At 72.0% G+C, this 55,342-nt stretch carries 53 protein-coding genes and 2 tRNA genes (2 of these 55 cut by a window edge); 26 read left to right on the top strand and 29 right to left on the bottom strand.

Going from position 1 to position 55,342, the window contains the following annotated elements; translation table 11 throughout:
• Positions 1-163, bottom strand: partial view of a DMT family transporter gene (locus AC0IW9_RS06545; protein ID WP_471647405.1) — the beginning only. It extends 695 nt beyond the left edge of the window; only the first 163 of its 858 coding nucleotides appear in the window; the start codon lies at positions 161-163; the stop codon falls past the left edge of the window.
• A 76-nt stretch (positions 164-239) separates the two neighbouring features.
• Here AC0IW9_RS06545 and AC0IW9_RS06540 point away from each other — a divergent pair, with 76 nt between their 5' ends.
• On the top strand, positions 240-554 hold the full coding sequence (locus tag AC0IW9_RS06540; protein ID WP_471647404.1) for a DMT family transporter: 315 nt from the start codon (positions 240-242) through the stop codon (positions 552-554).
• A gap of 34 nt (positions 555-588) precedes the next feature.
• On the opposite strand, the gene AC0IW9_RS06535 is transcribed toward AC0IW9_RS06540, so the two are convergent.
• Complete coding sequence (locus AC0IW9_RS06535; protein WP_471647403.1) at positions 589-720, bottom strand: hypothetical protein; 132 nt, start codon at positions 718-720, stop codon at positions 589-591.
• Between the two features lie 162 nt (positions 721-882).
• Between AC0IW9_RS06535 and sdhC the strand changes: the two genes are divergently transcribed.
• The 5 genes from sdhC to AC0IW9_RS06510 all read left to right on the top strand — a co-directional run bounded on the left by sdhC (position 883) and on the right by AC0IW9_RS06510 (position 6,033).
• Positions 883-1,320, top strand: coding sequence for a succinate dehydrogenase, cytochrome b556 subunit (gene sdhC, locus AC0IW9_RS06530; protein ID WP_471647402.1), 438 nt, complete (start codon positions 883-885; stop codon positions 1,318-1,320).
• Positions 1,321-1,331: 11 nt separating this feature from the next.
• Entirely contained in the window at positions 1,332-1,733 is a 402-nt protein-coding gene (sdhD, locus tag AC0IW9_RS06525; RefSeq protein WP_471647401.1) for a succinate dehydrogenase, hydrophobic membrane anchor protein, read from the top strand.
• 32 nt (positions 1,734-1,765) lie between these two features.
• Positions 1,766-3,577 (top strand): succinate dehydrogenase flavoprotein subunit, encoded by a 1,812-nt coding sequence (gene sdhA / locus AC0IW9_RS06520; protein WP_471647400.1) that lies wholly within the window; start codon positions 1,766-1,768, stop codon positions 3,575-3,577.
• A 71-nt stretch (positions 3,578-3,648) separates the two neighbouring features.
• A complete protein-coding gene (locus tag AC0IW9_RS06515) occupies positions 3,649-4,431 on the top strand; it encodes a succinate dehydrogenase iron-sulfur subunit (RefSeq protein ID WP_471647399.1) in 783 nt (260 codons plus the stop codon).
• 39 nt (positions 4,432-4,470) lie between these two features.
• Complete coding sequence (locus tag AC0IW9_RS06510) at positions 4,471-6,033, top strand: ABC transporter substrate-binding protein (RefSeq protein ID WP_471647398.1); 1,563 nt, start codon at positions 4,471-4,473, stop codon at positions 6,031-6,033.
• On the opposite strand, the gene AC0IW9_RS06505 is transcribed toward AC0IW9_RS06510, so the two are convergent.
• The 6 genes from AC0IW9_RS06505 to AC0IW9_RS06480 all read right to left on the bottom strand — a co-directional run bounded on the left by AC0IW9_RS06505 (position 6,034) and on the right by AC0IW9_RS06480 (position 11,217).
• Entirely contained in the window at positions 6,034-6,372 is a 339-nt protein-coding gene (locus AC0IW9_RS06505; protein WP_471647397.1) for an acyl carrier protein, read from the bottom strand.
• Positions 6,373-6,466: 94 nt separating this feature from the next.
• A complete protein-coding gene (locus AC0IW9_RS06500) occupies positions 6,467-7,012 on the bottom strand; it encodes a peptidoglycan-binding domain-containing protein (RefSeq protein WP_471647396.1) in 546 nt (181 codons plus the stop codon).
• A 92-nt stretch (positions 7,013-7,104) separates the two neighbouring features.
• Positions 7,105-8,496, bottom strand: coding sequence for an amidase (locus AC0IW9_RS06495; RefSeq protein WP_471647395.1), 1,392 nt, complete (start codon positions 8,494-8,496; stop codon positions 7,105-7,107).
• 45 nt (positions 8,497-8,541) lie between these two features.
• Positions 8,542-9,318 (bottom strand): sulfite exporter TauE/SafE family protein, encoded by a 777-nt coding sequence (locus tag AC0IW9_RS06490; RefSeq protein WP_471647394.1) that lies wholly within the window; start codon positions 9,316-9,318, stop codon positions 8,542-8,544.
• A 41-nt stretch (positions 9,319-9,359) separates the two neighbouring features.
• The gene (locus AC0IW9_RS06485) at positions 9,360-10,817 is read right to left on the bottom strand and encodes a methyl-accepting chemotaxis protein (RefSeq protein WP_471647393.1); all 1,458 of its coding nucleotides are present in this window, start codon (positions 10,815-10,817) and stop codon (positions 9,360-9,362) included.
• Between the two features lie 10 nt (positions 10,818-10,827).
• Positions 10,828-11,217, bottom strand: a complete 390-nt coding sequence (locus AC0IW9_RS06480; protein WP_471647392.1) for a hypothetical protein — start codon at positions 11,215-11,217, stop codon at positions 10,828-10,830.
• 190 nt (positions 11,218-11,407) lie between these two features.
• On the opposite strand from AC0IW9_RS06480, the gene kce reads away from it, so the two are divergent.
• The gene (gene kce / locus AC0IW9_RS06475; RefSeq protein WP_471647391.1) at positions 11,408-12,334 is read left to right on the top strand and encodes a 3,5-dioxohexanoate:acetyl-CoA acetone transferase; all 927 of its coding nucleotides are present in this window, start codon (positions 11,408-11,410) and stop codon (positions 12,332-12,334) included.
• 39 nt (positions 12,335-12,373) lie between these two features.
• Here kce and AC0IW9_RS06470 read toward each other — a convergent pair whose 3' ends face one another.
• The 5 genes from AC0IW9_RS06470 to AC0IW9_RS06450 all read right to left on the bottom strand — a co-directional run bounded on the left by AC0IW9_RS06470 (position 12,374) and on the right by AC0IW9_RS06450 (position 15,499).
• Positions 12,374-13,162 carry a DUF4394 domain-containing protein gene (locus AC0IW9_RS06470; protein WP_471647390.1) on the bottom strand — a complete coding sequence of 263 codons (789 nt, stop codon included), beginning with the start codon at positions 13,160-13,162 and terminating at the stop codon, positions 12,374-12,376.
• A gap of 103 nt (positions 13,163-13,265) precedes the next feature.
• Complete coding sequence (locus tag AC0IW9_RS06465; RefSeq protein ID WP_471647389.1) at positions 13,266-13,478, bottom strand: hypothetical protein; 213 nt, start codon at positions 13,476-13,478, stop codon at positions 13,266-13,268.
• A 136-nt stretch (positions 13,479-13,614) separates the two neighbouring features.
• Positions 13,615-14,331 carry an anti-sigma factor gene (locus AC0IW9_RS06460; RefSeq protein ID WP_471647388.1) on the bottom strand — a complete coding sequence of 239 codons (717 nt, stop codon included), beginning with the start codon at positions 14,329-14,331 and terminating at the stop codon, positions 13,615-13,617.
• Positions 14,328-14,867: a sigma-70 family RNA polymerase sigma factor gene (locus AC0IW9_RS06455; RefSeq protein WP_471647387.1), complete on the bottom strand. Its 540-nt coding sequence runs from the start codon at positions 14,865-14,867 to the stop codon at positions 14,328-14,330. The genes AC0IW9_RS06460 and AC0IW9_RS06455 overlap by 4 nt, the downstream gene beginning before the upstream one ends.
• A 2-nt stretch (positions 14,868-14,869) precedes the next feature.
• Complete coding sequence (locus AC0IW9_RS06450) at positions 14,870-15,499, bottom strand: hypothetical protein (protein WP_471647386.1); 630 nt, start codon at positions 15,497-15,499, stop codon at positions 14,870-14,872.
• A gap of 34 nt (positions 15,500-15,533) precedes the next feature.
• On the opposite strand from AC0IW9_RS06450, the gene AC0IW9_RS06445 reads away from it, so the two are divergent.
• A complete protein-coding gene (locus tag AC0IW9_RS06445) occupies positions 15,534-16,379 on the top strand; it encodes an aldo/keto reductase (protein WP_471647385.1) in 846 nt (281 codons plus the stop codon).
• 28 nt (positions 16,380-16,407) lie between these two features.
• On the opposite strand, the gene AC0IW9_RS06440 is transcribed toward AC0IW9_RS06445, so the two are convergent.
• From AC0IW9_RS06440 to AC0IW9_RS06420, 5 genes are read right to left on the bottom strand one after another with little or no spacing between them, the layout of a single operon-like run.
• Entirely contained in the window at positions 16,408-17,667 is a 1,260-nt protein-coding gene (locus tag AC0IW9_RS06440; RefSeq protein ID WP_471647384.1) for a capsule biosynthesis protein, read from the bottom strand.
• Positions 17,668-17,721: 54 nt separating this feature from the next.
• Entirely contained in the window at positions 17,722-18,546 is an 825-nt protein-coding gene (locus AC0IW9_RS06435) for a formyltransferase family protein (protein WP_471647383.1), read from the bottom strand.
• Between the two features lie 5 nt (positions 18,547-18,551).
• On the bottom strand, positions 18,552-19,871 hold the full coding sequence (locus AC0IW9_RS06430; protein WP_471647382.1) for an aminotransferase class I/II-fold pyridoxal phosphate-dependent enzyme: 1,320 nt from the start codon (positions 19,869-19,871) through the stop codon (positions 18,552-18,554).
• Entirely contained in the window at positions 19,868-27,157 is a 7,290-nt protein-coding gene (locus tag AC0IW9_RS06425) for an SDR family NAD(P)-dependent oxidoreductase (RefSeq protein ID WP_471647381.1), read from the bottom strand. Before AC0IW9_RS06425 ends, AC0IW9_RS06430 begins: the two co-directional genes overlap by 4 nt.
• Positions 27,154-28,446 carry a glycosyltransferase family 4 protein gene (locus AC0IW9_RS06420; protein ID WP_471647380.1) on the bottom strand — a complete coding sequence of 431 codons (1,293 nt, stop codon included), beginning with the start codon at positions 28,444-28,446 and terminating at the stop codon, positions 27,154-27,156. The genes AC0IW9_RS06425 and AC0IW9_RS06420 overlap by 4 nt, the downstream gene beginning before the upstream one ends.
• 267 nt (positions 28,447-28,713) lie before the next feature.
• Between AC0IW9_RS06420 and AC0IW9_RS06415 the strand changes: the two genes are divergently transcribed.
• On the top strand, positions 28,714-29,154 hold the full coding sequence (locus AC0IW9_RS06415; protein ID WP_471647379.1) for a hotdog fold thioesterase: 441 nt from the start codon (positions 28,714-28,716) through the stop codon (positions 29,152-29,154).
• Between the two features lie 106 nt (positions 29,155-29,260).
• Positions 29,261-29,335, top strand: a tRNA-Thr gene (locus AC0IW9_RS06410).
• Between the two features lie 25 nt (positions 29,336-29,360).
• Here AC0IW9_RS06410 and AC0IW9_RS06405 read toward each other — a convergent pair.
• The 4 genes from AC0IW9_RS06405 to AC0IW9_RS06390 are packed head-to-tail and all read right to left on the bottom strand — an operon-like array spanning position 29,361 to position 33,578.
• Positions 29,361-29,735, bottom strand: coding sequence for a phage tail fiber protein (locus AC0IW9_RS06405; RefSeq protein ID WP_471647378.1), 375 nt, complete (start codon positions 29,733-29,735; stop codon positions 29,361-29,363).
• 16 nt (positions 29,736-29,751) lie between these two features.
• Positions 29,752-30,054 carry a hypothetical protein gene (locus tag AC0IW9_RS06400; protein WP_471647377.1) on the bottom strand — a complete coding sequence of 101 codons (303 nt, stop codon included), beginning with the start codon at positions 30,052-30,054 and terminating at the stop codon, positions 29,752-29,754.
• Positions 30,055-30,110: 56 nt separating this feature from the next.
• Complete coding sequence (locus AC0IW9_RS06395) at positions 30,111-32,864, bottom strand: glycosyl hydrolase family 28-related protein (RefSeq protein WP_471647376.1); 2,754 nt, start codon at positions 32,862-32,864, stop codon at positions 30,111-30,113.
• A 60-nt stretch (positions 32,865-32,924) separates the two neighbouring features.
• Positions 32,925-33,578, bottom strand: coding sequence for a hypothetical protein (locus AC0IW9_RS06390; protein ID WP_471647375.1), 654 nt, complete (start codon positions 33,576-33,578; stop codon positions 32,925-32,927).
• Between the two features lie 251 nt (positions 33,579-33,829).
• Between AC0IW9_RS06390 and AC0IW9_RS06385 the strand changes: the two genes are divergently transcribed.
• The 8 genes from AC0IW9_RS06385 to AC0IW9_RS06350 all read left to right on the top strand — a co-directional run bounded on the left by AC0IW9_RS06385 (position 33,830) and on the right by AC0IW9_RS06350 (position 41,622).
• Positions 33,830-34,930, top strand: coding sequence for an extracellular solute-binding protein (locus AC0IW9_RS06385; protein ID WP_471647374.1), 1,101 nt, complete (start codon positions 33,830-33,832; stop codon positions 34,928-34,930).
• A gap of 2 nt (positions 34,931-34,932) precedes the next feature.
• A complete protein-coding gene (locus tag AC0IW9_RS06380; protein WP_471647373.1) occupies positions 34,933-35,979 on the top strand; it encodes an ABC transporter ATP-binding protein in 1,047 nt (348 codons plus the stop codon).
• Positions 35,979-36,830 (top strand): ABC transporter permease, encoded by an 852-nt coding sequence (locus tag AC0IW9_RS06375; protein ID WP_471647372.1) that lies wholly within the window; start codon positions 35,979-35,981, stop codon positions 36,828-36,830. Before AC0IW9_RS06380 ends, AC0IW9_RS06375 begins: the two co-directional genes overlap by 1 nt.
• Positions 36,827-37,639, top strand: a complete 813-nt coding sequence (locus AC0IW9_RS06370; RefSeq protein ID WP_471647371.1) for an ABC transporter permease — start codon at positions 36,827-36,829, stop codon at positions 37,637-37,639. The genes AC0IW9_RS06375 and AC0IW9_RS06370 overlap by 4 nt, the downstream gene beginning before the upstream one ends.
• A gap of 61 nt (positions 37,640-37,700) precedes the next feature.
• A complete protein-coding gene (locus tag AC0IW9_RS06365; protein ID WP_471647370.1) occupies positions 37,701-38,903 on the top strand; it encodes a pyridoxal phosphate-dependent aminotransferase in 1,203 nt (400 codons plus the stop codon).
• 5 nt (positions 38,904-38,908) lie between these two features.
• A complete protein-coding gene (locus AC0IW9_RS06360; RefSeq protein ID WP_471647369.1) occupies positions 38,909-40,111 on the top strand; it encodes a pyridoxal phosphate-dependent aminotransferase in 1,203 nt (400 codons plus the stop codon).
• A complete protein-coding gene (locus AC0IW9_RS06355) occupies positions 40,108-41,094 on the top strand; it encodes a GNAT family N-acetyltransferase (RefSeq protein WP_471647368.1) in 987 nt (328 codons plus the stop codon). Before AC0IW9_RS06360 ends, AC0IW9_RS06355 begins: the two co-directional genes overlap by 4 nt.
• A gap of 30 nt (positions 41,095-41,124) precedes the next feature.
• On the top strand, positions 41,125-41,622 hold the full coding sequence (locus tag AC0IW9_RS06350; protein WP_471647367.1) for a DinB family protein: 498 nt from the start codon (positions 41,125-41,127) through the stop codon (positions 41,620-41,622).
• A gap of 10 nt (positions 41,623-41,632) precedes the next feature.
• Here the strand turns inward: AC0IW9_RS06350 and AC0IW9_RS06345 are convergent, their stop codons facing one another.
• Positions 41,633-42,613, bottom strand: coding sequence for a Bug family tripartite tricarboxylate transporter substrate binding protein (locus tag AC0IW9_RS06345; protein WP_471647366.1), 981 nt, complete (start codon positions 42,611-42,613; stop codon positions 41,633-41,635).
• A 183-nt stretch (positions 42,614-42,796) separates the two neighbouring features.
• Between AC0IW9_RS06345 and AC0IW9_RS06340 the strand changes: the two genes are divergently transcribed.
• The 5 genes from AC0IW9_RS06340 (at position 42,797) to AC0IW9_RS06320 (ending at position 46,817) form a co-directional block, all read left to right on the top strand.
• Positions 42,797-43,138, top strand: coding sequence for an STAS domain-containing protein (locus AC0IW9_RS06340; protein WP_471647365.1), 342 nt, complete (start codon positions 42,797-42,799; stop codon positions 43,136-43,138).
• Entirely contained in the window at positions 43,135-43,548 is a 414-nt protein-coding gene (locus tag AC0IW9_RS06335; protein WP_471647364.1) for an ATP-binding protein, read from the top strand. The genes AC0IW9_RS06340 and AC0IW9_RS06335 overlap by 4 nt, the downstream gene beginning before the upstream one ends.
• Before the next feature lie 267 nt (positions 43,549-43,815).
• Entirely contained in the window at positions 43,816-44,799 is a 984-nt protein-coding gene (locus AC0IW9_RS06330; protein ID WP_471647363.1) for a tripartite tricarboxylate transporter substrate-binding protein, read from the top strand.
• Positions 44,800-44,838: 39 nt separating this feature from the next.
• Complete coding sequence (locus AC0IW9_RS06325; RefSeq protein WP_471647362.1) at positions 44,839-45,942, top strand: amidohydrolase family protein; 1,104 nt, start codon at positions 44,839-44,841, stop codon at positions 45,940-45,942.
• Entirely contained in the window at positions 45,942-46,817 is an 876-nt protein-coding gene (locus AC0IW9_RS06320; protein WP_471647361.1) for a TauD/TfdA dioxygenase family protein, read from the top strand. The genes AC0IW9_RS06325 and AC0IW9_RS06320 overlap by 1 nt, the downstream gene beginning before the upstream one ends.
• Here the strand turns inward: AC0IW9_RS06320 and AC0IW9_RS06315 are convergent, their stop codons facing one another.
• The 5 genes from AC0IW9_RS06315 to AC0IW9_RS06295 form a co-directional block, all read right to left on the bottom strand.
• On the bottom strand, positions 46,818-47,576 hold the full coding sequence (locus tag AC0IW9_RS06315) for a metallophosphoesterase family protein (protein WP_471647421.1): 759 nt from the start codon (positions 47,574-47,576) through the stop codon (positions 46,818-46,820).
• Between the two features lie 20 nt (positions 47,577-47,596).
• Entirely contained in the window at positions 47,597-50,167 is a 2,571-nt protein-coding gene (locus AC0IW9_RS06310; RefSeq protein WP_471647360.1) for a CaiB/BaiF CoA transferase family protein, read from the bottom strand.
• A 166-nt stretch (positions 50,168-50,333) separates the two neighbouring features.
• A tRNA-Val gene (locus AC0IW9_RS06305) sits at positions 50,334-50,408 on the bottom strand.
• Positions 50,409-50,470: 62 nt separating this feature from the next.
• Positions 50,471-51,439, bottom strand: a complete 969-nt coding sequence (locus AC0IW9_RS06300) for a tripartite tricarboxylate transporter substrate-binding protein (protein WP_471647359.1) — start codon at positions 51,437-51,439, stop codon at positions 50,471-50,473.
• Entirely contained in the window at positions 51,436-52,053 is a 618-nt protein-coding gene (locus AC0IW9_RS06295) for a glutathione S-transferase family protein (protein ID WP_471647358.1), read from the bottom strand. The genes AC0IW9_RS06300 and AC0IW9_RS06295 overlap by 4 nt, the downstream gene beginning before the upstream one ends.
• Before the next feature lie 146 nt (positions 52,054-52,199).
• On the opposite strand from AC0IW9_RS06295, the gene AC0IW9_RS06290 reads away from it, so the two are divergent.
• Entirely contained in the window at positions 52,200-53,531 is a 1,332-nt protein-coding gene (locus tag AC0IW9_RS06290) for an LLM class flavin-dependent oxidoreductase (protein ID WP_471647357.1), read from the top strand.
• Positions 53,532-53,566: 35 nt separating this feature from the next.
• Positions 53,567-54,400 (top strand): DUF3108 domain-containing protein, encoded by an 834-nt coding sequence (locus tag AC0IW9_RS06285; protein WP_471647356.1) that lies wholly within the window; start codon positions 53,567-53,569, stop codon positions 54,398-54,400.
• On the opposite strand, the gene gph is transcribed toward AC0IW9_RS06285, so the two are convergent.
• Positions 54,353-55,030, bottom strand: coding sequence for a phosphoglycolate phosphatase (gene gph / locus AC0IW9_RS06280; protein WP_471647355.1), 678 nt, complete (start codon positions 55,028-55,030; stop codon positions 54,353-54,355). The two genes, AC0IW9_RS06285 and gph, sit on opposite strands and share 48 nt — an antisense overlap.
• Positions 55,031-55,190: 160 nt before the next feature.
• On the opposite strand from gph, the gene glmU reads away from it, so the two are divergent.
• Positions 55,191-55,342, top strand: partial view of a bifunctional UDP-N-acetylglucosamine diphosphorylase/glucosamine-1-phosphate N-acetyltransferase GlmU gene (gene glmU / locus AC0IW9_RS06275; protein WP_471647354.1) — the beginning only. It continues 1,153 nt past the right edge of the window; 152 of the gene's 1,305 nt are visible here — the first part of the coding sequence; its start codon is at positions 55,191-55,193; its stop codon lies beyond the right edge, outside the window.

Raw genomic sequence — 55,342 nt, 5'->3', positions numbered from 1 at the left:
CCGGCAGGCGCCACGAAAGGCCGGCGGCGGCGGCGAGCACCAGGGCGCTGCGGAGGAAGGTGATTTCCAGCGGATCGAGCTCGGCGGCCAGCAACTTCGCCAGGGCATAGCCGATGGCATAGAGCAGGTTGCAGAGCAGGGCGAAGAGAATGGCGGTGGTCATGAGCCCTGCGATGCGCTTCCTGTGGAGACCAGGGCGCGCCGGCCGGGGGCGCCTGTCAAGCCGGGGTACGAATGATATGGCATGGGTCTGGCTGGCGATCGCCGGCAGCCTGGAGATCGTCTGGGCGGTGCTGCTGAAATACACCGAGGGCTTCACCCGGATCTGGCCCAGCCTGGCGACGGTTTCCGCCATGGCGGTCAGCTTCTACTGCATGTCCCGGGCGCTGCAGTTGCTGCCGATGGGCACGGTCTATGCGATCTGGGTCGGCATCGGCGCGGCCGGCACCGCCATCTGGGGCATGGCGGTGGAAGGCGATCCGGCGACCGGGGCGCGCATCCTCTGCCTGTCCCTGATCCTGGCCGGAGTCGCGGGCCTGAAGCTTTCAAGCTAGGCCGGGCGGGGAACCCTGGGGGGTCTGACGTCGCTCACCTGAGGCCTTTCCAGATTGCGATGGCCGCCGCGCTGGCGACCAGAAGCTTGTACAGAAAGTCGGCAACAGGCTGCAGGCGCTGCGCCAGCGGCCGGCGGGGCGGGTCGGAGGAGGGTGAATCGGCCATGAGAAAAGGATAACATTCCTAGTCTCCGGCATGCGAGTCTTCCTTCGGCGACCCCGTGCAATTGACGCTATGCCGCAGGGCACAATAAAAACCCCCGCAGACGAGGCGCGCTGCAGCCGAAGCGGCGCCCGCACCCCCGGAGTGGATCACCCTATGTCCATCATGAAGGACAATCGCGAGGCGACCATGGCCGGCCGCCGGTCGGATGGCTCGGCCGTGAAACGGCCGCTTTCCCCGCACCTGCAAGTCTACGACATGATGCAGCTGACCAGCGCCCTGTCGATCGCGGGGCGCATCACCGGCGTCGCCTGGTCCTTCGGCGTGGTGCTGCTGGTCTGGTGGCTGGTCGCCGCCGCCGCCGGGCCGGAAGCCTTTGCCCGGGTGCAGTGGTTCATGTCGTCCTGGCTCGGCCTGCTGGGCCTGTTCGGGCTGACCGCGGCGGCCTGGTACCATACGCTGAACGGCCTCCGCCACCTCGGCTGGGACGCGGGCTATGGCTACGACATCCCGACCACCTACCGGACCGGCCGGATGGTGCTGATCGGCACGGCCGTGGCGACGGTGCTCACCTGGCTCATCGCCATCATCTCCTGGGGCTGAGGAACGACATCATGGCCTCCAACGAACATACCGGCGAAGCGACGCTGCGGTCCCCGCTCGGCCGGGTCCGCGGCCTGGGCTCCGCCAAGGGCGGCACGCATCACTGGTGGATGCAGCGCGTCACCTCGATATCGCTGCTGCCGCTGACCATCTGGTTCGCGCTCTCCGCCGCCTCCCTGGCCGGGGAGTCCTACATCGACACCCTGGCCTGGATCGGCCGGCCCTGGAACGCGGTGCTGCTGCTGGCGACCATCGGCCTGACCTTCCACCACATGGCCGCCGGCCTGCAGGTGATCGTGGAAGATTATGCGAACAAGGAATGGGCCAAGATGGGTGGCATTCTCGCAATCAAGGCCATCTGTGTGGTGCTGGCGCTCGCCTCGGCGCTCGCGGTCCTCAAGATCGCGGTCTGACGGGTGCCCCTGGATATGAACGGATCGATGCGATGAATGCGATCACCATGCCGTCCCGCGGTGCCTACCGGATCGTGGATCATACCTATGACGTCGTCGTCGTCGGCGCCGGCGGGGCCGGGCTGCGCGCCACCTTCGGGATGGGCGCCTCCGGCCTGAAGACGGCCTGCATCACCAAGGTCTTCCCGACCCGGTCGCATACCGTCGCGGCCCAGGGCGGCGTCGGCGCCGCGCTCGGCAACATGGGCGAGGATGACTGGCGCTGGCACATGTACGACACCGTGAAGGGGTCGGACTGGCTGGGCGACCAGGACGCCATCGAATACATGTGCCGCGAAGCGATCCCGGCGATCATCGAGCTGGAGCACTACGGCGTGCCCTTCAGCCGCACCGAGGACGGCCGCATCTACCAGCGGCCCTTCGGCGGCCACATGCAGGACTACGGCAAGACCCCGGCCATGCGCGCCTGCGCCGCGGCCGACCGTACCGGCCATGCCATCCTGCACACGCTCTTTCAGCAGTCGCTTAAGCACAACTGCGAATTCTTCGTCGAGTACATCGCCCTCGACCTCATCATGGATGAGGAAGGCGTCTGCCGCGGCGTCACCGCCTGGTGCCTCGAGGATGGCTCGATCCATCGCTTCCGCGCGCAGTCCGTGGTGCTGGCGACCGGCGGCTATGGCCGGGCCTATTTCTCCTGCACCTCGGCCCATACCTGCACCGGCGATGGTGGCGGCATGGTGCTGCGCGCCGGCCTGCCGCTGCAGGACAACGAGTTCGTGCAGTTCCACCCGACCGGCATCTATGGCTCCGGCTGCCTGGTGACGGAGGGTGCCCGCGGTGAGGGCGGCTACCTGACGAATTCCGAGGGTGAGCGCTTCATGGAGCGCTATGCCCCGACCGCGAAGGACCTCGCCTCGCGCGACGTCGTCTCCCGCGCGATGAGCATGGAGATCCGCGAGGGCCGGGGCGTCGGGCCGCAGAAGGACCATATCCACCTGCACCTGGAACACCTTGGCGCCGACCTGCTGCATGAGCGGCTGCCGGGCATTTCCGAGACGGCGAAGATCTTCGCCGGCGTGGACGTGACCAAGGAGCCGATCCCGATGTTGCCCACCGTCCATTACAACATGGGCGGCATCCCGACGAACATCCACACCGAGGTGCTGCACCCGACGGCGCAGGACCAGGACCGCACGGTCCAGGGGCTGATGGCGGTGGGCGAGGCGGCCTGCGTCTCGGTGCATGGCGCCAACCGGCTCGGCACCAACTCGCTGCTCGACCTGGTCGTCTTCGGCCGCGCCGCGGCGCATCGGGCGGCGGAGACGCTGAAGCCCGGTGCCTCGCAGCCGCCGCTGCCGGCCGGCGCCGGGGAGAAGTCGCTGGACCGCTTCGACCGCGTCCGCAACGCCAAGGGCAGCACCTCTGTCGCCGACCTGCGTGGCAACATGCAGCGCACAATGCAGACCCATGCCGCGGTGTTCCGCACCTCGGACCTGCTGCGCGAGGGTGTGGAGAAGATGAAGAAGGTGCAGGCCGGCTACGGCGATATCCGTATCGCCGACCGCAGCCTGATCTGGAACAGCGACCTGGTCGAGGCGCTGGAACTGGACAACCTCATCGGCAATGCCATCACCACCATCGTCGGCGCCGATGCCCGGCATGAGAGCCGTGGCGCGCATAGCCACGAGGATCATCCGGAGCGCGACGACCAGAACTGGATGAAGCACACGCTGGCCTGGGTCGGCGAGAATGGCGACGTCAAGCTCGACTACCGCGACGTGAAGATGCGGACCCTGACGAACGAGGTCCAGGTCTTCCCGCCCAAGGCGCGCGTGTATTAGCCGCGGCTTTCGTCCGAACGAGAATGTTGTCTTAGCGCGGGCCCGACCGGGCCCGCTTGGGGAAGCCGCAGATGGCCACCTTCACGCTACCGAAGAATTCCACCATCCAGCCGGGCAAGACCTTCAAGGCCGAAGCCGGCGCGACCAACGTCAAATCCTTCAAGATCTACCGCTGGGATCCGGATAGCGGCGAGAATCCGCGGACGGATACCTATGAGATCGATCTCGACAAGTGCGGGCCGATGGTCCTCGACGCGCTCATCAAGATCAAGAATGAGGTCGACACCACGCTGACCTTCCGGCGGTCCTGCCGCGAGGGCATCTGCGGCTCCTGCTCGATGAACATCGACGGGCTGAATACCCTGGCCTGCCTCAAGCCGATCGAGGATTCGGTCGGTTCGGTGAAGATCCATCCGCTGCCGCACCTGCCGGTGGTGAAGGACCTCGTGCCCGACCTGTCGCAGCTCTATGCCCAGCTCCGCAGCGTCGAGCCCTGGCTGAAGTCCGAGACGCCGCCGCCGCCGGATGCCGAGCGCCGGCAGTCGAAGGAGGAACGGGCGCAGCTCGACGGCCTCTGGGAATGCATCCTCTGCTTCTGCTGCTCCACCGCCTGCCCCTCCTACTGGTGGAACGGCGATCGCTACCTCGGGCCGGCGGTGCTGCTGCAAGCCTATCGCTGGATCGCCGATAGCCGCGACGAGGCGACCGGCGAGCGGCTGGACAACCTCGAGGATCCGTTCCGGCTGTATCGCTGCCACACCATCATGAATTGCTCGCGCACCTGCCCGAAGGGCCTCAACCCGGCGGCGGCGATCGGCAAGATCAAGCAGATGATGGTCGAGCGCCAATCCTGAAGTGATGTAGGCTCCCGGGCAAAAGCCCGGGAGCGTTCAATGTTGCGAAAGACCATGCTGGCGGCCTGCGTCCTCTGGGCGCCGGCCGTTGCCGCCCAAACGCTGACCCTCGGCAATGCCGCCGTGGTCACCACCATCGATCCGCACTACCACAACCTCGGCCCCAACAATGCGCTGGGGATGCATATCTTCGACCGGCTGGTGGACCGGGACGGGGTGGCGCGGCCTTATGCCTCGCTGGCCGAGAGCTATAGGGCGATCAGCGATACTCTCTGGGAATTCAAGCTGCGCCGGGGCGTCACCTGGCACGACGGCAAGCCCTTCACCGCGGACGACGTCGTCTTCACCTTCGGCCGAGTGCCGGATGTGCCCAATAGCCCCGGCGGCTTCGGCGGCTTCCTGCGGTCCATCGAGCGAAATGAAGTCGTCGATAGCCATACAATCCGTATCCATACCCGCCAGCCGCATCCGCTGCTGCCGCTCGACCTCGCCTCGGTCAGCATCATCGCCCGGCATGCGGCGGAAGGCGCCTCGACCGAGGAGTTCAACGGTGGCCGCGCCGGTATCGGCACCGGCCCCTATCGCCTCGCCGCCTGGCGGTCAGGCGACCGGGTCGAGCTGGTGCGGAACGAGAATTACTGGGGGCCGAAGGAGCCCTGGGCGCGGGTCAATGTCCGCTTCCTGCTGAACGACGGCGCGCGGACAGCGGCGCTGCTGGCCGGCGACGTCGACCTGATCGAGCAGATCCCGACCAGCGACCTGGCGCGGCTGCGGCGCGACCCGAAGCTGGTGGTGACCGATATCCCGAGCGTGCGGACGGTCTTCCTCTCGCCGGACTACTCGCGCCCGGGACCCTCGCCGCTGGTCACCGACAATGCCGGCGCGCCGCTGCCGCAGAATCCCTTCCTCGACGTGCGGGTGCGGCGTGCGCTGTCGATGGCGATCAACCGCGATGCCTTGGTGGAGCGGGTGATGGAGGGCGCGGCCGAGGCCACCGCCCAATGGCTGCCGCGCGGCGCCTTCGGCTTCAACCCCGAGGTGAAGCCGGCCGGTTTCGACCCGGAGGGCGCGAAGCGGCTGCTGACCGAGGCCGGCTTCCCCGAGGGCTTCCGCCTGACCCTGGCGACCCCGAACGACCGCTGGCCGAACGACAGCCGGTTGTCCCAGGCGGTGGCGCAGATGTGGACGCGGATCGGCGTGCGGACGCAGGTCGATGCCATGCCCTTCGCCGCCTTCGTGCCGCGCCGCTCGCGCCAGGATCATGCGATGCAACTGGGTGCCTGGGGCAGCTCGAGCGGGGAGGGATCGAATTATCTCCTGGCGATCGTCTCGACCTACGACCGGCAGAAGCTGACCGGGGCCTCCAACATGACGCGGCATTCGGACCCGCGCTTCGATGCGCTGCTGGTCCGCGGCGCGTCGACGATGGATGATGCGGCGCGCGAGGCGGTCTGGCGGGAGGCGGTGGCGCTCTATGCCACGGAGGTGCCGATGATCCAGCTCGTGCAATACGTGAATACCTGGGCGCATCGGCGCGGCCTGACGCATGAGCCGCGGATGGATGAGCGCACCATCGCCATGGGCGTGCGTCCGGCGCCCTGATCAGGCCATGCCGGGATTGGCGGCACGGCACTGCGTCTCGAAACCATCCGAGATGAATTCCGGCCGCTTGTAGAGGCCCTTCAGCCAACTTGCGAGCATGCAGAGCTCCTCCAGCCGCAGGACCTCGTCGAGGGTGCCTGCGGGAAAGCGGATCTCGAAGCTCTGGTCGATGAAGCCGAGGACTTCCTCGACCTGTTCCATGCCGAGGCCGAGCTCGTTTTCCAACGCCGCGTGGCGGGTGAGCTTGGCCTCGTCGATGCCGTATTCGTCGCGGATGACCTTCACGATCCAGCGGAACATGGTCATCCAGTTCTTCACGTCATCGGTCGGTCTGGACATGCCTCGATCGATACCCGCTGGCCTGTGGGCGCGGCCCTGACCGCAGCCCGCAGACCATAAGCGGGGAATGGCGAAGAAAGCGTTGATAACGGCCTTAGCGGACGGGCGCCGCCAGGTTGTTGGGATCGAGGCCGAGGGCGGCGGCGGTCGCCGGATTGACCTGCCCGGTCGCTTGCAGGCCGCGACCCTGCTGGAAGCGCTCGATGGCGGACTGCGTCCCGGCGCCCCAGGCGCCATCGACCGCGCCGCGATAGAAATTCATCGCCCGCAGCCTTCCCTGGATGTTGCGGACGGCGGCCGGGCTCAGCGGATCCGTCGCCAGCGCCGCCGGCGTGCCAGAGGCGGGACCGGCGGTCGGGCCGGCGGCGAGCAGCTCGGAGGGGCCGAGGCCAAGGGTTGCCGCCGTCGCCTGGTTGAGCTGGCCGGAGACCTGCAGGCCGCGGCTCTGCTGGAAGCGCTCCAGCGCCGCCTGGCTATCCGGGCCCCAGACACCGTCGGGACGGCCGGCGTAATTGCCCGCCTGGCGCAGGCGTTCCTGCACCTGGGTCACCGCGGCCGGGGCCAGCGGCTGGGTATAGAGCAGGGACGGCGCCTGCTGTGCCGAAGCCCCGCCCGCCGCCAGCAAGCCCGCAAGAATCAACCCGTGGTACCGCATCGCCTACGCTCCCCTTCTCTCGGAAGCGCAACACCGCAGGACCGATCCGGTTGCCGTTCTGGTTACCGCGCGGCCATTTACGCCACGACCGGTGCAACGGCGCCGAGCATCCAGCGGGCGAGGCCCGTCATCCGCGCATCTTGGTGCATCTGGCCCATGAGCTGCACGCCGACCGGCAGGCCGCCGACCGCCAGCAAGGGCATGGTCACCGCCGGGGCGAAGAGCATGGAGGAGGGGATGTTGAAGACCGCATCCCCGGTCGGGCGCGGCACCAGCGGCTGGCCGGGGAGATCGCCGGCCCAGGCCGGGGCCGGGCCGGGGCAGGCGAGGCTGATGACGGCATCGGCCAGCGGAGCGATGCAGGCGAAGCGGGCCTGGGCCTCCTCCCGCCGGGCCAGGGCGGCGGCATAGTCGGCCGGACGCATGGCCTCGGCCTTGGCGAGGCCGGCCTGGCCGCGGGCGCTGATCCCCTCCGGATTCTGGTCGAGCAGGGCGCGCTGGCCCCAGCGATTTTCCCAGCCGGTGATGGCGCCGGCGATGGCGCGGCCCTCGGCGATGCCCTGCTCGAAGGCTTCGATCAGCGGATGGTCGCGCCGGGTGAGGATGCTGATGCCGGCGGCGCGCAGGCTTTCAAGCAAGGTCTCGAAGGCGGTGCGGCTGGCGGCGTCCAGGATCGGCCAGCCTTCGGATTCCATGAGGATGAGGCGTTCCGGCTTCACCGCGGCCGGCGGCGTGGCGGGGCCCATCAGCCCGGGCCCGCCGCGGTCGCCGCCGCAGCGGGCGGCGATCTCGATGGCGGTCTGCCACATGTCCTCGATGCAGCCGGCATGGACGCCATGGGTGCTCTGGCTGGTCGCCTGCCGCTCGCCACGGTTGATCCCGCCCTGGGTCGGCTTCAGCGCGACATTGCCGCAATAGGCCGCCGGTCGGATGATGGAACCGCCGACCTGGGTGCCGATGGCCGCCGGCACCATCCGCGCACCCACCGCAGCGGCCGAGCCCGAGGAGGAGCCGCCGGGCGTATGGCCGGCATCGAAGGGATTGGTGGTCGGGCCGGGATGGGTGCCGCCGAGCTCCGTGGTGACGGTCTTGCCCAGCACCACCGCGCCGGCCTGGCGCAGCGCCCAGATGGCCGCATTGTCGCGCTTGGGGAAATTGCCCTGGTACCCGGCGCAGCCCATCTGCGTCGGCATGTCGCGGGTTTCCAGCAGGTCCTTGATGCCGATCGGCATGCCGTCGATCGGCGAGAGCGGCCGGCCCTCGCGCCAGCGGGCGGTGCTGGCATCGGCGGCGGCGCGGGCGCCGGACTCGTTGCGGACCACCCAGGCCTGCACCACCGGCTCCCGCGCGGCAATGGTCTCGAGGCAGCGTTCCAGATAGGCGCGGGGGGTATCCCGGCCGGTGGCGAAACCCGGGGTGGCGTCATGCCAGCGCAGCGCCTCGAATTCCCGTGGCGAATAGCCTCCCATCGCGCATCTCCCTGACTGTCGCCGCAGGATCGGGCGCGGCGGCGGCTACCGCAAGATGCCATCCCAGAGCGGCAGGCCGAGCAGGGCCGCCAGGGCGATCATCGCATAGCAGCCGAGGCGGAAGCTCCGCTCGCTGGCCAGGCCGAACATCCGGGTGCCGAGCCAGATGCCGAGGCCATAGACCGGCAGCGCCACCAGGAAGGGCGCGGCCAGCGCCGTGGTCAGCAGGCCGGTCGCCGCATAGGTGAGGCCGGCGAGGATGCCGCCGGCCGCGAGGAACAGGCCGAAGGAGGCGCGCACCGACCGCGCATTGCCCGGCTGCCCCAGCAGATAGGCCATGACCGGCGGACCGCTGACCATGGCGACGCCGCCCAGCAGCCCCGCCACCAGCCCGACGCCGAGCGTCGCCGGCACGAGCGGGCGGCCGCGGAAGCGCCAGCCGGATACCAGCAGGGCGAGCAGGCCGAGGACCGCCGCCGTCACGCCCCAGCGCAGCGCCAGGGGATCGGCCCGCAGCAGGATGGCGGCGCCGAGCGGCGTGCCGACCGCCGCGCCGAGGGCCAGCACGCCGACCTGCGGCCGGTCCGCCAGCTTCCAGGCGGCGGGTGTCAGGACGAGGATGGCCAGGACCTCCACCAGCAGCATCAAGGGCGCTGCGGCGCGTGGCCCGAGTGCGACGGAGGCCAGGGGAACGAAGATCAGCGCCGCGCCGAAGCCGGAGAAGCCCCGCGCCAGGCCACCGGCCAGCGCGGCACCCAGCAGCCACCACAGCGCGAGCGGATCAGGCAGGGCGAAGGCGGGCCAATCGGCGACGAAGTCCATCCGCCGCAGTCTTGCGCGGCCGGTGCCGCGCGTGAAGCACCTCAGGCGGCGCGCAGTCCGGAGGCCGCGGCGGCGGTCTCGCGGCGCAGCACCGCGATCTGCCGTTCCTGCTCGGTGACCGCCTGCTCGATGGTATCGACCGCGCGGCCGAACTGCGCCATCTCGCCCCGCGCCCGGTCGACCGCTGCCGCGGCGGAGGTGGCGCTGGTGGAGATGCGCGTCAGCACGGCGGCACTGGCCTGGGTGGCGGTCCGCTGCGCCTCGATCCCGGCCGCGATGCCCTGGGCGGTCTGCCCGATATCGCTGACGATGGCGCCGATTCCCTGAATGGCCTCGACCGCCGCATCGGTGGTGGTGCGGATCGCCGCAACCTGGGTGCCGATCTCCTCGGTGGCCCTGGCGGTCTGGCTGGCCAGCGCCTTGACCTCGGACGCCACCACGGCGAAGCCCTTGCCGGCCTCGCCGGCCCGTGCGGCCTCGATCGTCGCGTTCAGCGCCAGGAGGTTGGTCTGCGCCGCGATGTCGCCGATCAGCTTCACCACGTCGCCGATCCGCGCCGCGGCCTCCGCCATGCTGCGGATGGTGGCGTCGGTGGCACCGGCGCGCTCGGTCGCCACCTGCGCGACCTGCATGGCCTGGAGGGCCTGCTGCGCCACCTGCTCGACCGAGCCGGCCAATTCCTCGGCGGAACTGGCGACGGCATTGACCTCGGCTGCGGCATCGGCCGAGCCCGAGGTGGCCAGCTCCATCTCCCGCAGGGCGCCCAGGGCGGCACCCGACAGGGCACGCGAGGCGCCGTCCAGCGCGGCCGCATGGGCGCTCATGGTGGTGGCGACGCCGCCGATCGCCGCTTCCACCTGAACGGCGAGGCGCTGCCGCATGGCTGCGCCGTCCCGGCCGATCTGCGCCTCGGCATGCTGCAGCGCCTCCGCCGCCGCCGCGCCGTCGCGCCGCGCCGCGGCCGCACGATCCTCCGAGGCGGCGACGGAGGCGGCGGCGATGCGGCGCAGGGTGGTCACCATCCAGGCCAGCGCCGCCGCCTCGGCGACCAGGATCACCGCATGGATGGCGATGCGGACCGGCACCCCGGCGGCATCGGGAAAGACCGCAAGCGGCAGCAGCAGGCCAAGGCCGAGGTGGTGCACCGCCGTCGCCAGCGTCGCCAGGATGATCGGCCGCATGTCGCAGAAGGCCGACAGCATCGCCAAGCCGGCGAAGTACAGCATGTGCATGTCGCCGCGGTAGGCGGGCGGCACGGCGGCGACCAGCGCCGAGATGGCGCAGACCAGGGCTGCGGCGCCGGTCAGCCGGGTGGCGGGTGCCGCCGCATCGCGCCAGGCGGCCAGCGTCGCCGCCACCGCAGAAACGCCGGCGATCCCGCCGACAAGCCAGGGGCCTTCGCCCGCCAGCAATGCCGCCAGCACGGTGATCGGCAGCAAGGCCCAGAGGCTGGCGACGACGATCCAGGCAGTCATGCGTTGCAGCGGCAGCAGGTCCATCGGGGCGATCCTATTCGGCAGGCCGGGCGCAATCCGCGCCGGTCGGGAGGGAGACCAGCAGGGCGGCCCCGAGCGTGGCGCGCAGCCCGGCGACGCCGCTGGCCGGCGCCTCCGGCAGCCGATCGAGCAGCAGGATGGTCAGCGGCCAGGCGGTGGCGACGCGCCTGATCCGCCAATCCGCCGGCAAGGAAGTCTCGACCGGCGTATCCTGGGCCGAAGCATTGGGCCCCTGCACCGGCTGGTCGGGCAGGAGGATCGCATAGACCGCAAGCCCGGCCCGCGGCCGCAAGGCCTCCACGGCCAGGGCCGCGGTCATGCCCAGCAGGAGCAGGCCGGCAGGCAGCAGGTCGCGCGGCAGCAGGGTGGCTCGGGGGAGGGTGGGGTGGCGGGAACGGCGCATCGAATACTCGGCTTCGACGCCAGGCTATAGCGGGGCCGGAGTTACCGGAGTGTGAGCCCCGGGGGTGCGACCCGGGGGTGCGACCCGGCCCGTGCCTCGCCCGGCGGGGATCCCGAATTACCCGCTGCCCGCTTCCCTCGGCCCCCCTTCGCCCCGATAGTGCGGCCGGCAAACGGGAGGCTCAATCGCCATGGCCAAGGTCATCATCAGCGTCGCGGTCACGGGGGCGATCCATACCCCGAGCATGTCCGACTACCTGCCGATCACCCCGCAGGAGATCGCCGAGCAGTCCATCGCCGCGGCCGAGGCGGGCGCGGCGATCATCCATCTGCATGCGCGCGACCCGATCGACGGGCGGCCGACGCCGGACCCCAAGGTCTTCATGCAGTTCCTGCCGGTCATCAAGCAATCGACCGATGCGGTGATCAACATCACCACCGGCGGCGGCCTCGGCATGACGGTGGATGAGCGGCTGGCGGCGCCGCTGCAGGCGAAGCCGGAGATGTGCTCGCTCAACATGGGCTCGATGAATTTCAACATCTCGGGCAGCGCCGCGCGGATCAAGAATTTCAAGCACGAGTGGGAGCGGCCCTACCTGGAGGGCACCACGGACTTCATCTTCCGCAACACCTTCAAGGACATCGAGCAGATCGTCGAGCGGCTCGGCAAGGGCCATGGCACGCGCTTCGAATTCGAGTGCTACGACGTCGGCCACCTCTACAACCTGGCGCATATGCTGGACCGCAAGGTGGTGGAGCCGCCGCTCTTCACCCAGACCATCTTCGGCATCCTGGGCGGGCTCGGCGCCGAGCCGCGCAACCTGATGTTCATGAAGGAAACGGCGGACCGGCTGTTCGGCAAGGACTACGTCTGGTCGGTGCTGGCGGCAGGGCGCAACCAGATGCCCTTCACCACCATGGCGGGCCTGCTCGGGGGCAACGTCCGCGTCGGGCTGGAAGACTCGCTGTGGCTCGGCAAGGGCGTGCAGGCGAAGAGCAATGCCGAGCAGGTGGCGAAGATCCGCCGCATCCTCGAGGAACTCAGCCTCGAGATCGCCACCCCGGCCGAGGCGCGGCAGATGCTGGCGCTGAAGGGCGGCGACCTCGTCGGCTTCTGATACCGGGCGGGGCGGCGGCTGCCGCCGCCCCGCTTCGGCTCAATTCATCGCCGCGATGTCGATGACCTCGGCCTGCGGCAGGCCCGCCACGGCGCCGACCGTCGTCGCCTTGCCGCTGGCGAGGTCCACGTGGTGCAGCGTGCCGGAGGCCAGCAGTACCGCCATGTTCATCCCGCCCGACTGGGCGATGATGTCGAAGGCGACGCCGACCGGCAGGCTGGCGGCGATCTCACCCTTCGGCTGCTGCACGCCGTCGTTCGGCGGCGCCTGCAGGTTCAGGCTGCGGGACAGGGTATCGACCGTATAGAGCATCGTCGCCGTCGCGCCCGGCATGCTGTTGGTATAGGCGCCGGCGACGACCCGCGGCGTGGTCTCGGCCCAGGGCGTGCCGGCCTGGTACTTGAGCTGGCCGTCCTTCACCACCGCGCCGGTCTCGACGTTGATGCGGAAGTTGACGCCGCCCATGCCCATGACGCGCAGGCGGTCGGCCACCGGGTTGAAGTCGACGGTGGCGCGGCCGCCGCTCTCGAAGCGCTCGGACAGGCGGCTGACCTGGGTGGCGCGGCCGGTCATCGCATCGATGGTGACGATCTGCCCGGCATCGGTCAGGCCATAGAGCTTCATGTCGGCGGGGCGGACATCGATGCCGAGCAGCTTGCCCTCGAGGCCGGTGACCCGGACAGGCGCCGCGGCGCGGCGGGTCTCGCTGTCGATCCGCACGAGATGATTGTCGGCAGTGAGGCCGACCAGCGTCGCGGCACCGGCGGTACCGGCGGTGAGGAGCAGGGCGGTGCCGGCGGCAAGCAGGCTGCGGAAGGCGAGGGTCATGGCGGCATCTCCGACGGTGGCGCGGCCGCCGGATCGGCGCCGCTGCCTGCGTTACGGAAGCCGATGGAAACTGGATGCGCGTCCGGTGATCACCAGGACGCGATCAGCCGCGGAACCCGGCCAGGACGAACAGCAGGATCAGCACGCCCAGCAGGACGCCGCCCTGGATCAACTGGGACAGGGCATTCGGCTGGTCCCTGTCCTGCGCGGCATCGCGCTTCCGGGGCCGGGACGCGGCAAGGGCATTGCTCCCGGCCGGCACCTGGCCTGCCCCGAATCCCGGCACGGCGGAGGCTTTCGGACCAGCGTCGGGCATTACGTCACTCCAGGTGGCGGAAGGGCGGTCGGACGCCGCGGGAGCGACGCGGCACTTAAAAGCCGTATCGAAGATTTACCGAAAAATCATTCTGAAACACATGAAATTTTAGTCCGGTTTTGCGGCAGCGGCGCGGTCAGCTCGCAGCCGCGCTCGTCAGTCGGCCGATGAACAGGATGGGGCCGGTCGGGCGCCCGGTCGGGGATCCGCCCGGGGGCTCCAGGCTGATCTCGATGAGCATGCCGGGCTGCGGCCGGATCGTGCTCGGCGTGACCGACATGCGGCCGCCCTCGGGAACCAGGCCGAGCGAGGTCGGCGCCGTCGCCCCCGGCGGCAGGGCCCAGAGCTGCATGACCCGGTCCGGCTCGACCGGGCGCGGGTTGAGCGAGGCGAGGCGGAGACCGCCGGCGCGATCCGCCTCGACCACCCAGGCGGGCTGGTCCCGCTGGGTCAGCAGGACGGTCATCAGACGGGGGGCCTCGGCCGGGCGCACCAGGATGAAGGCGGCCAGCCCGGCGGCGAGGGCGCTCGCCCCGATCGCCCAGCCTTGCCACAAGCGGCGGCCCCAACGCGGTGTCCTGGCGGGCGGCGAGCGGACCGGAGCCGAACGGACCGGCGTGGCGCTGCCGGGCAGGCTTTCCTCGATGCGGTCCCAGAGGTCCGGCGGCGGCGCCTCGGGCGGGGCGAGAACGGTCAGCGGGGCCAGCCGGGCCTCCCAGGCGGCGACGGCGGCGCGCAGGGGGGCATCCTGCGCCAGGGCCTCGGCCACTTCCGCCGCGGCACGGGCATCCAGCGTGCCGAGGACGTATTCGCCGGCGAGGAGGTCGCGCTCCTGCGGATCGGTCGGGATCATGCGAGGCATTCCCGCAGTTGCAGCAGGCCGCGCCGGATCCAGGCCTTCACCGTGCCCAACGGCAGATCGAGCTTCGCCGCGACCTGGGCATGCGACAGCCCATGCACGAAGGCGAGCAGGATGCCCTTGCGGTTCTTCTCGTCCAGCGCGCCCAGGCAGTCCCGCAGGCGGCGTCCCTCGGCATGGGCGGCGACCTCTTCCAGCGCCGCCGGTGCCACCGGCGAGTCGCCGAGGCTCGGGTCATCCGTGGGCAATTCCCGTCCCCGCTTGCGGGCGAGGTCCAGGGCGGCATGGCGGACGATGCCGCCGAGCCAGGCGGAGGCCTCGCCCCGGCCGGGGTCGAACTGCCCGGCGCGCTGGCTGATCCGCAGGAAGGCATCCTGCATGGCATCCGCCGCGGCGTCCCGGTCGCGCAGGATGGCATTGGCCACGCCGAACAGGCGGGTGGCCTGCTGCTGGTACAGCGACCGCAGGGCCGCACGGTCCCCGCCGGCGACGGCGACGATCAGCTCGGAAAGGGAGGCCTCGGCGCGCATGGTCAATTGCCGAACAGCCGGAGCAGGCGCTGCAGCAATTCGCGGGGCTCGACCCCGGCCGAGGCCTCGGGGGCCTCCGCGGCCGGTGGCGCCTGGCGGGCATAGCGGGCGACGGCATCGCGGGTGCCGGTCAGCCGCAGCTCGGTCGGCTCGGCGGTGGTGGGCCCGGCGCCGGTCCCCACCACGCGGACGAGGGCCTTGTCGGCGGCCAGCAGCTCGGCCTCGGCCCGGGCGGCATCGGCGGCCGTCGGGGCGCAGACGATGGAGCGGCCATCGAGGCTGCAGGGCATCTCGAACAGCCGGTTCGGCGGGAACCGGAGCTGCGCGGTGCCATTGAGGGCCAGCAGGCCGCGGCTTGCGGTATCGAGCGTCAGGTCGCGGGCGGTGACCGCCGGAACCAGGCGGCCGTTGCGATCGATGATCTCGAGCGCCAGGCCGATGCCATTGACCGGGCGTTCCACCCAGTCCTGGTGGCGGAGCAGGCAGGCGGCGCGGTCGGTCATCCGGTCCACGGCGCAGGCCAGGCGCCATGGGCCGATGGTCTCGGCAGCCGGCTGGGCGGCGGCCGGTTCGACGACGGCCGGCAAGGATGCGGCCAGCAGGATGGCGAGGTAGGGTAGGGCGCGGGGCATGGCCGGATCATAGGCGGGTGCGGAGGAGGACGGAATGGCGGCTGCGGCGATACCGGCGGTGACGCTGGCGGATGGTACCAGCGTCGCGGCGCTGGGCCAGGGCACCTGGCACATGGGGGAACGCGGCTCCGACCGGAAGGCCGAGGCTGCGGCGCTGCGGCTCGGCCTCGACCTCGGCATGACCCTGATCGATACCGCCGAGATGTATGCCGAGGGCGGGGCCGAGGAGGTGGTCGCCGAGACGATCGCCGGCCGGCGGGAGGAGGTCTTCCTCGTCTCCAAGGTCTATCCGCACAATGCCGGCGGGCGGAAGCTGGAGGCCGCGCTGGACCGCAGTCTGAAGCGGCTGCGGACCGATACCCTCGACCTCTATCTGCTGCACTGGCGCGGCTCCGTTCCTCTCGGGGATACGGTCCAGGCGATGGAACGGATGCAGGCGGCGGGAAAGATCCGGCGCTGGGGCGTCTCCAACCTCGATGTCGATGACCTGGAGGAGCTGGGCGCCGGGCTGGCCGACTGCGCGACGGACCAGGTGCTGTACAACCTGGAGAACCGCGGAGTGGAATTCGACCTGCTGCCCTTCTGCCGGGGGCGGCGGATGCCGGTCATGGCCTATAGCCCGGTCGGCCAGGGCGGAGCGCTGCTGCGCAACCCGGCCCTGCGGGCGGTGGCGGCGCGGCTGGGGGCGACCCCGGCCCAGGTGGCCATCGCCTGGACCCTGCGGGCGCCCGGGGTGATCAGCATCCCGAAGGCGGCGGATCCGGCGCATGTCCGGCTGAATGCGGCGGCCGCCGCGGTGGCCCTGGCGCCGGAGGATCTGGCGGCGCTGGATGCGGCCTTCCCGCCGCCCCGGCGCAAGCGCGGGCTGGCCATGCTCTAGACCCATGACCGGAGACCCATGACCGGCGCTACGGCGGCAGCGGCGTGTTCAGGGCGCCGAGGTGAAGCCGCCGGACCGCTCCCGCCACCGCGACATCGAGCCCCGGGCGGGAATAGTAGCAGCCGCGCACATGCAGGCAGGCGGCCATGGCGCGGATGAAGGCTTCGGCCAGGGCGGGGTCCGGCGGGGGCGCCCCGGTCCAGAAGGCGTCCAGCGGACCCATCCAGCTTAGCCCCGGCACCGCATAGATGGCCTGGCCCAGCGCCATGGTCGCCCGGCCCATGACGATGGCGCGGACCCCGAGGGTGCTGTTGACCGTCACCACGCCGCGGCAGGCCGCGATGACGGGCTCCATCGGCAATGCGCCGCCGAGGTAGTGCACCCGGTCGCCGATCCCCGCATCATGGGCGAGGCGGGCGACGCGGCGGCTCCAGCGCTTGAGGCCGGGGTCCAGCGGATGGACCTTGACCAGCAGCTTCGCCCCGGCCGGGGCGGCCTGGGCGAAGCTGGCGATGGCCTCCGCCAGCGCGCTGTCCATGTCGGGAAAGCGGGAATAGGCGCGGATGGAATAATCGGTCTCCATCTGCATGGCGAAGAGGAAGAGCGGCGCCCCCCCTACCGCCAGCCCGGCCAGCCGCTCCGCCGCCTGGCGGGTTTCCCGGCCCCGCAGGAGCAGCCGCAGCGCCGTGCCGAGATAGGCGGGAATCGGCGGATGCAGCAGGAAGCTCTGGTAATGCGGGAAGGGCCAGGGCAGCAGCGAGGCGAGGTGGAACAGCACGTCCCAGCGGGCCTGGGTGGCGAAGCTGTCCCGGTGATGCGCGGCGAGGTCCGGCGCGGGGCATTGCGCCGCCAGCGCCAGGATCGCCTCGGGCTCCAGGGGGAAATGGCTTTCGGGACCCATCCCGTCGCGTTCCAGCACCACCCAGTCGGGCCGGAGGTAGCCGAAATCGGTGACCGCGACGGTGATGCCGCGCGCCTTGGCCAGGGCGATGGCCGGCTTGTGGTAGGGGCGCTGCTCGCCGATCAGCACGAGGTCGGTGATGCGGTGGCGGTCGAGGAAGCCGGCGAGGAAGCCTGGCCAGTCGGCCAGCCGGCCGGTGAAATCCGTGGCCCCGGAACCCTGCCAGAACAGCCTGTCGCCCAGGCAGAGATTGATGCGATGGGCCGCATGGCCGAGGGCGCGGAGACCGGCCGCGACCTCGGCGAAAAAGGGCGAGATCGGCCCCTGCAGGAACAGGAAGCGGCGGCCCGGATGGTCAGGCGAATCCGGGCGGTCGGCCAAATCCATGCTCAGTTCTGTTATCCACGGCGCCGACGGTCATCGCAGCCCGGTCACCCAGGGTCAAGGCAAACGATTCAGATTCGAATCGGTCCCGCCGATGCCGAAGCTGGCGCGAAGGTCGGCGGCATCGACCAGGCGGCGCCCACGGGCCGCCAGACCCCGCAGCAGGCCGGGGGGTGGAAAGGGGCAATAGGGCAGCAGGGGGGCTTCGTGGCCGGTCATCGCATCGGTGCCGAGGCCGGCCAGGACCTGGCTCAGCAGCGGCACCCCGGCCAGGTGCAGGGCGCGGGCGGCGGCACTGGCGGTGACGGCAGACGGCAGCGTCACGGCGGCCTGCGCGAGAATCGCGCCGGCATCGATGCGCGGTGCCAGCCGATGCACCGTCACGCCGAAGCGCGGCATGGACTCCGCCAGGGCCCAGATGCTGGGCACCGGGCCGCGGTGATGCGGCAGCAGGGAGGGGTGCAGGTTGATGCCGCCGTGCGGCGCCAGGGCCAGGGTCGCGGGCGTGAAGATCTGGTCGAAATGGAGCGAGAGCAGGAGATCCGGCTGGGCCGCCCGGATGGCGGCGGCGGTGGCGGCGTCGTTCACATCCACGAGATCGAGTAGCGGCAGCCGCCTGTGGCGGGCCTGCTGCGCGAGGCTGCCCTGGCGACTCCAACGGCCCAGCGCCTGGGGAATGGCGTAGTTGACCCAGAGATAGGGCAGCAGCCGGGGACCGGACCGGCGCAGGTGCCGCCAGCCTTGCCGCAGGGCGCCGCCTGCCGCCGGCCGGAAGGGCAGCGACCGGCCGATGAGCACCACCTCCGCGCCATGGCGGCCCAGGAAGGCGCCGACGGCTTCCGCGCTGAGCGCGCTTTCCAGGGTAAAGAGGGCGATCCGCAAGCCGGTCAGGAGGCGCGCTGGATCGCGGTGCCGTCCCGGGCGGCGGCCAGGATGGCGCAGCTCTGGCTGATCTCCGCCGGGGTATGCTCGGAGGACAGGAAGAACCGCAGCCGGGCCGAGCCTTCCGCCACCACCGGGAAGAGGATGGGCTGGACATTCACCCCGGCCTCGAAGGCGGCCGCGGCCAGCCGCGCCGCCTTCACCGAGCTGCCGAGGATGATCGGCACGATCCCGAGCCCGGCGGACTGCCCAGTGTCGAAGCCGGCCTCCCGTGCCAGCCGGAGAAAGAGCGCGGCATTCGCCTGCAGGCGGGCGACCCGCCAGGGCTCGGCCTGGAGGATGCGAAGGGATTCGAGGGCGGAGGCGGCCAGGGGCGGCGCCAGGCCGACCGAATAGACGAAGCCCGGCGCGGTATGGCGCAGCAGGTCGATCAGCCGCCGCCGGCCGGCGATATAGCCGCCGCAGGAGGAGAGGGTCTTCGACAGCGTCCCCATCCAGATATCGACGAGGCCGGGATCGGCGCCGCAATGCTCGGCGATGCCGCGGCCGGTGGCGCCGAGCACGCCGATCGAATGCGCCTCGTCCACCATCAGCAGGGCATCGTGCCGGCGGGCGACCTCGGCGAAGCGGGCCAGGTCCGGCAGGTCGCCGTCCATGCTGTAGTGGCCCTCGATCACCAGCAGGGCGCGGCCATGGCGGCGGCGCTGCGCGGCCAGCTCGCGGTCGGCCGCCTCCCAGTCGTTGTGGGCGAAGGCGATGCGGCGGGCGCCGGACAGCCGTGCCCCCTCCGCCACCGAGTTGTGGATCAGCCGGTCGTGCAGGATGAGGTCGCGCGGGCCGAGCAGGTTGCCGATGACCGTGACATTGGTCGCATGGCCGCTGACCAGGGTGATGCAGGCCTCGGTGCCGTAATGCGCGGCGAGCGCGGCCTCCAGCTCGCCATGGATCGGCCGCTCGCCGGAGGCGAGGCGGGAGGCCGAGGCCGAGACGCCGTAGCGGTCGATCGCCGCCTTGGCCGCGGCGGCGACCCGCGGATCGCCATTCAGGCCGAGGTAGTTGTAGGAGGCGAAATTGATGGTGCTGCGGGTGCCGATGGTGCTGCGGCCGCCGGCCACGCCCTCATGCGGGCGGAAATAGGGGCTCTCGATCCCCAGGGCGGAGCCGGCTTCGCGCATGGTCTCGAGGTCGCGCATGCCGGGCAGGGTCGCCAGGTCGCGGCCGGGTCCTTCGGCGGGCGCCTCCGGCTCGGCGGTGCCGCCGCGGCGGGCGAGGCGGGAAAGCAGGGCCGCGCGGGCGCTGGCGCTGAGGCCGAATCCCTGGGTCATGCCGCATCCTCCAGCCCATTGCCCGGCGCCTTCGGCTCGTGCTGCGCCAGCAGCGCGGCGACCACCGCCTCGGGCTGGCTGGTCCGCAGCTGGGCGACGATGCGGCGCGCCAGGATATCGAGGCTGAGCCCTTCCGCCACCCCGCTGAGCGGCACCGGCATGCCGAGCCGCTGTTCCAGCGCGGTGCGCAACTCCATGCCGCCGAGGCTGTCGAGGCCGAGCCCGGCCAGGGGCGCTTCCGCCACGACGGCGATGGCGGGCAGGCGGAGGATGCGGGCCAGCTCGGCCGCGAGGGTCTCCCGCAGCAGGCCGAGCGCTTCCGGCTCGCTGGCGGCCCGCAGCCTGGCCTGCAGGTCGGCCGCCTCGGCCGGCGGCGGCGCGGCGCTGCGCATGGCCTCGAAGGCGGGTTCGTCCAGCACCGCCAGGGTCGTGCGGGCCGCGGCCCAGCCGATGCGGGCGAGGCCGGGGGCGGCGCAATCGGCGGCCAGCAGGGCGGGCAGCATGTCGAGCGCCTCCCCGGCCCGCATGGGCGTGGCGCCGCTGCGGCGCTGCAGGATCTCGGCGGTCGCGGCGTCGCCGGCCAGCATGCCGGCATCGGCGATCGGGCCCCAGCCGATGGCCATGGCCGGGCGCCCGGCCGCGCGCCGACGGCGGGCCAGGGCTTCGAGCGCGGCATTGGCCGCGACATAGGCGGCCTGGCCCGGATTACCGATGGCGAGGGTCGCCGAGGAGAACAGCAGGAAGAGTGCGAGCGGATCGGCGGCGGTCAGGCGGTCCAGGGTCTCGGCGACGCTCAGCTTGGCGGCCAGCACGCGGGCGGTCCGCCCGGCATCGAGCAGGGCGGCGGCGCCATCCCCGGCGACGGCCGCGGCATGGACCAGGCCGCGGATGGGCGGCGCGGTGGCGCGGATGGATTGCAGCACCCGCCCCAGCGCCTCGGCATCGGTCGCATCGCAGGCATGGAGGGTGGCGGTCGCGCCCCGGGCGGCGAGGTCGCGGAGGGCGGCCTCGGCCCCCGGCGTGGCGGGGCCGCGGCGGGAGATCAGCGCCAGGTGCCGGGCGCCCTGCGCGGCGAGCCATTGCGCGGTGGCCAGGCCGAAGCCCTGCGCGCCGCCCACGACCACGATGGTGCCGCGGGCCGCCAGGGTGATGGGCGAGGCCTGCGCCGCGCCGGGGACCAGCGCCGGCGGGCGGATCACCAGCTTGCCGATGTGCTGGCTGGCCTGGAGGCTGCGGAAGGCGGCCTCGACCTCGCCGGCGGCGTATTCGGTGGCGGGCAGGGGCCGCAGGCTGCCGTCCCGGAGCCGGGCGGCGATGCTGCCCAGCAGCCGCGCGGCAAGGGCGGGGCGGGCGCGGGCGACCTCGTCGACATCGAGCGCGAAATAGGTGGCATTGCGCCGCAACGGCCGCAGCGCCACCCGGCTGTCCTCGGCGAAGTCCCGCTTGCCGAGCTCGATGAAGCGGCCGAAGGGCCGCAGCAGGCCGAGCGAGCGTTCCATCGCCGCGCCGGCCAGGGAATTCAGCACCACGTCCACGCCCTCGGGCCAATGGGCGCGGAGGGCATCGGCGAAGCCGGCATCGCGGCTGTCCAGCACCAGCTCCGCCCCGGCGGCGCGGAGGAAGGCGCGCTTGGCGGCGCTGCCCGCGCTGGCGGCGACGCGGGCGCCGCGGGCCAGGGCCACCTGCAGCGCGGCGAGGCCGACGGCCCCGGCGCCGCCATGGATCAGCACCCTTTCGCCGGCCTCCAGCCGGGCGAGTTCCTCGAGCGCCATGACCGCCGTCATGCCGGCGACGGGCATGGTCGCGGCGGCGGCGGGATCCAGGCCATCGGGCAGCGGCGCCAGGGCCAGGGCGCGGGTCACCGCATGGGTGGCGAGCGCCGCCGGCGCGACGCCGAAGACCTTCTGGCCCAGGCGCAGCTCCACGCCCTCGCCGATGGCCTCGACCACGCCGGCGCATTCCATGCCGAGGTTGGGGCCGGCGAAGCCCGGCCGCAGCGCATCCTCCGGCAGCAGGCCCTGGGCCCACATGACGTCGCGGAAGTTCAGCCCGGTCGCCTCGATCCGCAGCAGCACCTCGCCAGGGCCGGGCGGGGGCAGGGTGAGTGGCGCCCAGTGCACGCTGCCGAGCTGTCCGGGATGGCGGACCAGCAGGCGGCGCGGCCCGGCGGGGGGCGGCGGGGCCGGCAGGCCCTGGCGCAGCCGGGCCACCAGCCGGCCGGTCTCGGCCAGGGTGACCTCGGCTTCCGCATCGGCCTCGGTCAGCAGTTCCGCGGCGAGCCGGCGGGCGGCGAGGTCGGGCGCCAGGCCGGCGCCGAGGTCGATGCGCCTCGGCTTCAGCCCGGGATGCTCATTCGCCAGCACGCGGCCGAGCGCATGGCAGGCCGCCGCCGCCGGGTCCCGCGACTGGTCATGGGTGATGATGCAGAAGCCGGCCGCGCTGCCTTCCGCCGCGGCGGCGAGCCGGGCGATGGCGGCAAGGCTGTCGGCCAGATCCGTCACGCCCGGGCCGCCGCCGGCCAGCACCACGACGAGGCTGCCGGCAAGGGCATGCGGCGGCAGCGTCGCGGCTTCGGCCAGGGTGGCGCCGCCGGACGGGGCGCCCAGGACCGTGGCGCCGCGCGCCTGCAGCGCCGCGGCGATGGCCGGGCGCAGGGCCGCGCCCGCGGCATCGGCGAACAGCACGACCCGGCGGAGCTTGGGAGCGGCGAAGAGGGTGGCTCCGGCGACGGCGCGGGCACCGATCAGCAGCGCCGGCCAGGGCGCGGCGCGGAGCGACGATACCTGCGGGGCGGTCCAGCCTTCCTCCGCCAAGGCCGCGGCCCAGGTGGAAGGGCCGGCCAGCGGGGCGGCGCCGCACCAGGCCGGATCCTGGCCGCAGCAGAAATCCCAGAGCCGGCCCGGCAGCGGCTCGGCCAGCAGCAGCGCGCCGCCGGGCGCCACCGCGTGGCGCAGCGCCGCCGGCAGGCCCGCGCCGAGGCGCAGCCGCGCCCCGGCGGTCAGCCCGATGACCAGGTCGGCCACCAGCGGCGGCGCCTCCGGCCCGGCGGGATCCCAGGCGAAGCTGCTGAACTCGATCCGGCCCTCGGCCTGGGGCTGCGGCGGGGAGGCTTGGCCGGGCAGGGTGGCGGCCGCCAGCAGCACGCGGCGGCCGGAGGCGGCCAGGCTCGCGGCCAGCAGGCCGGTCAGGGGCCCGGCCCCGGCACCGACCTCCAGGACCCGCAGCGGCCGGCCTTCGGGCCAGGCCGCGGCGAAGCGTCCGGCCGCCTCCGCCAGCACCTGGCCCAGGCGATGCAATCCCGCGGCGCCGGGCGGCGGCAAGGTGCCGGCTTCCCCGGCGAGGCGATGGGCCAGGGCGGCCGGCAGCTGTTCCGCGGCGAGGGCGGCCCAGGCGAGGTCCTGCGCCAGGCCCGGCTGTTCCAGCAGGACCTGGCGCCAGATCTCCCCGGCGCTGGGCAGGTCGGCGGCGGGGATCGGCCGCGGCCCGCCGGGGCCGGCGGTGGCGAGGCCATCCTCGACCAGGGCATCCAGCAGCAGGCGGGCATAGGGCCCGGTCGCGGCGATGCCGCCGAGGGCCGCATGCGCGGCGGCGGCGCAGAAGCCTTCGAGCAGGAGCGCCGCCTCGCTGAGGTCGAGGCTCTGGTCGCGGCGGAGCGCGGCGGCGATGGGCGCGCCAAGCTCGGCCCGCTCCGGCGCCTCGGTGCCGGCGGGCGGCAGGGCGGGCAGCCAATCCATCCGGAAGGTGGCGGCGCTGCCATCCTCGCGGCCGGGCAGGCGGATGCGCTGCAGGGCGCAGCCTTCCAGCATGGCCACCGCATTGCCGGTGGAATCCCGCAGGACGATATCGGCGGCGACGCTGCGCTCGCCGCGTTCGGTCACCTGGATGCCGGCGATGGCCGGCGGCGCGGCGCCGAGGCGCAGCACCACCCGGTCGAAACGCACCGGCACCAGCGCGGTCCCGGGCTCGGCCGGCGCTTCCGCCAGCAGGCCGAGCAGCCCCTGCAGCGCCCCGTCGAGCCGGGCGGGATGAAGCAGGAAATCGCCGTCCGGCGGGGCGGCGGGTGGCCGCACCAGGCTGGCGCGGGCAAGGCCGGCGGTGGCATCCACCGCCACCTGCGCCACCGCCTGGAAGGCCGGGCCATAGTCGAGGCCGAGGCCGGCGGCGCGTTCCAGCAAGGCATCGCGTTCCAGCCGCGGCCCGGTCGCGGCCATGTCCGGGCTGGCCTCCGGCAGGCGCGGCAGGGCAGCGAGCCGTGCCTCGGCATGCAGGGTCCAAGGCTCGTCCGACAGGCGGCGGCGGCTGGCGAGGCGGAAGTGGCCATCGGCACCCACCGTGCTGCGCAGCTCGCGGGCCCGCTCCGCCTCGATCGGCATGGCCTGGTGGATGGCGAAGCCGGTCAGTTCCAGCGCCCTGGCATCGGGGAAGCAGGCCGCGGCGGCGGCAAGGGCCATGTCGAGCATGGCGGCGGCCGGCAGCACCGGTGTGCCGCCCAGCCGGTGGTCGGCGAGCCAGGGCTCGAGCGTGGTGTCCAGGTGGCGGGTCCAATGCCCGGCCGTGGCGCCGGTGCGGAAGCCGAGCAGGCGGTGCTCGGCCCGCGGCCCGGCGAGGGCGGCGGCTTCGGCGGTGCCGGCGACCCAGTGGCGCTGCCGGTCGAAGGGGGTATGCGGCAGGCCGCGCCGCGCGGCCTCCCCGGCGAAGGCCGGGCCCTGGCGCGGGTCGGCGCCCAGGGCGAAGGCGCGGTCGGCGATGCCGGGGAAGGGGTCGCCGGGCGGGTCGCGGCGGGAAAGGCTGCCGAGGTATCCTGCCTCGTCGCCCAGGCCGCGCAGGGATTCCCGCAGGTAGCCCTGGAGGATGGGATGGGGGCCGATCTCGAGAAACAGTCCCGGCGCATGGGTCAGCGCCGTGGCGAGGGCCGGCAGGAAGGCCACCGGCTCCCTCAGGTTGCGCCACCAGTAGGAGGCCGGACAGCCGGCGGCGGTCAGCACCTCGCCGGTGACGGTCGAGACCATGGGAAGGTGGGGCTCGGTGGCGGCCAGGCCTTCGAGATCGGCCAGCAGGCCATCCCGCAGCGGGTCCATGGCGGCGCTGTGGAAGGCATGGTCGAGGTCGAGGGCGATCCAGCTCCAGCGCCGGGCGGCGGCGGCCTGGGCGAGGCGGTGCAGCGCATCGACCGGTCCGGCCACGGTGATCGCGGCAGGCGCGTTGATCGCGGCGATCTCGAGCCCCGGGCCGCATTCGGCGAGCACCGGCAGGGCAAGCTCGGCCGGGGCGCCGAGCGCCGCCATGCGGCCGATGCCGCGGGTGGTCTGCTGGTGCCGGCTGCGGCTGACGATGAGCCTGGCGGCGGCATCGAGCGGCAGCAATCCTGCCGCCGTGGCGGCGGCGATCTCGCCGACGGAATGGCCGAGGCAAAGCGCCGGCCGGATGCCCTGGGCGGCGAGGGCCGCGACGATCCCGTGCTGGACCGCGAAGAGCAGGGGCTGGGCGCGGTCCGTGGCCTCGACCGCCTCGGCGCTGACGCCGGCGGCGATCTGTTCCGCCACGGACCAGCCGAGCCAGGGGGCGAGGGCCGCATCGGCCTCGGCGACGGCGGCCCGGAAGGGGGCACTCGCGGCAAAGGCCGCCTGGGCCATGCCGGGCCAGGGGGCGCCATTGCCGCTGAAGACGAAGGCGACCCGGTCGCTGCGGTCGGCCAGGCCGGCGGCGGCGGCCCCGGCTTCCCCGGCGCGCCAGGCGGCGAGGCCGGCCGCCAGGCTGGCGGGATCCGCGCCGCGCAGCGCCAGCCGATGCGGCAGCAGGTCCCGGTGCCGCGCCGCGCCACGCAGCAGCGCCGGCAGCGGCAGGGCGCCGGCCTGGCCGAGGCGCGCCTGCCAGTCCCGCGCCAGGGCCTTCAGGCCGGTGGCGCTGCGGGCCGAGAGCAGCAGCGGCGGCATCTCCCGCTCGCTCGCGGCGGCTGCGGCGGAGGGCTGGGGGGATGGCGCCGCCGCCAGCAGGGCACAGGCATTGGTGCCGCCGAAGCCGAAGCTGTTCACCCCGGTGACCATCCGGGCGCGGCGGCGCAGCGGCTCCGTCGCCGTCGGGACCCGCAGGCCGAGGCCACCGAAGTCGATGGCCGGATTGGGCGTCGCATGATGCAGGGAGGCCGGGATCTGGCCCTTTTCCAGCACCAGCATGGCCTTCAGCAGCCCGGCAATGCCGGAGGCCGGTTCGGTATGGCCGATGTTGGTCTTGACCGAGCCGATCGGCAGCGGGTCCGCCCGCTTCATGCCGATGGCGCTGCCCAGCGCGCCGGCCTCCAGCGGATCGCCGGCGGCGGTGCCGGTGCCATGCGCCTCGAAGTAGCCGATGCGGTCGGGGGCGACGCCGGCTTCCGCCATCACCTGTTCGAGCAACGAGGCCTGCGCGCTTTGGCTGGGCAGCGAGAGGCCGAGGGTGCGGCCGGCGGCATTGACGCCGGAGCCGAGGATGATGGCGCGGATCGCATCGCCATCGGCCAGTGCATCGTCCAGGCGCTTGAGCAGGACCATGCCGGCGCCCTCGGCGCGGACATAGCCATCCGCCCGGGCATCGAAGGCGTGGCAGCGGCCGGCGGGGGAGAGCATGCCGGCACGGGCGAAGCCGATGAAGGGGAAGGGCGAGAGCAGCAGGTTCACGCCGCCGACCAGGGCCGCCGGCACCCGGCCGCCCCGCAGCGCCTCGCAGGCCCAGTGCAGCGCGACCAGGGCGGAGGAGCAGGCGGTGTCGATGGTCTGCGTTGGGCCATGCAGGTCGAAGACATTGCCGATGCGGTTGGCCAGGATCGACAGGGCGCTGCCGGTCATGAGGTAGCGGTCGCCGCCCGCCGCATCCGCCTGGCGCAGGTCGCCGTAATCGGTCAGCGAGGCACCGACGAAGACGCCGGTGCCGCTGCCGGCCAGGCGGGAGGCGGGGATGCCGGCATCCTCGAGCGCCTCGGCCGCGACCTCGAGCAGCAGGCGCTGCTGCGGGTCCATCTCGGCGGCTTCGCGGGGGGAGATGCCGAAGGCGGCGGCATCGAAGCCGGCGATGTCGCCCAGGGTGCCGGCGGCGAAGGTATAGCTCTTGCCGGCCTCGGCCTGCCGCGGATGGGCGAAGGCGGCCTGGGTGAAGCGATCCGCCGGGACGGTGGTGACCGCGTCGCGGCCTTCGGCGAGCAGGCTCCAGAAGGCATCGAGGTCGGCGGCGCCGGGCAGCCGGCAGGCGGCGCCCAGGATGGCGATGGCGCAATCCGGCCGGCGCCGCAGCTTCGGCTCCGGGGCGCGGCTCATACCAGGGTCGGCTCCGCCACCGGGCTGTGCCGGGCGGCCGGCAGGGGAAGGCGCTGGGGGGCCGGGCGGGGGGCGCCGACGACCTGGTCCAGCAAGGCATCCACCTGGGCGAAATGATCGCTCCAGCGTGGCGCGGTCCAGTGGCGGAGGCGTTGCAGCTGGGCCTCCCGCGCCGGGGATCGCGGCGCGGCATAGGCCTCGATCATGCGGCGCCAGGCCGGGCCATCCAGCGGGTCCAGGTATTCGGGAACCCCCCCGCCGACCTCCCGCAGGGAGGCCACGTCGCTGCAGATGACCGGGACGCCGAGGCCCAGGGATTCGGCGACGGGAAGGCCATAGCCCTCGACGAAACTGGGATAGAGGACGGCGCGCGCCCCGGCGAGCAGCGCCGCGACCTGGCGGTCCGGCGGGCTGCCCAGCTCCTGCACCGGCCCGCGCAGGATCTCGCAGCGCTCCAGCAGGTCCACCACGTTCTCGTTCTCCCAGCCGCGCCGGCCGATGACGAGCAGCTTCGGCGGCGGGGCGCCGGCCGGGGTGCGATTCGCCATCTCGCGCCAGACATGCAGCAGCAGGAGGTGGTTCTTGCGGGGCTCGATGGTGCCGAGGCAGACGAAATAGGGCTCGGTCGGCAGCAGGGGCGGCGGGGCGGGCACGGGCTCGATGCCGAGGGGGGCCACGACCAGCGGCGGCATCGAGCGGCCATGCAGCGCCAGCCGGGGCAGCAGAGTGGCCGCGGTGGCCGCGGAATTGACGATGATGCCGTCCGCCTGGGTCGCCGTGGTGGCGACGCGGGCGGCATGGCAGCCGATCTGCCGCGGCCGGGAATATTCAGGATGGGTCAGCGGAATCAGGTCATGGATCAGCGGCACGAAGCGGGCCCCGGCCCGGCGCAATGCGGCGATGGGCGCTTCACGTTCCAGTGATCGGTGGGACACCAGCAGGAACACGCTGCGGCGCTGAGAGTCGAGCGTGGCCTGGAGCACCATCCGGCCCCGCCCGAGCGAAAGCTGGAGCAGGATTGCGCCCGCCAACCGACGGGCCCGGGTAAGCAGGGCCTGTGGCGAGGATCCGGAGGTCCAGGCCTCCTCCAGCGCGGCGATCAGGGCCGCGGCCTGGCCATGGGCGATGGTGGCGAACCAGCCCCAGGGGCTTTGCGCGACGAAGCTGCAATGCGAGGGAGGCTGCTGAATCCAACGCTTGGCATAGGCCATCTCGACCCGGTCGATACCGGAGGGCGCCCCGCGATGAACACAGGAAAGGAGGCGGGAAATATCGAGGATGACGTGCAATGCCTCTCCGCCCACCACAGGTTGACCGCCTCGCGCCTCCATCATGCCACATCGGGAACCGGGTAAGGCCTGTTCCGACGTGGCGGCAACGCGAAAAACGATTCATATACGTAATCAGCGCTTGGCGCCAAATTTGGGTAGCCCAGCGGCAGCGACCGGGTCAACTCAATCGCGAGCCTCTGGTGGTTGCGCCAGGTCATGCGGTTGACAACCCAGAGCCATGGCCAGTCTGCTGCTAGCTGGTGAATGAAAAATGAAGGAATGCGGATGATGAGCCCTCCGGAGAGCATCTGGCGGCGCCCGGTGGCGGCGACGGATTTCGCCGAGCGTCATGCCGGGACCCTGCCGGGGCTGCTCGGAATCCGGGTGGTGGAGGTGGGGCCGGATTTCATGCGGGCGGAGATGCCGGTCGACCAGCGCCATATCCAGCCGCATGGCATCCTGCACGGCGGCGGCAGCGTGGTGCTGGCCGAAACCATCGGATCCTTCTGCGGCAGCATGGCCCTGCCGGAGGGGCAGACCTGCGTCGGGGTCGAGGTGAATGCCAGCCATCTCGCCCCGGTCCGGGATGGCGACCGGGTGACGGCGGAATGCCGGCCGCTGCAGCTCGGGCGGAGCGTGCAGGTCTGGCAGATCGAAATCCGCCGCCAGGACGGGACGCTGAGCTGCGTATCCCGCCTGACGACCGCGGTGCGGCAGCTCCGCTGAGGGGGGGAGTGACGGGGCTTCCGCCACAGGAGCCGATAAATGCCGCGGTCCGGGGTTGCGCTCCCCCGGCGGGAAAGCTAGGAAGCGCCGGCCCGATGGCCGGTACGCTGCCGTAGCTCAGTGGTAGAGCACTCCCTTGGTAAGGGAGAGGTCGAGAGTTCAATCCTCTCTGGCAGCACCACCATCCGCCTTCCCCCCCTCCTCCGTCAGTTCGGCGTCAGCACCAGCCCCGCCGCGTTGATCGTCACCGTCCCCGCGCCGGTCACCGCCGCCGCGCTCGCCAGGGCGGACCAGGTCAGGGGATTGCCCCCGCTGGCCGCGTCGAACAGCCCCACATGGGTCAGCGTCCCCGCCGCCGTGGTAAAGGTGAAGCGGACCGCATCGGTATTCTGCTGCGCACCGGTCCCGCTGAAGGTCACCCGCTGCCGGGCATAGCCCGTGCCGGTCGGCTCCCCGGTCAGGCCCGTCGGATCGCTGCCGCCGGTGCCCAGGCCGAGGAAGACCTGGCTGGGCAAGGCCGGGACCCGGGCGCAGAGGGCGCGGCCGAGCAGATTCTTCGCATAGTCGGTCAGATCGGTCATGGCGAGCTCCTTCGGGTCAGCAGGCGGTCGCGTCGGCGAACCAGACGACGCCATCCGTCGCCGGCAGCACGCAGGCCGCGGCATAGAGCGTCGTGGTCGTGATCTCGTGCAGGGAGGCGAGGCCGAGATCCTCGGGCGTGAGCCGGAAGGCGATGGAGGGCAGCGGCACCTTGCCGGCCTCGCGTGCCTCCCGGTCGGCATAGCCGCAGAGCCGGAACTCGACGATGCGGGCATCGTGGTCGGTCTGCTGGTAGGTCAGCCGCCAATAGGCGGCGACGAGGCCGGTGTTGCTGATCTCGATCGGCTTGACGAAGGCCATGGAAAGCTCCCTTGAGAACGAGGTTGCGGACTGCCTGGCCGACTGACCACGTCAGGTCAGCCGACGACCTCGACGGACATCACGCGGGCGACCCAATTGATGGTCTTGTTCGCCTCGCCGGTCGCGTTGATGGCGATGCAGCCGTTGACGGTGTCGGCGTCCAGCATCAGCCGCCAGGCCGCCGCCGCGGTATCGTTGGTGCCGGGGGCGAAGGCGGTGCCGGCGGCGATGGCTGCCAGGGCCGGTGCGCTGGTCACGGTGCGGCCGCCCAGCAAGGTGGTCACAGCGGCCGAGGCGCCGCGCTTCATCATCACATCGGCTTCCCAGCTTGCACTGTCGCCCGCCGTCCCGGCGGTGCCACCGACCTGCCGCGCAATAACCACCAGCCGCAGCCGGAAGGTGGCACCGTTCGGCATGTTGATGCTGTTGATGGCGCTTGCCGCGCCGGCATCCGCCGTCAGTCGCGCCACCGTGGCATCCGTGGTCTGCCGGCGCAGCACATGCTCGCCGAGCTGCGCATCGCCACCGGTCGTGAACCGGCCGTTGGCATAGGCGAACTTGCCGTAGGTGCCACGCGTGTTGCCATAGAAGCCGCCGGGAATGGTGCCATAGATCGCATCCGCCTGGTTGGCCGCGCCACCACCGATCGCTGCGCGTTGGCCCCCGGCGGAGTTGGAGTCGCCGCCTACGACCGATGCATTGGCACCGCCGGCGGCATTGTTCGAGCCGCCGACAAGGACGGCATTCGTGCCGCTTGCAACCTGCGACGCCGAGCTGCGGCTTGCCTGCAGGTCCACCGCATTGGCACCACGGGCATTGCCGCCGGCCGCGGTGCTGTCGGGCAAAGCGCCCAGCAAGGCGCCGTTACCCTTCGACGCCAGGACCAGGCCGATATTGGCATCGCTGCCTTCGGCCAGGATCCCCACGGCGGCCCCGGTCGCGCTGCCATAAAGTCCCAGGCGATTGACCGCGCCGCCGACCGGCGCGACGCGCACCGTCTCCAGCCCATTGACCGAGACCGAGACCCCACCGGCCGATTGGCGGGACAGGCCGGTGCCCGCATTCCCGGCGAAGCCGAGCCCCGGCACGGCGCTCGTGCCATCGGCCAGGCTCGCCGTCGCCGCCGTCGCCAGGTAGCCCTGCGCCTTCACATAGGCGGTGGTGGCGACCGCGGTGGAGTTGTCGCCCGCCGCCGGGGTGACGGCACGCACCAGGCCGCCGCCCTTCGGCGCCAGCGTGATGCCGATCGAGGCATCCGAGCCCTGCGCCTGGATCGTCAGCGCCGCCCCGATGGTGCCGCCGCTGATCAGCAGGCGGTTCACCGTGCCGACCGGCGTCGCCACTTCCAGCGCATGCCCGCCCGGCGCCGCGCCCAGCGTGATGCCGCCGCTCGAGGTGGCCCGCAGCACCTCGGTCCCGCCGGCCGAGCCGGCGAGGCTGCCGCTGGCCGGCAGGAACAGGCCGGTATCGGTGCTGCCGAGCGTCAACCCGGGATTGGCCGCCTTGCCCGCCGGGGCGCCGGTCGCCAGGATGGCATTGGTCCCGCCATTCACCAGCAGGCCGCCGCTGCCCGGCTCGAGCAGCGCCGGCGAGCCGAGATAGACCGCATTCGGCGTGCCCGCGCCGCTATCGGCGATCTGGATCGCCGCCGCGCCATTGCCGCGGGTATTGTAGCGCAGGCAGCGCAGCGCGAAGATGTCCAGCCGGTTGCCGGTGCCGTTCACCCGCAGCGGATTGTCCTCGACCGCGTCGATGCGCAGGTTCCCCACCTGCACCCGGGCATTCGAGCCATCGACCTGGATGGCGGTGGATCCGGCCAGCGGCGCGCCGGCGCCGGCGAAGATCTCGTTCTGCGACGTCAGGCTGCCGATCTGCCCGTCGGTGCCGCTGGCCTCGACCCAGACGCCGTATTTCACGAAATCCGCATAGGCCTGGGCGATGTAGAATTTCGTCGTCACCCCGGCGGCCGAGCTGCCGAAGCGGAACATGCTGCGATAGCCGAGCACGAAGGCCTGGTCGATGAAGACGCCGTCGCAGCGGCGGAAGATCAGCGCATCGCCATTGGCCTGCTGCCAGGCGACGACGTTCACGTTCGAGGTCCAGAAGGTCCAGAAGTGCAGGCTGTGGATGCGCGGGACATCGAGGCATTCGTCGATCTCGACGCCGGCGGTGAAGACCTGGCCGCGCAGCCGGCGGATATCGAGCCGGCCGGAGTTGCGGCAATAGATCCCCTTGTTGACGTTGCCGAGGAAGACATTGTCGAAATCGATGCCGCCGAAGCAGTCCTCCACCCGGAAGACGTAGTCGTAGGCGGTCGGGGCCCAGCTGCTGTTCTGCGTGGCGCTGTGCGTCTGCTGCACGGCGATGTCGCTGACGCCGGCACCGCGGCTATTCGCCCCGGTGAAGGTGAAGGGGGTGAAGCCGGTGGTGGTGATGCGCAGCCAGGTGCCCTGGCCGGGGCCGGGGCCCTCGGTGAAGCCGGCGCCCTGCAGCCGCACGGTGGCGCCGTTCAGCACCACGGCGGAGGCGATGCGGTAGACCCGCGGGCCGAAGTAGAGCGTGCCGCCGCCCTTGGTCTTCAGGTCGTCGATCGCCGCCTGGATGGCGGGGCCGTCGTCGGTGCTGCCATCGCCCTTGGCACCATAGTCGCGCACATGCGCGCCACGGTCGGCCAGCACCGCCCCGCGCAGCTGCGCAAGCGTCGCCCGGCGGGTCTCGGTGGTGGCGCCGCTGGCCTGCACCAGCGGGGCAATGTCGGTATCACCCAGGGTGGTGGCGAGGGGAAGCTCGCTGATCCTTGCGTCGGGCATGGGGCTCCGGTTCGGCTGGCAGGCGGGGCCTGCGGGGAATGGGGAAGGGGAGGGCGGCGGCTACTGCTTCAGGATGTCGCCGGCCTCGCTCAGCAGACGCGTGTCGTCCTCCTGCAGCATCAGCTTGAGGTCGGTGCCGACGTTGAAGCTGCGCGAGACCACGCCGAGCGCCGGGTCGCTCGCGTCCTCCAGCCGGATGCGGTAGCCGGTGCCGACCGGCGGCGTGTCGAAGGTGGCGGCGGCGCTGCCGGCCACGACGGTGACGATCTGCACCGGCGGCACGATGGCGCCGGTGCTGTCGCGCAGGCTGAACACCACCTGGCTGATCGGCCCGGCGATGCTGGCCGAGACCGGGATGGTGGTGCCGGCGACGATGCCGGCGGCGAAGGGCGCGAGGATGATGGTCCGCACCACCGCCGCCGCCGCCTGGCCGAAACGGAAGTTCTGCGCGACGGCACGGACCGTGTTCAGCGGCCCGACGGCGCCATCGAGCGTGACGCCGGTGCCCAGCGCCGGGCCGCTGCGGATGGGCAGCAGCGCCACCGCATCGGCCGTCTGCAGCACCATCAGGTCACCTGCCTTCAGGCTGCCGGCGACGGCGGCGAAATACCCGCCGGCGCTGACCACCGCGCGCGTATCGGTGGTGCGGTATTGCCAGAGGGTGAAGCTACTGCCCTGGATCAGGGCTCCGAGATTGGCCGAGCTGAAAGGCACGGGGGTCTCCGTCTCAGCAGGCGGCCGCGCAGGGCGGCAACCCGGTGGATCGGGTCTGCCACCAGCGGCGGGCGCGGGATTATGCGGGGGAGGGGATCGCCGGGCGCAACTCTGCCGTCGGCTTGGTGGAGGTACCGGAACATTATCTTTGTGTCAAGGATAATGTTCCTAAAGCGCCCCGGCCTGCGGCAATTCCACCGGCGCGCCATCTGACCTAACCTGCCCCCGCCTCGAATGCCTACGGGAGCCCGATGAAGAGCCCAGCCCTAGCCTCCGTCGCCGCCGGGCTTCTCGCCCTGCTGCTGGCGCCCTTCGCCGCGGCCCAGCCCGTGCTCAATGTCTATAACTGGACCGACTACATCGACCCCTATGTGGTGCAGCGTTTCCAGCAGGAAAGCGGCATCCGCATCCGCTACGACGTCTACGACAGCCTGGAGACGCTGGAGGGCAAGCTCTCCGCCGGCCGCAGCGGCTACGACCTGATCGTGCCGACCAGCGAGCCGACCTTCGCCCGGCTGGTCCGCGCCGGCGCCTTGCTGCCGCTCGACCGCGCCCGCATCCCCAACTGGCGCAACCTGGATCCGGCGCTGATGGCGCGGGTCGCCACGATCGATCCCGGCAACGCGCATGGCGCCATCTACCTTTGGGGCACCGTCGGCCTCGGCCTTCGGCTCGACAAGATCCGGGCCATCGCCCCGGAGATCGCGCTGGATGGCCTCGACGTGCTGCTCAAGCCGGAGAATGCGGCGAAGCTGGCCCGCTGCGGCCTAGCGGTGATGGACAGCGTGACCGATGTGCTGCCCTCGGTCCTGCGCTGGCTCGGCCGCAGCCCCGACAGCGCCGACCCGGCCGACCTGCGCGCGGCGGAGACCGCGCTGCTGGCCGCCCGGCCGCATCTCCGCGCCATCCCCGGCTCCGGCGCGCTGCTGGACATGCTGGCGACCGGGGAGATCTGCGTCGCCCTGACCTATAGCGGCGACGTCATCCAGGCGGCGGCGCGGGCGCGCGAGGCCGGGCGCGGGGTCGAGATCGGCTATGTCCCGCCCCGGGTCGGCCCGCACATGTTCTTCGACATGCTGGCGATCCCGGCCGATGCGCCGAACCCCGAGGCCGCGCATGCCTTCATCGATTTCCTGCTGCGGCCCGAGATCATGGCCGCCGTCACCAGCCATGTCCGCTACCCCAATGCGGTGCCCGAGAGCCGGCCGCTGGTCGTCCAGGCGATACGCGAGGACCCGAGCGTCTATCCGCCCGCCGCGGCGCTCGCCGAGGCCTTCGTCCCCGGCACCCCGCCGCCCGCGGCCGAGCGAATCCGCAGCCGCCTCTGGAGCCGCTTCCGGGCGGGCCGCTGAGCTTGACCCTGTTGCGGGTCGAGGGCCTCACCAAGCGCTTCGGCCCCACCGTGGCGCTGGACGGCCTGGAGCTGGAGGTGCGGCCGGGCGAGTTCCTCGCCCTGCTCGGCGGCTCCGGCTCGGGCAAGTCCACCCTGCTGCGGCTGATCGCCGGCTTCGAGGCGCCGGATGCCGGGCGCATCCTGCTGCAGGGGCGGGACCTCGCCGGCCTGCCGCCGCATCTCCGGCCGCTGAGCATGGTCTTCCAGAACTACGCGCTGTTCCCGCATCTCAGCGTCTTCGACAACATCGCCTATGGCCTGCGGCGGGAGGGGCGGCCGAAGCCCGAGATCGCCGCGCGCGTCGCCGAGGCGCTGGCCCTGGTCGGCCTCGAGGCGCTCGCCGCGCGCCGGCCGCACCAGCTCTCGGGCGGCCAGCGCCAGCGGGTGGCGCTGGTCCGTGCCCTGGTCAAGCGCCCGCCGCTGCTGCTGCTGGATGAGCCGCTGGGCGCGCTGGACGCCGGCCTGCGCGAGCGCACCGGCTTCGAGCTCCGCGCCCTGCAACGCCGCACCGGCGCCGGCTTCGTCCTGGTGACGCATGACCAGGCGGAGGCCCTGGCCCTGGCCGACCGGGTCGCCGTGCTGCAATCCGGCCGCGTGGCGCAATGCGGCCCGCCCGCCGAGCTCTACGAGAGGCCGGCCAGCCGCTTCGTCGCCGCCTTCCTCGGCGCCGCCAATGTGCTGGATGGCCGGGTCGCGGCCGATGGTACGGTGGAGACGGCGGGCTGCCGCCTGGCCCTGGAGCATGACCGCCCCGCCGGCGCCACGCTCGCGGTGGCGCTGCGGCCCGAGCGCATCCGTCTCCTCACCGGGCCGCCGCCTGCGGCCAATGCGGCGGCCGGCATCCTGCGCGAGCTGGCCTATCGCGGCGACGGCTGGATCGCCCTGGTCGCCCTGCCGGGTGGCGCGGAGCTGCGGGTCGCCCTGCCGGCCGATGCCGCCCCGCCGGTGCCCGGCAGCACCGTCACCCTCGGCTGGGCCGCGGGCGCCCTGGTGCCGCTGGCCGGGTGATGCGGCGCCTCCTCATCCTGCTGCCGCCCTTTGCCTGGCTGCTGCTGCTGGTCGCCGCGCCGGTGGCGATCCTCGGCGTTATCGCCCTCGCCGAGGCTGGCCCCGGCGTGCCGCCCTTCCTGGCGCCTTTGGCCTGGGACGCGGGCCCGGTCTGGGCGGGCAGCTTCGACAGCCTCCGCAGCTTGGTCGCAGATGCCTATTACGCCACGGCCTTCCTGCAATCCCTCGGCACCGCCCTCGTCACCGCCACGCTCTGCCTGCTGCTGGCCTATCCCATGGCGCTGGGCATCGCCGCGGCGCGGGCCGCTTGGCGGCAGCCGCTGCTGCTGCTGGTGCTGCTACCCTTCTGGACCGGCTTCCTGCCGCGGGTCGGCGCCTGGATCGGCATCCTGCGGGATGGCGGCTGGGTGAATGGGCTGCTCGGCACCTTCGGCCTCGCACCCTGGCGGCTGCTCTATACCGATGCCGCGCTCACCCTCGGCATGGTCCATGCCTACCTGCCCTTCGCCGTGCTGCCGCTGGCCGCCACCCTGCTGAAGCGGGACCTGGCCGTCGAGGAGGCCGCGGCCGACCTGGGTGCGACCCCCTGGGTGGTCTTCCGCAGCGTGACCCTGCCGCTGTCCCTGCCGGCGGCGGCGGCCGGGTTCCTGCTGGTCTTCATCCCGGCCGCCGGGGAATTCGTCATCCCCGAACTGCTCGGCCCGCCGGAGGCGCAACTCGTCGGCCGGGTCCTCTGGGGCGAGTTCTTCCAGAACCGCGACTGGCCCATGGCCGCGGCCCTGGCCCTGGCCCTGCTGGCGGTGCTGGTCCTGCCGATCCGCCTGTTCCAGCGCCTCGGCAGCGCGCCATGAGGCGCTTCGGGCTGGTATTCGGCCTGGGCTTCCTCTGGGCGCCCATCCTGCTGATGGTCGGCTATGCCTTCAGCGCCGACCGTATCCCCTTCCAATGGGGCGGCTTCTCGCTGCGCTGGTTCGTGGCGCTGGCCGGCAATGACCGGATGCGGGAGGCGGCCTTGCTCTCCTTCCGCGTCGCCGCCGGGGCGGCCAGCCTGGCGATGCTGCTGGGCGGCCTCACCGGCTGGGTCCTGGCCCGGTTCGGCGCCTTCCGCGGCCGCGCCCTGTTCGGCGCCCTGGCCGGCGCCCCCCTGGTGCTGCCGGAGGTGGTGACCGGCCTCTCGCTGCTGCTGCTGTTCGTCGTGCTGCAGGGGGCGGCCGAGACCCTGCTCGGCTGGCGGCTGGGCCGCGGTGCCGGCACCATCCTGCTGGCCCATGCGACGCTCGGCCTCGCCTATGTCGCGGTGGTGGTCCAGTCCCGCCTCGCCGGCCTGGACCGGGGGCTGGAGGAGGCCGCGGCCGACCTCGGCGCCGGCCCCTTCACCGTCTTCCGCACCATCACCCTGCCGCTGATCGCGCCCAGCCTCGCCGCCGGCTGGCTGCTGGCCTTCACCCTCTCGCTGGACGACGTCGTGGTCGCCAGCTTCGTCTCCGGCCCGGCCGGGACCACCCTGCCGATGCTGGTCTTCTCCGCCCTCAAGGTGGGGCTGACGCCGGAGGTGAATGCCCTGGCGACGGTCATCCTGGGCCTCGCCATCCTGGCCGTCGGGGGTGCCGGGCTGATTTTCGCCCGCATTTCATCCCGCCGGACGAATGGCGCGGGTTGAAGCCGCGGGGGGTGGGGTCTAGTTTCCCGCGCCTTAGCAGTACCGCAGGGTTCCCATCCCCATGAAGCTCACCGCAGACCGCCTCGACCGCATCTCCGCCTCGCTGACCATCGCGATGACCAGCAAGGCCCGGGCGCTGAAGGCCGCGGGGCGCGATATCATCGGGCTGTCCTCCGGCGAGCCGGATTTCGATACCCCCCGCAACGTCAAGGACGCGGCCATCGCCGCGATCGAGCGCGGCGAGACCAAGTACACCGATGTCTCCGGCACGCCGAAGCTGCGCCAAGCGATCTGCGACCGCTTCAAGGCGGACCACGGCCTGGACTTCAAGCCGGAGGAGATCATCGTCTCGACCGGTGGCAAGCAGGTGATCTTCGACGCCCTGCTGGCGACCATCAACCCGGGCGACGAGGCGATCATCCCCGCCCCGTGCTGGGTGTCCTACCCGGACATCGTCGAGTTGGCCGAGGGCAAGCCCGTCATCGTCGCCTGCGACCAGAACTCGGGCTTCAAGCTCCGCCCGGAGCAGCTCGAGGCGGCGATCACGCCCAAGACCAAGTGGTTCCTGCTCAACAACCCCTGCAACCCGACCGGCGCCGCCTATAGCGCGGAGGAGCTGAAGCAGCTCACCGACGTGCTGCTGCGCCACCCCGATGTCTGGGTCTTCACCGACGACATCTACGAGAAGCTCTCCTACGACGGCTTCAAGCCGGCGACGATCCTCGAGGTCGAGCCGCGGCTGCGCGACCGCACCGTGACCATGAACGGCTGCTCCAAGGCCTATGCGATGACCGGCTGGCGCATCGGCTATGCCGCCGCCCCGGCGCATCTCATCAAGCAGATGGACAAGCTGCAGAGCCAGTCCACCAGCAACACCAGCAGCGTCAGCCAGGCCGCGGCGGTCGAGGCCCTGACCGGCCCGCAGGACACCATCGACGTGATGCGCGCCGCCTACAAGAAGCGCCGCGACATGATGGTGGAGGAGCTGAACCAGGCCCCCGGCCTGTATTGCCACAAGCCGGAAGGCGCCTTCTACGTCTTCCCGTCCATGCAGGGCTGCATCGGCAAGACCTCGGGTGGCGGCCGCGCCATCACCGACGACGACAGCTTCTGCGCCGCGCTGCTGGAGGAGGAGGGCGTCGCCTGCGTCCATGGCACCGCCTTCATGTACCCCGGCCACTTCCGCATCAGCTACGCGACCAGCGATGCCGTGCTGAAGGAAGCCTGCGTGCGCATCCGCCGCTTCTGCTCGGCGCTGAAGTAAGCCCCATGCCGCAGCTCGCCCAGCGCCTGGCGGAGGTCAAGGTCTCCGCCTCCGCCGCCATGACCCAGCGCGCCCGCGCGCTGCGGGCCGAAGGCATCGCGGTCATCAGCCTCTCGAACGGCGAGCCCGACTTCGCCTCGCCGCCGCATGCGATCGAGGCCGCCCACAAGGCGGCGCTCGCCGGCGACACCAAGTATCCGCCGCAGGGCGGCACGCCGGCGCTGAAGGCCGCCATCGCCCGCAAGTTCAAGCGCGACAACGGCCTCGACTACGGACCGGACGAGATCATCGTCGGCAATGGCGGGAAGCAGGTGATCTTCAACGCCTTCATGGCGACGCTGGATCCGGGCGACGAGGTGGTGATCCCGTCGCCCTTCTGGATCAGCTACGCCGACATGGCGAAGGTCGCCGGCGGGGTCCCCGTCACCGTTCCTTGCCCGCAGAACAACGGCTTCAAGCCGCGCCCCGAGGATATCGAGGCGGCGATCACCCCGAAGACCAAGTGGGTGCTGCTGAACTTCCCCGGCAACCCGACCGGCGCGGTGCCGACGCGGGCCGAGATGCGCGCCATCGCCGACGTCCTGCTGCGCCATCCGCATGTCTGGGTCATGACCGACGACATGTACGAGCACCTGCTCTACGACGGCTTCGAATTCAGCACCATCGCCGAGGTCGAGCCCGCGCTGAAGCCGCGCACCCTGACGGTCAACGGCTGTTCCAAGACCTATGCGATGACCGGCTGGCGCGTCGGCTTCGGCGGCGGTCCGGCCGATCTCATCAAGGGCATGTTCAACATGCAGGGCCAGGCGACCGCCGGCGTTTCCACCATCAGCCAGGCCGCCGCCGCGGCCGCGCTCGACGGGCCGCAGGAGTTCGTCAAGACCAATGCCGAGGCCTATCGCCAGCGCCGCGACATGGTGGTCGAGATGCTGAACGCCGCCCCCGGCATCACCTGCCACAAGCCGGAAGGCGCCTTCTACGTCTTCCCGAACCTCGCCGGCTGCCTCGGCAAGACCAGCAAGGGCGGTCGGAAGATCGAGACCGATACCGACTTCGTCCAGGCCCTCCTGGAGGAGAAGCGCGTCGCCTGCGTCCAGGGCACCGCCTATGGCATGTCGCCCTATATGCGCATCTCCTACGCGACCGACACCGCCAGCCTGACCGAGGCCTGCGGCCGCATCCAGGAGTTCTGCCGGGAATTGGCATGATTCGCCCCGGCCGGGACGCGGATGCCGCCGGCTTCATCCGGCTGATCGGCGACTGCTGGGCGGAATTCCCCGGTTGCATCCTCGACGTGGATGGCGAGGTGCCCGAGCTCCGGGCCCTCGCCAGCTACTTCGGCCAATCCGGCGGCGCCCTCTGGGCCGCCGAGGCGGAGGGCACCCTGGTCGGCATGGTCGCCACCCGGCCGCTGAACAGCGACCAGGCCTATGAGATCTGCAAGATGTACGTCGCCCGCGACCAGCGCGGGACCGGCCTGGCGCATCGGCTGATCGAGACCGCCGAGGCGCATGCCCGCGCCGCCGGCGCCCAGCGCCTGGTGCTCTGGACCGATACCCGCTTCGATGCGGCGCATCGCTTCTACGAGAAGCGCGGCTATGTCCGCCAGGGCGCCATCCGCATCCTGGACGACCTCTCGAAGTCGCTCGAGTTCCGCTACGCCAAGCCCGCCGCCGGGCTGGTGGTGGAGGCCCTCGATGCCGCCGCCGCCGCCAGCGCCGAACGCCGGCTGAGCGAGATCCTCGTCGCCTGCGTCGCCGCCGGCGCCAGCGTCTCCTACCTCAGGCCCCTGGCGCCGGAGGCGGCACGCGGCTTCTGGCGCAAGGCCGCCTCCGACGTCGCCGGCAATCGCCGGGTGCTGCTGGCCGCCTGGCTGGAGGGCGCCCTGGTCGGCACCGTGCAGCTCGACCTCGACATGCCGCAGAACCAGCCGCACCGGGCCGGGCTTGCCATGCTGCTGGTGGACCCGGCCGCCCGGCGCCGCGGCGTGGCCCGCGCCCTGCTGCAACGGGCGGAACAGGCGGCCCAGCGGCTCGGCCGCCCGCTGCTGGTGCTGGATGCCAAGGCGGGCGACATGGCGGAGCCGCTCTACCGCGGCCTTGGCTGGCAGGAGGCCGGGCGCATCCCGCGCTTCGCCCTGGACGCCGATGGCATCGAGCAGGATGCCGTCATCTTCTGGAAGCGGGTTTGAACGGCCATGATCTCCCCTGCCTAGTGCCGCATGATGGCGGCCTACAATGCCGGGATGAACCGCCGCCTCTATGCCGCGGCCGGGCAGCTGCCGGATGCGGCGCGGCGCCAGGACCGCGGCGCCTGGTTCGGCTCCATCCATGGCACGTTCTGCCACCTGGTCTGGGGCGACCGGCAATGGATGAGCCGCTTCGCCGGCTGGGATCCGCCGCCGCCGGGCATCAAGGGCAGCCCCTTCCTCATCGAGGATTGGGCCGAGATGCGCGCCGCCCGCGAAGCGCTGAACGCGCGGATCGAGGCCTGGGCCGCCGGGCTGACGCCCGAATGGCTGGCCGGGACCCTGGTCTGGTTCAGCGGCGCCTCGGGCCAGGAGATGACCTCGCCCCGCGCCGTCACCCTGACCCACTTCTTCAACCACCAGACCCATCACCGCGGCCAGGCGCATGCGCTGATCACCCAGGCCGGCATCCGCCCGGCCGATACCGACCTGCCCTGGATCGTGGACCTGCAGGCGCTCGGCATCGGCTGAGGCCGCGCGGCTATTCCATCGTGATGCCGGCATCGCGGATGGTCCGGCCGAGCGCCGTTACCTCCCGCCGCGCCACCGCATCCATCTCGGCGACGCTCAGCGGCCGCAGGATGACGCCGCCCTCCTCGGCCCGCCGCGTCACCTCCGGCGTCGCCGCCGCCTCCCGCACCGCCTGGTTGAGCCGCTGGACGATCTCCGGCGGCGTCCCGGCCGGGGCGAAGAAGGCGAACCAGGCATCGATGACGAAGCCCGGCATGCCCGCTTCCGCGGTGGTGGGCACCTCCGGCAGGGCCTTGATCCGATCCGCGCTGGCGATGGCCAGCGCCTTCACCTTGCCCGCCTGCGCCAGGCCGATCGCCGAGGAGGGCGTGGTGATCAGCATCTCCACCCGGTCCCCGGCGACATCCTGCAAGGCCGGCGCCGCGCCCCGGTAGGGCACATGCACCATGGGCACGCCGATCGCCTGGCTGAACAGCACCCCGGCGATATGCTGGATGGAGCCATTGCCGGAGGAGCTGTAGTTCAGCTTTCCCGGCCGCGCCTTGGCATAGTCGATGAACTCCGCCAGCGAGGTCACCGGCAGGCCGGGGGCGACGAAGATGCCATGCGGCGCCACATCCGCCATGCCGACCGGCATCAGGTCCCGGTTTGGATCCCAGGGCAGGTTCTTCATCATCGCCGGATTGCCGGCGTGGTAGCCGGAATACTGCATGAGCAGCGTATGGCCATCGGGCGCCGCCCGCACCACGGCCTGGATGGCGATATTGCCATTGGCCCCCGGCTTGTTGTCGATGACGAGCTGCACGCCCAGCAGCCGGGTCAGCGCATCCTGGTAGAGCCGGGCCGCGAAATCCGTGCCGCCGCCCGGCGGATTGGGCACGACGAGGGTGATCGGCCGGTTCGGCCAGGATTGTGCCCGACCGAGGCCGGGAACGACGGCCGGTGCCGCCAGGGCGCTCGCGAGCAGGCTTCGCCGCGGGATCGTTGTCATGATCGTTCTCCTCCGTTGCCCCCGTCTTGCGGCCGACCCGGCATGCCCGACAAGCCCCCTCGTCGGAGTCCGGCGCAGGGGTTCGGCCGCGCCACCCCGCGGCGGGAAGTGTCTTCATACTGTCTCTGGACTTTAACCGGACTTCTGCGGAGCCTCGGTCGTTCTGCGGCCGAGGATAGCACGATGGATTTCACGCTGACCGAACTCGATCCCGGCACCAACATGGTCGCCTTGGCCGGCCGGCTGGATGCGGCCGGCGCGGAGGGGATCGAGCTGCGCTTCACCGCCGCCCTCGGCGGGTCCGGGCGGCATGCGCTGGTCGATCTCGGCAGCGTGGAATTCGTGGCTTCCCTCGGCCTCCGGCTCTTCATCTCGGTGGCGCGGGTGCTGCAGCGCCGGGACCGGCAGATGATCCTCTACGGCGCCCAGCCGCAGGTGATGGAGGTCTTCGAGACCATCGCCCTCGATCAGATGATCCCGGTCTGCGCCGATGCGGCGGAGGCCCGCGCCCGCCTCGGCCGATGAGGGAGGGCGGGGCCGAGTTCCGCCATGCCATCGCCGGCGGCACGGCCGCCGTCGCCGCGGCGCAGGCGGCGCTGGCCGCCTTCCTGGCAGCCGCCGGGGCCAGCGCGCGCAGCGTCACCCGGGCCGAGCTGGTGCTGGAGGAGCTGGCGCTGAACGCGCTGCGGCATGGCGGCGCGCCCTCGGTCCAGGTGCGGGCCCGGCTGGAGGCCGGCCGCTGCTCCCTGGTGCTGGAGGATGCCGGCCTGCCCTTCGACCCCACCACGGCGGCGCCGATGCCCTTGGCCACCTCCCTGGCGGAAGCGCGGATCGGCGGCCTGGGCCTAGCCCTGGTCCGCCGCACGGCCGAAGCCCTCCGCTATCTCCGCACGCCCGCCGGCCTGAACCGGCTGGAGGTCGACCTGGCCCCATAGGTGGCGAGGATCCGCCAGCATCTGCAGGCGGAGGACATGGCCAATGCAGACATGGGGATCAAAGGGGGCGGAGTGGCCGCCGGCCTGCCGAAGCCGCGCAGCCTGGGCATCGATGCCCGGACCGCCGATCCACCTTCCCGTCCAGATCGGCCGGCCATCGTTGCCGATGGGCCACCGGCATCCTGATCGGGCCACCCCGGTCGCGACCCCTGGCCGCTGCGCCGCCCGTGCGTCACCATGCGGCAAAAGCACGGGAGGAACCGCATCATGCCGCCGCCATTCCCTGGCCGACGCCGCGCCCTGCTGGCGATGCCCCTGCTGCTGGCGACCGGCCGCGCCCTGGCGCAACCCGCCGCCTATCCCGGCCGGCCGATCCGCGTCGTCGTCGCCTGGCCGGCCGGTGGCGGCGTGGATACGCCGGTGCGGCTGGTGGCCGGTCCCATGGGCCGCGCCCTGGGCCAGCCGCTGGTGCTGGAGAACCGCGGCGGCGCCACCGGCTCGATCGGCGAGGCGGAGGCCGCCCGTGCCGCGCCGGATGGCTACACGCTGCTCGCCACCGGTCTCAGCCTGGCCACCAACCCGATGCTGATGCGGGGCCTGGGCTACGACCCCGTCGCCGCCTTCACCCCCGTGACGCAGCTCACCTCCGCGCCGCTGCTGCTGGTGGTCCGCGCCGATCACCCGGCCCAGTCCCTGGCGGGGCTGCTCGAGATGGCACGCGCCGCCCCCGGCAGGCTGTCCTTCTTCTCCTCCGGCATGGTCGGCGGGCCGCACATGACCGGGCTGATGCTGCTGCGCCGGGCCGGCGTATCGGCCACCCATGTCTCCTACCGCGGCGGCAGCCAATCCATCGCCGGCGTCATGGGCGGCGACACCGACTTCGGCTTCTCCACCCTGCCGCAGGCCGTCCCGCTGGTGCGGGAAGGCCGGCTGCGGGCCCTGGCCATCTCCTCGGCCGGGCGCATGGCCTCGCTCCCCGAGGTGCCGACCGTCGCCGAGCAGGGCTTCCCCGGCTTCGAGCGCTTCGAGGCCACCAATCTCTGGACGCCCAGCGGCACCCCGCCCCAGGCCATCGCCCGCCTGCATGAGGCCGCCGTCGCGGCCCTGGCGGAGCCCGAGGTCCGTGCCCGCCTCGATATCCTCGGCATGACCGCGGTCGGCAGCACCCCGGCCGAGCTCGGCCGCTTCATGGCGAACTACCGGGCCTGGGCGGCGGAGATGATCCGCGTCGAGGACATCCGGCTGGACTGAGGCCGCGCGTCGCAAGGCGCCCCAAGGAGACTGACCGCCATGCCGAATTTCGCCCAGCCCACCCGCTACGGCCGCATCTTCCCGCCCAACCCCGCCTGGCTCGCGCAGCGCCCGCCCGAGCCGGCGCTGGAGCCGGCGCTGCCGATCATCGATGCCCATCACCACCTCTGGGACAGGCCGGACCAGCGCTACCTGCTGCCGGAATTCCTCGCCGACCTGGGCGCCGGCCATACCATCGCCGCCACCGTCTTCGTCCAGTGCCACGCCATGCACCGCGCCACCGGGCCGGAAGAACTGCGCCCGGTGGGGGAGACCGAATTCGTCGCCGGCATCGCCGCGATGAGCGACAGCGGCGGCTATGGCCAGACCCGCATCGCCGCCGGCATCGTCGGCTTCGCCGACCTCACCCTGGGCGCCGGCGCGGGCGCGGTGCTGGATGCGCATATCCGGGCCGGCGGCGGCCGCTTCCGCGGCGTGCGCCAGTCCGCGGCCTGGGATGCCGACCCCGTCATCGGCAATGGCCACCCCGCGCCCGGCCTGCTGCTGCGGCCGGAATTCCGGGCCGGCCTCGCGGAGCTGACGGCGCGCGACCTCGCCTTCGACCTCTGGGTCTTCCACACCCAGCACCGGGATGCGATCGACCTCGTCCGCGCCTGCCCGGCGACGCAATTCATCCTCGGCCATTGCGGCGGGCCGCTCGGCTACGGCCCCTATGCCGGGCGACGGGACGAGGTCTTCGCGCAATGGCGATCCGGCATGGCCGAGCTGGCGCGCTGCCCCAATGTGGTGGTCAAGCTGGGCGGGATGCTGATGCGCCTCGCCGCCTACGACTACGGCGCGCTGGAGCAGCCGCCGACCTCGGCCGAGCTGGCGGCGCATTGGGATCCCTACATCACCACCTGCATCGAGCTCTTCGGCGCCGACCGCTGCCTGTTCGAGAGCAACTTCCCGGTGGAGAAGATGGGCATCGGCTACGGCGAGATCTGGAACGCCTTCAAGCGGCTGGCCAAGGGTGCCTCCGCCGCGGAGAAGCAGGCGCTGTTCAGCGGCACCGCGGCGCGCGTCTATCGCTTACGGGCAAACGGCTTTACCGCGGACGGCGCCGGGGCGCATGCTTCCCGGACCGGCACGGGAGGGAACTGATGAACGCGTTGCGCAACCGGCCATTCCGGCACATCGAGGTCAACCGCATCGCCGGCTCGCTCGGCGCCGAGGTCTCCGGCCCCGACCTGTCCGAGGAACTCGACGACGAGGTGCTGGCCGAGATCCGCCAGGCCCTGCTCGACAACCTGGTGATCTTCTTCCGCGGCCAGGCGCTGACGCCGGCGCGGCAGCTCGCCTTCGCCCGGCGCTGGGGCGACATCCACCTGCATCCCTTCATGCAGGGCATGGCGGATTTCCCCGAGGTGCTGGAGATCAAGAAGACCCCCTCCGACAAGAAGAACTTCGGCGGCGACTGGCATTCCGACCAGATGTTCACCGCGAAGCCCGCCATGGGCACCATGCTCTATGCCAAGGAGGTCCCCTCGGCCGGCGGCGATACCCTCTTCACCAACCAGTACCTCGCCTATGAGGCACTGAGCCCCGGCATGCGGGCGATGCTGGACCCGCTGAAGGCGATCAGCCGCGGCGATAGGCTGGCGAGCCAGGGCGGCCAGACGCGGCAGCAATTCCACGGCACTAACAGCGTCTCGATGAAGGCCAAGGACCCCGGCAAGGTGCAGACGACGACCCTGCATCCGCTGATCCGCACCCATCCCGAGACCGGCCGCAAGGCGCTGTTCATCGGCGGCCATGTGCATGGGCTGGAGGACATGACGGAGGCCGAGGCGAAGCCGCTGATCGGGTTCCTGATGGCGCATTCGACCCGCCCGGAATTCACCTGCCGCTTCCGCTGGGCCAGCGGCTCCGTCGCCTTCTGGGACAACCGCTGCACCCAGCACTACGCGATCAACGACTATCCCGCCGAGACCCGCATCATGCACCGCGTCACCATCTGCGGCGACGTGCCTTTCTAGTCAGGCGCTGAAGCTCCAGCCCGCCGGGGCGCGGCCGAGCCAGCGCTCCGGCTCCCCCGGCCAGCGCGGCGAGCCGGCCAGCGACACGCCCCAGGCGGCGCCGACGCCGAGCACGCGCAGCCCATCCGCCGCCTCCGCCCGGTAGCCGATGTGGTGATGCCCATGCACCACCAGCCGGGCGCCCATGGCGCGGGCCAGGTCCTCCAGCACCGCGACGCCGCTGGGATGCGAGGTGGGCGCCTCATGCGTCACCAGCACATCCGCCCGCTGGCTGGCGAGATGGTCCACATCCTCCGGCCAGATCGCCATGACCGAGAGGGAATGCGCCAGCGCCGCCGTCGCATCGGCGCTCCAGCCCGGGCCGAGGGTGGCGAGATCGGCCGCCAGCTCCGCCCGGCGGCGGATGCGCGGCGGATTGGGCGGGTTCCAGACCCGCGGCCGGAAGGTGCCGCCGAGGCCGGCGATCCGCACGCCCGCGATCTCCCGCACCCGGCCATGCAGCGCGCCCGCGGTGCTGATCGGGTTCAGCGCCGGCTCCGTCAGGTTGGCCCACATCCCCGGCCCGCCGTCGTAGTCGTGGTTGCCGAAGATCCAGTGCAATTCGGCACCGGTCTCGAGGATCGGCGCCGCCAGCTGGTCCAGCGGCTCATGGCATTCCATGTCGCCGAGCAGCACCACCGCCTCCGGCGGCCGGGCGAGGGCCGCAAGGCCCCGCGCCACATGGTCCCAGCGCCGGTGGATGTCGCCGACGAAGACGATTCCCTCATGGTCGAAGCCGGTCAGATCACGCCCTCCGCTGCCAGCGCCGCAACCTCGGCGCGGGAATAGCCCAGCAATTCGCCAAGCAGCCGCTCGTTGTCCTCGCCATAGCCCGGGGCGCCGCGGCGGGTGATGCCGCCGGCATGGCCCGGCGTCGCCGAAAGCTTCACCGCGGGCAATTCCGTCACCGGCCACTGGCCGATCCGGGTGCCTTCGATCTCGGTCAGCCAGTCCAATGCCGCGAGCTGCGGATCATGCTCGCAGCGATCCTCGGCATCCTGGCAGACCCCTGCGGCGATGCCCGCCGCCTGCAGGGCCAGCATGGCCGCCGGCGCCTGCTGCGTCACCGTCCAGGCGGTGACGGCGGCTTCCAGAGCCGGCTGGTTCGCCAGCCGTGCCTCCAGAGTGGCGAAGCGGGCATCCGCCAGCCAGCCCGGTTGTCCCGCGACCTGCGCCAGCGCGCGCCACTCGGCATCCGTGAAGCAGGCGATCGCCAGCCAGCGATCCTCGCCGGCACAGCGGAAGGCCCCATGCGGCGCCGCCGGCTTGTAGGGCGAGCGATTGCCGATGCGGCTCCAGACCCGGCCATTGGCCGCATGATCCAGCACCGGCACGCCGCCGAGGAAGATGCCGGACTCGCATTGCGAGCCATCGATCCACTGGCCCCGCCCGGTGCGGTCGCGGTGCAGCAGCGCGCCGAGGATCGCCATGGAGAAGCCATAGGCGCCCATCCAGTCGAGGAAGGAATAGCCCCAGCCCGCCGGCATCGCCGGCTCCGGCAGGCCGGACATCTCGGAGGTTCCGGCAAAGGCCGCCGCGACCGGGCCGATGGTGCGGAACCGCCCATAGCTGCCGACGCCGCCCATGCCGGATTGCTGGACATAGATGATATCCGGCCTGATCGCGCGGAGCGCCTCGTACCCCAGCCCCAGCCGGGCCAGCACGCCGGGCGAGAAGCCCTCCGCCACCACGTCGGATTGGGCGATCATCCGCCGGGCGATCTCGAGCCCCTTGGGATGGCGGATGTTCAGCGAGAGGCCGGACTTGCCGGCATTCTTGTTGTTGAACTGACCGCCCATGTCGGGGTCGGTCACCGGCGGCAACGGCGCGGTCGCGCCACGCCGCGCCGCCCGCCCGCCGACCGGCGCCATGGCGGCGAGGCGGGTATCCGGGTTCTCCTTCCACTCCACCTTGATGACATCGGCGCCCAGCGCCGCCGCCAGCCGGGTGCCGCCGGCCGAGGCGAGGAACCAGGAGAAGTCGAAGATCCGCACCCCCTGCAGCGGGAAGGCCTTGCCATGCGCCGAGAGCCGCGTGGGCGTCTCGGTGCGCGGCCTGGCGGGGACCGTCGCGGCAGGGGAGGGGGTCTTGAGCCCGGCCAGCACCGCCGCCGTATCCTCGCCCAGCAGCGGCGCCCGCCGGCCGACCTGCCAGCGCGTCTCGGTGCTGAGCCAGCGGCTCACCGGATAGGTGAAGCTGCGACCGAGTTCCGGATGCTCCACCTCGGCGAAAGTGCCGCGCGCCTGCCAATGCGGATCGCCGGCATTCTCATGCGGCTTGCGCAGCGGCGCCCAGAGCAGCCCGGCCCCCTGCGCCTCCCGCCAGGGCAGCGTCTCCCAGGTATGGGCGCGGATGAAGCGCTGGATCACCTCGGTGATATGCGCCGCGGCTTTCCCGGCGGTGCCGGAGCCGGGGACGTTGCGGGCGCGGATATCGGCGCCGTCGCCAGGCTTCACCAGATCCGCCTGCATCCCGAAGCGCTCGAGGAAGGGAACCAGATTGGCCTGGTCCCGCACCGAGACTCCGGTGGCGATGCACCAGCGCCCGTCCTTGGTATGGCCGATGGTCGGCACATGCGTCGGAATTTCCCCGGCATGGCGGCAGGTCATGCGGAACAGCGGGGCGCGCCGCATCACCCAGGACATCACGTCCAGTTCCGGGTTCTTCGAGACCGCCTCATGCACTGCGCAGGAGAGGTCCTGGCCTTCCCCGGTATGCAGCCGGTGCAGCAGCGCGGCGAGGATGCCGACCATCAGCTGCTCGCCGGCGATGTGATAGGCCTGCCAGAGCTGCGGCGCGATCGGCGGCAGGTCGTAGCGCCTCGCCGGATCGGGATCGTAGCCGCAGTTCATCATGATCCCGCCGAGGGCGAGATGCACCAGGTCGCTGCCCTTGAAATCCTTCCAGGGCCCGGTGTCGCCGAAAGGCGTCATCCGCGCGACGACCAGCCGCGGATGCCGTGCCCGCAACGCCGCGACATCGAGGTCGCGCCGCGAGGTCAGCAGGATATCCGCCCGCGCCAGCAGCGCCTCGCCCTCGGTGCTGTCCAGCGCCAGGGTGACGGAGCGCTTGCCCCGGTTGTAGGCCCAGAAATGCAGCGACCGCTCCGGCCCCGGCACGTCATCGAGGAAGGGCCCGATCCGCCGCGTCGCGGCACCGTCCTCAGGCTCCAGCTTCACCACCTCGGCGCCGAGCCCGGCGAGCATCAGGCCGCAGTATTCCGCCGTCTCGTCGGCGACCTCCAGCACCCGCATGCCGCTGAGGATGCCGGGCGCATCGTCTGGCACCTGCCCGGGGACGGGCACCGTCATGCGCATGGCCTTCGGGCCGCCATGCTGCGCCCTTGCGGCAGTTCGATCATTCCCGCGTTCCCTTGCCCCAGGCCGAGGCATCTTGCGGCCACGCTAGCGTGCGTCTCGCGCAGGCGGCAAGTGCGGGCCAGGACGCGAAAACTCGGACGGGAGGAGGGGAAACCGGTGGTGGGCGCGACAGGGATTGAACCTGTGACCCTTCGCGTGTGAAGCGAATGCTCTACCGCTGAGCTACGCGCCCAAACCGTGTTGGGAGCGGGTTAGTAAGGGCATCGCCGCCCCGGCGCAAGCCCCTTCCGCCGCCTATTCCGGCCGGATATTCGCCGCCGCCACCACCTGCGCATAGCGTGCCACCTCGGCCGCCACGAAGCGCCCGGATTGCGCCACATCGGCCCCGATCAGGGAGAAGCCCAGCTCCCCCGCCTTCTGCACCAGGACCGGCTCCGCCGCCGCCCGGCGGATGGCCGCGGCGATCCGTTCGACCAGGGCTTCCGGCAGCCCGGCCGGCGCCTGGATCGCCGTCCAGCTGGTGATCCGCAGATCCGGCAGCCCCGCCTCGGCCACGGTCGGCACTTCCGGCAACAGCCGGTGCCGCGTGGTATCGGTCACCGCCAGGGCCCGCAACCGGCCGCCCTGCACCTGCGGCAGGCATTCCGGCAGGTTGGAGATCACCAGGTCCAGGTTGCCCGCCACCAGGTCGGTGACCGAGGGCGCCCCGCCCCGGTAGGGCACGTGCTGCAACCCATCCCCCGCCCCCGCCGCCCGGCGGAACATCTCCAGCGCCAGATGCGGCGGCGAGCCGGTGCCGGAGGACCCGCCGTTGAGACGCCGGGACCGCGCCGCCATGGCCAGCTCGCCGAGACTCCGCCAGGGCGCCTCCGCCCGCACCACCACCACCAGCGGCAGCGCGCCGAGCAGGGTCAGCGTCCGCAGGTCGCGCAGGAAGTCGTAGGGCCCCTGCGGGAACAGCGAGGCATTGATCGCATGGGTCAAGGTGATGGCGAGCAGGGTATGGCCATCCGGCGGGGCCTTGGCCACGGCATCGGCACCGATCAGCGCATTGCCGCCGGGCCGGTTCTCGACCACCACCGGCCGGCCCCAGTCCTCGGCCAGCCGCTGGGCGACGAGGCGGGCCATGATGTCGGTCTGCCCGGCCGGGGTGAAGGGCACCACCAGCCGCACGGTCCGGTCGGGGAAGGCCGCGGGCTGCGCCAGGGCGGCCGCCGGCAGCAGGCCCAGCCCGCCGGCCAGCAGGTGGCGGCGGCGGGTCATGGCAGGCCGTTCCGGACATGCCGGCGATAGGCCGGCCGCTCCGACAGCCTCTCGTAATAGGCCGCCAGCGCCGGCAGCGGCAGCGGCGCGACATGCCGCATGCTGTACCAGCGATGCACCACGAAGCCGGCCGGGATATCCGCCAGGGTGAACCCGGCGCCCGCCAGATAGGGCCCGGCCGCCGCCAGCGCCGCATCCAGCTGGCCCATGCGCCGCCCGTATTCGAGCCGGCCATGCGCCACGAACCAGGGGTTGGTCCAGGGCTCCAGCCCCAGCTCCCCGCCGAGGTAGGCGGCACGCATCGGCTGGGTCAGGTCATAGGCGACCCAGTCCATCCATTGCTCCACCCGCGCCCGGGCCAGCGGTTCCGCCGGCAGCAGCCCCGCCGCGCCCTGCCGCGCCGCCAGGTAGCGCAGGATCACATGCGATTCCCGCAGCACCGCCGCGCCATCCAGCAGTACCGGCACGGTGCCGAGCGGGTTCAGCGCCAGGAATTCCGGATCGTCGGTCGGGCGGTGGCCGCGCCCCCAGGGTTCCAGGGTGACGTCCAGCTCCAGCTCCGCCAGCAGCCACAGCACCTTGCGGACGTTGTAGGCATTCGGCCGTCCGAGCAATGTCAGCCCCTCCCGCTGAGCCATTAAACACCTCGGTTTCGTTGAATGGACTGTATCACGCTGGTGGATGCAGCTTAGCCTTGCACGCCAGCCCCGGCCGCCGCAACTTCCGTCGCAACGATGACCGACCCGCGAAAGACCCTTCGATGAGCAGCAGACGGCAGTTACGGCTCGGCGCCTTCATGCGGCCGGTCAGCATCCATACCGGCGCCTGGCGCTATCCCGGCGCCTTCCCCGATGCCAACTTCAACTTCGCCCACTACAAGCGCTTCATCCAGACGCTGGAGCGCGGCCGCTTCGATGCCTTCTTCATGGCCGACCACCTGGCGCTGCTGAACATGCCGGTCGAGGCGCTGAAGCGCAGCCATACCGTCAGCAGCTTCGACCCGCTGACCCTGCTGCCCGCGCTCGCCGCCGTCACCGAGCATATCGGGCTGATCGCCACCGCGAGCACGACCTACAACGAGCCCTACCACATCGCCCGCAAATTCGCCTCGCTGGACCATATCAGCGGCGGCCGGGCCGGCTGGAACCTCGTCACCACCTCGAACCCCGATGCGGCGAAGAACTTCGGCCACGACGAGCACATGGCGCATGGCGAACGCTACCAGCGCGCCCGCGAGTTCTTCGACGTCGTCACCGGACTCTGGGACGGCTGGGCCGATGACGCGCTGATCCGCGACGTGGACAGCGGGATCTACTTCGACCCCGACCGCGTCCACGTCCTGGACCACAAGGGCCCCGAGTTCACCGTCCGCGGCCCGCTGAACGTCGCCCGTCCCATCCAGGGCTGGCCGGTCATCGTCCAGGCCGGCGCCTCCGAGGCCGGCCGGCAGATCGCGGCCGAGACTGCCGAGGCGGTCTTCGCCAGCCAGGCGACCCTGGCCGAGGGGCGGAAATTCTACGCCGACATCAAGGGCCGCATGGCGCGGCTCGGCCGCGACCCGGACCACCTGAAGATCCTGCCCGGCGCCTTCGTCGTGGTCGGGGAGACGCTGGCCGAGGCAAAGGCCAAGCGCGCCCACCTCGACAGCCTGGTGCATTACGACAGCGCCATCGCCTCGCTCTCGATCGCCCTCGGCACCGATGCCTCGAAATTCGACCCGGACGGCCCGTTGCCCGAGATCCCCGACACCAACCAGAGCAAGAGCGGTCGCGAGCGCACCATCGCGCTTGCCGAGCGGGAGGGGCTGACCGTCCGCCAACTCGCCCAGCGGCTCGGCGGCTATGGCGGCCTCGCCATGGTCGGCACCCCGGCCATGATCGCCGACGAGATGGAGCAATGGCTGGTCGAGGGCGGCTCCGACGGCTTCAACGTGATGTTCCCCTGGCTGCCCGGCGGCCTCGACGATTTCGTCGACCAAGTGGTGCCGGAGCTGCAGCGCCGCGGCATCTTCCGCCGCGAGTACGAGGGGAAGACCCTGCGGGAGAACCTCGGCCTGCCACGGCCGGAAAGCCGCTTCTTCCCCGCCGGCTGAGTTGTGGCGGGGCGGGCAGGGGCCATATCCCGGGCATGGGAAACCGACACCTGCTCGCCGCCAGTGCTTCCCTCTGTGCAGCCCTGCTGCCCGCCCCCGCCGGGGCGGCCCCGCTGGTCGCCCGCTACGAGGTGACGGCCGGCGGCCTGACCATCATGCAATTCGATGCGAGCTTCGACCTCGACGGCCCGCGCTATGCCATCCGCATCCAGAGCCGGATGCGCGGCATGGCCGGCTGGTTCGCCAGCGGCGAGCAGGTGACCTCGGCCGAGGGCCGCTGGGAGGGCAATCACCCCATCCCAGGCCGCTACCGGCAGGAAGGCACCTGGCGCGGCAAGCGCCGGGTGGTCGCCATCGACTATACCCCGGCCGGCATGCCCCAGCTCCGCGCCATCGAGCCGCCGAACGACGGGGAGCGGGAGGCGGTGCCCGCGGCGCTGCAGCAGGACACCATGGATGGGCTTTCCGCCCTGGCGAAGCTGGTCCGCAGCGTGGCCCGCACCGGCCGCTGCGATACCGCCGCGGCGGTCTTCGACGGCCGCCGCCGGTCCAACTACAGCGTCCGCACCGTCAGCCAGGACATCCTGCCGGCCTCAGGCGGCTATGCCGGCCCGGCGCTGCGCTGCGCCTTCGAAAGCCGCATCCTCGCCGGCTTCCTGCTCAGCCAGGACCGCGAGGCCGAGGCGAAGATCCCGCACCCCGCCACCGCTTGGCTCGGCGAGCCCTGGCCGGGGGCGGGGCCGGTCCCGGTGCTGATCGAGTTGCCGACCCGCTGGTTCGGCGCGGTCCGGGCGGTCCTGGTCTCGGTCGGCCCGGATGGCTCAGGCCGGTCGGTGGCCCAGGGCAGCACGGGCCAGCAGGGCCGGTAGCAGCGTCCCTAGCTCCTCCGGCCGCGCCGCCACCGCTGCGGCACCCTCGGCCATGGCCGGCGTCCCATAGCCCCAGCCGGCGAAGATGCAGGGCAGGCCGGCCCCGGTCGCCGCCATCACATCGTTGCGATGGTCACCGATCATGATGGCCTGGTCCGGCCGTCCTCCCGCCAGCGCCAGGGTGGCCCGCACATGCGCCGGGTCGGGCTTGCGGGTCGGGAAGCTGTCGCCTCCGCCGACCGCGGCGAATCGGCCGGCGAGGCCCAGGGCCTCCAGCAGGGCCGCGGTCGCCGCCGCCGGCTTGTTGGTGCAGACCGCCAGGCGCCAGCCCGCCGCCTCCAGCCCGGCCAGCACGTCATCGATGCCCGGGAACAGCGCCGTCGCCTCGGCCGCGCGGGCGGTATAATCGGCGCTGAAGCCGGCCAGCGCGGCCTCCTCGAAGGGCTGCCCGCGCGCTGCCAGGGCCCGTTCGACCAGCACGCGGACCCCGTCGCCGATCATGCCGACCACCTCGGGCCGGGTGAATCCGGGCAGGCCGCGCCCGGCCATGAGCCGGTCCAGGGCGGCGTGGATATCCGGCGCGCTGTCCACCAGCGTGCCATCGAGGTCGAATACGGCGACAGGATGCATGGGCTACACTGGCCCGGGACGCCGCGCGGAGCAATGCAGCCTGCGAGCCGCCCCACCCGGCCCCTGGCCCGCGCCATGCTCCGTCCGGTCATATCCCGCAATCCAACTTGACCCTGGCGGGGGTTGCCCTGCCTATCCGCCAGCGACTACCGGAGACGCCATGCCCGCCGCCGCCATCATCCTCGCCGCCGGTCTCGGGACCCGCATGCGCAGCAGCCTGCCTAAGGCGCTGCACCCGGTCGCCGGCCGGCCCATGCTCAACCATCTCCTCGCCGCCTGCGAGCAGGTCTTCGACCGCATCGTGGTGGTGGT

This window comes from Belnapia sp. AC561, from assembly GCF_979252845.1.
This window is presented reverse-complemented; position numbering and strand designations above follow the sequence as displayed.

Coding starts and splice junctions, on each gene's coding strand:
- AC0IW9_RS06535 (WP_471647403.1), bottom strand. CDS start 720: ATGGCCGATTCACCCTCCTCCGACCCGCCCCGCCGGCCGCTGGCGCAG.
- AC0IW9_RS06385 (WP_471647374.1), top strand. CDS start 33,830: ATGAAGAGCCCAGCCCTAGCCTCCGTCGCCGCCGGGCTTCTCGCCCTG.
- AC0IW9_RS06480 (WP_471647392.1), bottom strand. CDS start 11,217: ATGCGCCGTTCCCGCCACCCCACCCTCCCCCGAGCCACCCTGCTGCCG.
- kce (WP_471647391.1), top strand. CDS start 11,408: ATGGCCAAGGTCATCATCAGCGTCGCGGTCACGGGGGCGATCCATACC.
- AC0IW9_RS06485 (WP_471647393.1), bottom strand. CDS start 10,817: ATGGACCTGCTGCCGCTGCAACGCATGACTGCCTGGATCGTCGTCGCC.
- AC0IW9_RS06445 (WP_471647385.1), top strand. CDS start 15,534: ATGGCGGCTGCGGCGATACCGGCGGTGACGCTGGCGGATGGTACCAGC.
- AC0IW9_RS06510 (WP_471647398.1), top strand. CDS start 4,471: ATGTTGCGAAAGACCATGCTGGCGGCCTGCGTCCTCTGGGCGCCGGCC.
- AC0IW9_RS06415 (WP_471647379.1), top strand. CDS start 28,714: ATGATGAGCCCTCCGGAGAGCATCTGGCGGCGCCCGGTGGCGGCGACG.
- AC0IW9_RS06300 (WP_471647359.1), bottom strand. CDS start 51,439: ATGACCCGCCGCCGCCACCTGCTGGCCGGCGGGCTGGGCCTGCTGCCG.
- AC0IW9_RS06430 (WP_471647382.1), bottom strand. CDS start 19,871: ATGACCCAGGGATTCGGCCTCAGCGCCAGCGCCCGCGCGGCCCTGCTT.
- AC0IW9_RS06360 (WP_471647369.1), top strand. CDS start 38,909: ATGCCGCAGCTCGCCCAGCGCCTGGCGGAGGTCAAGGTCTCCGCCTCC.
- AC0IW9_RS06425 (WP_471647381.1), bottom strand. CDS start 27,157: ATGAGCCGCGCCCCGGAGCCGAAGCTGCGGCGCCGGCCGGATTGCGCC.
- AC0IW9_RS06310 (WP_471647360.1), bottom strand. CDS start 50,167: ATGACGGTGCCCGTCCCCGGGCAGGTGCCAGACGATGCGCCCGGCATC.
- AC0IW9_RS06440 (WP_471647384.1), bottom strand. CDS start 17,667: ATGGATTTGGCCGACCGCCCGGATTCGCCTGACCATCCGGGCCGCCGC.
- gph (WP_471647355.1), bottom strand. CDS start 55,030: ATGCATCCTGTCGCCGTATTCGACCTCGATGGCACGCTGGTGGACAGC.
- AC0IW9_RS06335 (WP_471647364.1), top strand. CDS start 43,135: ATGAGGGAGGGCGGGGCCGAGTTCCGCCATGCCATCGCCGGCGGCACG.
- sdhD (WP_471647401.1), top strand. CDS start 1,332: ATGGCCTCCAACGAACATACCGGCGAAGCGACGCTGCGGTCCCCGCTC.
- AC0IW9_RS06355 (WP_471647368.1), top strand. CDS start 40,108: ATGATTCGCCCCGGCCGGGACGCGGATGCCGCCGGCTTCATCCGGCTG.
- AC0IW9_RS06505 (WP_471647397.1), bottom strand. CDS start 6,372: ATGTCCAGACCGACCGATGACGTGAAGAACTGGATGACCATGTTCCGC.
- AC0IW9_RS06365 (WP_471647370.1), top strand. CDS start 37,701: ATGAAGCTCACCGCAGACCGCCTCGACCGCATCTCCGCCTCGCTGACC.
- AC0IW9_RS06325 (WP_471647362.1), top strand. CDS start 44,839: ATGCCGAATTTCGCCCAGCCCACCCGCTACGGCCGCATCTTCCCGCCC.
- AC0IW9_RS06515 (WP_471647399.1), top strand. CDS start 3,649: ATGGCCACCTTCACGCTACCGAAGAATTCCACCATCCAGCCGGGCAAG.
- AC0IW9_RS06400 (WP_471647377.1), bottom strand. CDS start 30,054: ATGGCCTTCGTCAAGCCGATCGAGATCAGCAACACCGGCCTCGTCGCC.
- AC0IW9_RS06350 (WP_471647367.1), top strand. CDS start 41,125: ATGATGGCGGCCTACAATGCCGGGATGAACCGCCGCCTCTATGCCGCG.
- sdhC (WP_471647402.1), top strand. CDS start 883: ATGAAGGACAATCGCGAGGCGACCATGGCCGGCCGCCGGTCGGATGGC.
- AC0IW9_RS06345 (WP_471647366.1), bottom strand. CDS start 42,613: ATGACAACGATCCCGCGGCGAAGCCTGCTCGCGAGCGCCCTGGCGGCA.
- AC0IW9_RS06330 (WP_471647363.1), top strand. CDS start 43,816: ATGCCGCCGCCATTCCCTGGCCGACGCCGCGCCCTGCTGGCGATGCCC.
- AC0IW9_RS06405 (WP_471647378.1), bottom strand. CDS start 29,735: ATGACCGATCTGACCGACTATGCGAAGAATCTGCTCGGCCGCGCCCTC.
- AC0IW9_RS06340 (WP_471647365.1), top strand. CDS start 42,797: ATGGATTTCACGCTGACCGAACTCGATCCCGGCACCAACATGGTCGCC.
- sdhA (WP_471647400.1), top strand. CDS start 1,766: ATGAATGCGATCACCATGCCGTCCCGCGGTGCCTACCGGATCGTGGAT.
- AC0IW9_RS06285 (WP_471647356.1), top strand. CDS start 53,567: ATGGGAAACCGACACCTGCTCGCCGCCAGTGCTTCCCTCTGTGCAGCC.
- AC0IW9_RS06455 (WP_471647387.1), bottom strand. CDS start 14,867: ATGCGCGCCGAGGCCTCCCTTTCCGAGCTGATCGTCGCCGTCGCCGGC.
- AC0IW9_RS06495 (WP_471647395.1), bottom strand. CDS start 8,496: ATGGGAGGCTATTCGCCACGGGAATTCGAGGCGCTGCGCTGGCATGAC.
- AC0IW9_RS06395 (WP_471647376.1), bottom strand. CDS start 32,864: ATGCCCGACGCAAGGATCAGCGAGCTTCCCCTCGCCACCACCCTGGGT.
- AC0IW9_RS06375 (WP_471647372.1), top strand. CDS start 35,979: ATGCGGCGCCTCCTCATCCTGCTGCCGCCCTTTGCCTGGCTGCTGCTG.
- AC0IW9_RS06470 (WP_471647390.1), bottom strand. CDS start 13,162: ATGACCCTCGCCTTCCGCAGCCTGCTTGCCGCCGGCACCGCCCTGCTC.
- AC0IW9_RS06320 (WP_471647361.1), top strand. CDS start 45,942: ATGAACGCGTTGCGCAACCGGCCATTCCGGCACATCGAGGTCAACCGC.
- AC0IW9_RS06290 (WP_471647357.1), top strand. CDS start 52,200: ATGAGCAGCAGACGGCAGTTACGGCTCGGCGCCTTCATGCGGCCGGTC.
- AC0IW9_RS06450 (WP_471647386.1), bottom strand. CDS start 15,499: ATGCCCCGCGCCCTACCCTACCTCGCCATCCTGCTGGCCGCATCCTTG.
- AC0IW9_RS06490 (WP_471647394.1), bottom strand. CDS start 9,318: ATGGACTTCGTCGCCGATTGGCCCGCCTTCGCCCTGCCTGATCCGCTC.
- AC0IW9_RS06370 (WP_471647371.1), top strand. CDS start 36,827: ATGAGGCGCTTCGGGCTGGTATTCGGCCTGGGCTTCCTCTGGGCGCCC.
- AC0IW9_RS06460 (WP_471647388.1), bottom strand. CDS start 14,331: ATGATCCCGACCGATCCGCAGGAGCGCGACCTCCTCGCCGGCGAATAC.
- AC0IW9_RS06465 (WP_471647389.1), bottom strand. CDS start 13,478: ATGCCCGACGCTGGTCCGAAAGCCTCCGCCGTGCCGGGATTCGGGGCA.
- AC0IW9_RS06540 (WP_471647404.1), top strand. CDS start 240: ATGGCATGGGTCTGGCTGGCGATCGCCGGCAGCCTGGAGATCGTCTGG.